32 protein-coding genes are annotated in these 42867 nt (G+C 56.5%); 17 read left to right on the plus strand and 15 right to left on the minus strand.

What is annotated here, in order from left to right; genetic code table 11:
- From G565_RS24345 to G565_RS0114970, 4 genes are all read right to left on the minus strand, one after another.
- The coding region (locus G565_RS24345; RefSeq protein WP_037339559.1) for a hypothetical protein at positions 1-3609 on the minus strand (3609 nt) is incomplete at its 3' end.
- A gap of 69 nt (positions 3610-3678) precedes the next feature.
- Positions 3679-5082, minus strand: coding sequence for a leucine-rich repeat domain-containing protein (locus G565_RS26845; RefSeq protein WP_157600101.1), 1404 nt, complete (start codon positions 5080-5082; stop codon positions 3679-3681).
- On the minus strand, positions 5079-5708 hold the full coding sequence (locus tag G565_RS0114965) for a hypothetical protein (protein WP_028671626.1): 630 nt from the start codon (positions 5706-5708) through the stop codon (positions 5079-5081). The genes G565_RS26845 and G565_RS0114965 overlap by 4 nt, the downstream gene beginning before the upstream one ends.
- 3 nt (positions 5709-5711) lie before the next feature.
- A complete protein-coding gene (locus G565_RS0114970; protein ID WP_169579661.1) occupies positions 5712-8078 on the minus strand; it encodes a contractile injection system protein, VgrG/Pvc8 family in 2367 nt (788 codons plus the stop codon).
- A 326-nt stretch (positions 8079-8404) separates the two neighbouring features.
- Between G565_RS0114970 and G565_RS0114975 the strand changes: the two genes are divergently transcribed.
- A complete protein-coding gene (locus G565_RS0114975; RefSeq protein WP_084649414.1) occupies positions 8405-8968 on the plus strand; it encodes a YqhA family protein in 564 nt (187 codons plus the stop codon).
- Positions 8969-9288: 320 nt separating this feature from the next.
- On the opposite strand, the gene G565_RS0114980 is transcribed toward G565_RS0114975, so the two are convergent.
- The gene (locus G565_RS0114980) at positions 9289-10416 is read right to left on the minus strand and encodes a PilT/PilU family type 4a pilus ATPase (RefSeq protein WP_028671629.1); all 1128 of its coding nucleotides are present in this window, start codon (positions 10414-10416) and stop codon (positions 9289-9291) included.
- A 404-nt stretch (positions 10417-10820) separates the two neighbouring features.
- Positions 10821-11855, minus strand: a complete 1035-nt coding sequence (locus G565_RS0114985) for a type IV pilus twitching motility protein PilT (protein ID WP_028671630.1) — start codon at positions 11853-11855, stop codon at positions 10821-10823.
- 324 nt (positions 11856-12179) lie between these two features.
- Between G565_RS0114985 and G565_RS0114990 the strand changes: the two genes are divergently transcribed.
- The 9 genes from G565_RS0114990 (at position 12180) to waaA (ending at position 20153) form a co-directional block, all read left to right on the plus strand.
- Complete coding sequence (locus G565_RS0114990) at positions 12180-12893, plus strand: YggS family pyridoxal phosphate-dependent enzyme (protein WP_051207985.1); 714 nt, start codon at positions 12180-12182, stop codon at positions 12891-12893.
- A 216-nt stretch (positions 12894-13109) separates the two neighbouring features.
- A complete protein-coding gene (proC, locus tag G565_RS0114995; RefSeq protein WP_028671632.1) occupies positions 13110-13934 on the plus strand; it encodes a pyrroline-5-carboxylate reductase in 825 nt (274 codons plus the stop codon).
- Between the two features lie 262 nt (positions 13935-14196).
- Complete coding sequence (locus tag G565_RS24350; RefSeq protein ID WP_051207987.1) at positions 14197-14799, plus strand: YggT family protein; 603 nt, start codon at positions 14197-14199, stop codon at positions 14797-14799.
- A gap of 74 nt (positions 14800-14873) precedes the next feature.
- Positions 14874-16025 carry a homoserine O-succinyltransferase MetX gene (gene metX / locus G565_RS0115005; protein ID WP_028671633.1) on the plus strand — a complete coding sequence of 384 codons (1152 nt, stop codon included), beginning with the start codon at positions 14874-14876 and terminating at the stop codon, positions 16023-16025.
- Entirely contained in the window at positions 16025-16615 is a 591-nt protein-coding gene (gene metW / locus G565_RS0115010; RefSeq protein WP_028671634.1) for a methionine biosynthesis protein MetW, read from the plus strand. Before metX ends, metW begins: the two co-directional genes overlap by 1 nt.
- Positions 16616-16619: 4 nt before the next feature.
- Complete coding sequence (locus G565_RS0115015; protein ID WP_028671635.1) at positions 16620-17069, plus strand: DUF4426 domain-containing protein; 450 nt, start codon at positions 16620-16622, stop codon at positions 17067-17069.
- Positions 17066-17680 carry an RdgB/HAM1 family non-canonical purine NTP pyrophosphatase gene (rdgB, locus tag G565_RS0115020; protein WP_028671636.1) on the plus strand — a complete coding sequence of 205 codons (615 nt, stop codon included), beginning with the start codon at positions 17066-17068 and terminating at the stop codon, positions 17678-17680. Before G565_RS0115015 ends, rdgB begins: the two co-directional genes overlap by 4 nt.
- Complete coding sequence (gene hemW, locus G565_RS0115025) at positions 17677-18834, plus strand: radical SAM family heme chaperone HemW (protein WP_028671637.1); 1158 nt, start codon at positions 17677-17679, stop codon at positions 18832-18834. Before rdgB ends, hemW begins: the two co-directional genes overlap by 4 nt.
- Entirely contained in the window at positions 18834-20153 is a 1320-nt protein-coding gene (waaA, locus tag G565_RS24355; protein WP_051207990.1) for a lipid IV(A) 3-deoxy-D-manno-octulosonic acid transferase, read from the plus strand. Before hemW ends, waaA begins: the two co-directional genes overlap by 1 nt.
- A 66-nt stretch (positions 20154-20219) precedes the next feature.
- Here the strand turns inward: waaA and G565_RS0115035 are convergent, their stop codons facing one another.
- The gene (locus tag G565_RS0115035; RefSeq protein WP_028671638.1) at positions 20220-20426 is read right to left on the minus strand and encodes a cold-shock protein; all 207 of its coding nucleotides are present in this window, start codon (positions 20424-20426) and stop codon (positions 20220-20222) included.
- A 313-nt stretch (positions 20427-20739) separates the two neighbouring features.
- Entirely contained in the window at positions 20740-21330 is a 591-nt protein-coding gene (locus G565_RS0115040; protein WP_028671639.1) for an SAM-dependent methyltransferase, read from the minus strand.
- Positions 21331-21552: 222 nt separating this feature from the next.
- On the opposite strand from G565_RS0115040, the gene G565_RS0115045 reads away from it, so the two are divergent.
- The 4 genes from G565_RS0115045 (at position 21553) to G565_RS27635 (ending at position 27649) form a co-directional block, all read left to right on the plus strand.
- Positions 21553-23688, plus strand: coding sequence for a hypothetical protein (locus G565_RS0115045; protein WP_157600102.1), 2136 nt, complete (start codon positions 21553-21555; stop codon positions 23686-23688).
- Positions 23689-23937: 249 nt separating this feature from the next.
- Entirely contained in the window at positions 23938-25515 is a 1578-nt protein-coding gene (locus tag G565_RS24360) for a hypothetical protein (RefSeq protein WP_051207993.1), read from the plus strand.
- A 242-nt stretch (positions 25516-25757) separates the two neighbouring features.
- Complete coding sequence (locus tag G565_RS27630; RefSeq protein ID WP_281168933.1) at positions 25758-26681, plus strand: PhoX family protein; 924 nt, start codon at positions 25758-25760, stop codon at positions 26679-26681.
- Entirely contained in the window at positions 26606-27649 is a 1044-nt protein-coding gene (locus tag G565_RS27635) for a PhoX family protein (protein WP_281168934.1), read from the plus strand. Before G565_RS27630 ends, G565_RS27635 begins: the two co-directional genes overlap by 76 nt.
- A gap of 173 nt (positions 27650-27822) precedes the next feature.
- Here the strand turns inward: G565_RS27635 and G565_RS24370 are convergent, their stop codons facing one another.
- The 3 genes from G565_RS24370 to G565_RS0115070 all read right to left on the minus strand — a co-directional run bounded on the left by G565_RS24370 (position 27823) and on the right by G565_RS0115070 (position 31519).
- Positions 27823-29808, minus strand: coding sequence for a metallophosphoesterase family protein (locus G565_RS24370; RefSeq protein WP_211227188.1), 1986 nt, complete (start codon positions 29806-29808; stop codon positions 27823-27825).
- A 136-nt stretch (positions 29809-29944) separates the two neighbouring features.
- The gene (locus tag G565_RS0115065; protein WP_028671641.1) at positions 29945-30619 is read right to left on the minus strand and encodes a pirin family protein; all 675 of its coding nucleotides are present in this window, start codon (positions 30617-30619) and stop codon (positions 29945-29947) included.
- A gap of 132 nt (positions 30620-30751) precedes the next feature.
- Entirely contained in the window at positions 30752-31519 is a 768-nt protein-coding gene (locus G565_RS0115070; protein WP_037339564.1) for an EAL domain-containing protein, read from the minus strand.
- Positions 31520-31860: 341 nt separating this feature from the next.
- Here G565_RS0115070 and G565_RS0115075 point away from each other — a divergent pair, with 341 nt between their 5' ends.
- On the plus strand, positions 31861-33531 hold the full coding sequence (locus G565_RS0115075; RefSeq protein WP_037339566.1) for a methyl-accepting chemotaxis protein: 1671 nt from the start codon (positions 31861-31863) through the stop codon (positions 33529-33531).
- On the opposite strand, the gene G565_RS0115080 is transcribed toward G565_RS0115075, so the two are convergent.
- A complete protein-coding gene (locus G565_RS0115080) occupies positions 33518-34213 on the minus strand; it encodes an alpha/beta hydrolase (protein ID WP_037339569.1) in 696 nt (231 codons plus the stop codon). The genes G565_RS0115075 and G565_RS0115080 overlap by 14 nt on opposite strands.
- A gap of 226 nt (positions 34214-34439) precedes the next feature.
- Here G565_RS0115080 and G565_RS0115085 point away from each other — a divergent pair, with 226 nt between their 5' ends.
- Entirely contained in the window at positions 34440-35201 is a 762-nt protein-coding gene (locus G565_RS0115085) for a dienelactone hydrolase family protein (protein WP_037339572.1), read from the plus strand.
- Positions 35202-35342: 141 nt separating this feature from the next.
- The gene (locus G565_RS0115090; protein WP_028671646.1) at positions 35343-36302 is read left to right on the plus strand and encodes a Ppx/GppA family phosphatase; all 960 of its coding nucleotides are present in this window, start codon (positions 35343-35345) and stop codon (positions 36300-36302) included.
- A gap of 243 nt (positions 36303-36545) precedes the next feature.
- On the opposite strand, the gene ahpF is transcribed toward G565_RS0115090, so the two are convergent.
- The 3 genes from ahpF to G565_RS0115105 all read right to left on the minus strand — a co-directional run bounded on the left by ahpF (position 36546) and on the right by G565_RS0115105 (position 42236).
- Positions 36546-38135: an alkyl hydroperoxide reductase subunit F gene (gene ahpF / locus G565_RS0115095; RefSeq protein WP_028671647.1), complete on the minus strand. Its 1590-nt coding sequence runs from the start codon at positions 38133-38135 to the stop codon at positions 36546-36548.
- Between the two features lie 115 nt (positions 38136-38250).
- On the minus strand, positions 38251-38817 hold the full coding sequence (gene ahpC, locus G565_RS0115100; protein ID WP_028671648.1) for an alkyl hydroperoxide reductase subunit C: 567 nt from the start codon (positions 38815-38817) through the stop codon (positions 38251-38253).
- A gap of 245 nt (positions 38818-39062) precedes the next feature.
- A complete protein-coding gene (locus G565_RS0115105) occupies positions 39063-42236 on the minus strand; it encodes an EAL domain-containing protein (RefSeq protein ID WP_037339594.1) in 3174 nt (1057 codons plus the stop codon).
- Positions 42237-42867: the final 631 nt, after the last annotated feature.

Consider the following 42867-nt stretch of genomic DNA (forward strand, 5'->3'; position numbering starts at 1 on the left):
CAATGGGGCGAGACCGTTTTCAATCGCATCCAGCAAGGTTTGCTGATACTTATCTTTGATCGTTATCACGGTGTCGACCATGTGTTGCGTGGCGCCGTGGTCCTGTGAGGTATATTCGATGAAGTGATCGTTACCCATCAGGTATTTCCAGTGGTCTTCGAACACTTCGAAGGTCGAACCCATCCAGTAGCTGCGGCCCCAGTAGGCCCAATACAAGTTCCAACCTTCAACGGCCAGAGTGAGTACGATGCCGCCCACGCACAAGGCTGTGCCGACCACGGGGATGGCGTTGGCGAACATCAATCCGGTCAGCGTTGCGCCAAGACCTATTGCCGTTAAGGCGTTGGACACCGCTTCGCGTTCGTCGCGTTGCTCCACACTGTTCAGGGTATCCAATAGACTGGTGCCGAAAGCCAGCGCTGTTGTGCCAATGCTTAACCGGTGAGCCCAGGCAGACCCTGCCCTGGCCAACCAACCCCCCAGACGCCGCCCCTGGTTAGCCCCCAGTAACAGGCGGCTGCCGATGCGGGTCGCGTCATCGAGTTGCCGGGCCAGAAGTCGATCCATTCGGGCGCTTCCGTCAAATCGCCGGAACCAGAATTGGGCGAGTTTGGGCATCGACAAGGCGACAACGGCTGAGTTCCCATAGCCCTCTGCATCGCGTGCCAATTGGTAGAAGACAGAGCGATAAGCAGCGTCAGTGGGGTCCTCCTTCTGGCGTTCATTTTCATCCATCAGCCCCATGAACTGCAATAAGCTGACGGCGGGCTCCCACAGTACATAACCGGTTTTAAGGTAGGCTTCCAACCGGGCCAGCCGCGCGCTGCCCCAGGCATCACCATACACCCAGTTCGCCAGGGTTGGTGCCGACAACAGATTGCGCATGCGCTGAGGGTCGTTGGCGGCCAGGGTTCGGTAGATGTAGCGACCAATGCGGTTGTAGGAACGCGACTGGACGGTGTGCGTTGTAATCAACATATGCAAGCTGTGCAAGCGCACCGCCAGGTGAACCTGCACGTGGATGTTGTCCTGGTATCGGGTTTTGACCAACTGACCGCAGAGGTTCAGGACAGCCTCCATCAAGGCCGGTGCACCGGCGCCTCTGAGGAAGGTGGTTTTAAAGCTTTCTTTTGAGAAATCGAGTAAGTCCATCAATGGTCTGGATAACTCTTTGATCTCAATTTGTGCCCTACCAATCGATGAATCATGATTTAAAGAGATGTCTAGTACTTCTGAAAGGTAAAATGAATCGCCTTTCTCCTCTTCGGTAACTCTCTGTATTTCATCCCTCGACTTTCCTACTTCTTCAGATTCCAACCAAGACTGAACTAAAGGCAATAAATATCCATTCAAAAGGTCATGATCTAAGCGGGCATCGGGTATCGAATGCACGGCCAGATAGCCTAGTAAACCGGCATAGGCTTCATAAACTAACGGAGTATAAGGCGTTGCCAAAGTATCCAGAGTGCTTTGCGGTGGTTGCCACTCTGCTTCGGGAATTGCACCTGTGAATGCTTTACCAATATTATAAGGCGAATCATAGTGTTCAGAGGCTTCATCCAGATACCCGGCAAACTCATCCTGCACGCCACTGTCCAACTCCTGCTGCCGGTCGCGCCAGTGGTTGATCCGATCGACCGCCTTTTGATCGTTCAGCATATTGAAGCCGTGCTCGATCGCGCGGCGATAGGCGTCGCTGGCTGCCTTGCAGGTCTGCTGGGTTTCATACAACGCTTTGTGAGCCCCGCCTTCCGACTTCAACGCCTCGGCGGGTGTTGGCGGGGTGTAGATGCTGTTGTGAATGGCAACTTGTAAGGTTTGCAGCTCGCCAATCAGTGAACGCTTTTGATCCTGGTTATCGTCAGAGCGTTCCTCGAAAGGAGCATGCAGGCTGTGCCCAACCCACTGTTGCAAGCCGTCCAGCAAGCCTATGTCCCGTTGTTTGTGTACGCTTACCCGGTACAGATCTTCAGCCCGGGCCTTGATGCCTTCCCAGGCCTGCGTCAGTTCATGGGTATGCTGGCGGATGGTGCGCGGTGGTTTCAGGCTCAGGGTATCTGCCTGTATGCTTTCTTTGATGCAAACCGGGTGGTCCTCGCCTTGCACTTCCTGCTTCGCCAGGGTATTCAGCGCCTGGACAGACATCGAGCCATAGCCCAGGGGCAGCATCATAAAACCATAGGTGTAGCCCTCAATCAGTTCGAAGAAGCCGGTTACTTTGAGGGCATCCAACTTGGCGGTTTTAATCGGTTCATCCACCCCCGGGATCATGCCCAGGCCTGAGAGGTCCCACTTATGGAGCGTGTCGGCAGTCAGCGTTGTGTCGGACGATACGTTTTTAACGGCTTGCGTCATTTGTGCCAGGTGGTCCACTTCCGCGTAGCTGGTCCAGGTTTGAGTCAGTGGGTCTGCCGACGGTGGTGTTTCCGGCGGTTGCGCCCGGCTGCGCTCAAGCAGCAGCACATTGCTGGTTTTTGGGCACACCTGAAGCTGAACGTCGTGTTCCCTTTTTTGCAGGAACGTTGGTTTCAGGGGTGTGGGGTAACCTTCGTCGTCCAGGTAAAGCATGCCGACGGTGTAGAGATGGCTGAGCTGGTCGTCCAGCCTCATGTTGCCCAGTTCATCGGGCTCGGAAGGGTTGTAACGCCAGCATAAGACTTGGGTGTTGCGGTATGGCTGGTCTGTATCAGGGTTGATAAAGCGCGGCCGGATGGCTTTGGGCCGCAGCCCCTGTACGTTGATGCTGCCTGTGTCTTCTTCGGCCAAGCGCCCGGTGGCGAGGGTGGGGTTGCGGTAGACCCGGTCACGATAATCCAGTTGGCTCAGGTAGTCGGCGGTGTTGTCGAGCGCTTCAGCATTGGCGTTCATTTGCACCCACAGCACATTACCCGCATTTTGACAGAAACGACTCTCGATCAGTTGAGCCAGGCCTTCGTTGGCGGCTGCACCGCCCTGCTGTTCGAGTCGCTGTCGCTCCCAATCCACCCAGCGGTCGATCAGGTCGTCGTGCTCATACAACGGCAATACATTCGGCAGAGCAGTGCCGCTGGGCTGTGCCTGAGTCAGATAGTCGTCCAGATGAGTGTTGATGTGGTCGATGTAAGTCTGGACGGAACCGTAATGCTCGCCGTGGGGCTGAATAAAGAAATGTCGCAGCACATGATCGTGCCACCAGAAGAAGGGGTTGTTGTCATCCAGGGTGGTTCGGTGGCGGGTCAAGGGTTCCATGTCCATCAACTTGGACAGCAGGCGCTGCCGAATACCCCACCAGCGGCCCGATGATCGCTGGCGCTCGCGCTGCGAATCGCCCAACCCGGTTTGTTCCATCATTCTCGCCAGGGTGGCTTTGTTGAAAGGGGTGTCGTGCGCGTGGCGAATAAACCTCAGGTCAGCTTCATCCGCTGCTTGCGGGTCTTCCGGTTGCCAGGAAAACTCAGACCCGATTTTGGTCAGTTCGCGTTCAATCCATGACAGATCCCTGAGGCAGCGATCGATGCGCTGGTGCAATGCCATCAGCCGGTCCGGATCATCGGCGGGCGTCTGGTCAATCTCGCGGTACAATCCCAGCAGTTCCGCGATTAAATGGTGGCGATAGGTCAACATGTCCATAACGGGCATCCTTGTGCGTTAACAGTTGGCTTGGTCATTTAAACTGGATCTAAATAAGGGGATTACCCTTTATCGCCAGGCGGGTCGACTGCAGGGTTTTTCGCCAGTGCAGTGGTAATAGCCATCGAGTTGAACGGTCTCGAGCATGGTGCGAATGTGATCGGGCAAGTTTGGCGACTGCAGGGCCTCCACAGTGGGCAACATCAGATAGCCAATGTGCTCAATGAACGGGATCTGGTTAAAGTCCTGAATATCGGTTTCATACAGGTTAAGCGAATTCAGGGTTTGCAGGGTTTTTAAAGGCTCGGCCGTGGTAATGTGGGTACCGCCCAAATCGAGTGATTGAAGGTGTTCAAGACCGGCCAGAACCGGCAATACGTCATCATCAACGGCGGTGCCCGCAAGCCCCAAATGCTCCAGTTCAGTCAGCTCACTCAGCAAGTGCCACTGGGTAAAGTTACTGCCAGCCAGTTGAAGGTGCTTCAGGTTTTTGGCCCGGGCGATGAAGCTGTAGTCATCCAATTGAGCTGCGGGCAGGTCCAAATATTGCAGATTCTCTGGAAGCACCAATTGCGACAGGTCGTTATCGGTTACCCGAAGCATCAGCAATTGGACCAGATCCCTGGGTAGCTGGACCCGAGACAAATCAGAAGGGAAGTTAACCTCTTCCAAAAAAATGCTTTTAAGACTGGGGAGTGATTCACCATCTATCTGAATCTGTTCTATATCGCTCCCGATGAGGTTCAAGGTTCCGAGGGTGGGAAGTTGAGAAACGATAAGACTTTCTACATCGCTGTGAGTCACAAATAAGGTTTTGAGTTCAGTGGAACACTCTGACGTGTTGAACTCCCCCCTCAAACCAGAGCTGACGTAGCGAATGAATTGCATTTCTGGATAACGGCATATTGAACTCGGACTGACGATGGCAGATGCATGGATATGGAATGCTCTTAAGGGCAAATTGGAATTAAACCAGCCAATATCGAAAGGATGTTCAACGGTACTTGTTATTTCCAGTATTGAGAGCTGACTAAACTGATTAATGCGTTCTACGTCTTCCCTGGTTACCTCTCTAAAATTTTCATAGTAAATCATCCCATCTTGAGTCCAAGTTGGACTTATCGGCCCTGGTGCAGCTTCATGTTCAATCGTCCACTCCACTGAGCTGATTCTATCTCTGAGCTTAACCACTAAACCTGGACGGAACCATGACTCTAACCCTTCTTCAATATAAATGGGTTTATAGTCTTCCATAATCGTTGATTTTTGATATACATAGTCTTTTGACGCCCTGCTGTAATAACTTGTGCTATTCAACAACTCTACGTCCCCAGGGTCAGCAAATGCCTCTATTCCTTCCACCGTCAAGGGCAACTCAGGCAAGGGCTTGGGCTCATCCGCCTGGCAAGCCATACCCCCGACACTGCAGAACACGATCAACGCCGCCTGCTTAACCAATTTAGGGATTGTCATAAGTCAGCTTTGCCTTTCAAAAGAGTTTCAAATGCGCCCGGCTCTTGCCCGGCGTCCTGCGCGGCTGCTTGCACCAGCGCCTCGCTTTGCTCTGCGGTTACTGAAGCCGCTTTGGGTGTAACTGCCTGACCCGTCAGGGAACACAAGCGCTGAATTTTCCCTGCGGGCGACTCATAGGGCAACAGGGTACCAAGGGTAATCGGTTGAAAGGTAACGGCGTTATTGTATTCGTAGGCGAGCAAGCCGGCGTGACAGTTAAGCGGGAGTTGAAAGCGGATAACCCCATTACCATCTGTCTCGCCGATCAGGGGACTGGGTCCATCGGGCCAGACGAAACGCACTTCCTGGTTGGCCAGGGGTTCCTGGTTTTCCTGGTAGAGAGTCACGGCGAGCCGGAACCGGGGCTTTCGAACCGACAATTCGGTATGTTCGTTCAGCGCCAGGGGGCGACCACGCCGTTGTTCCGGCAGCGTCAGAACGTCGCCCGGCGCCAGGCAGCCAGACCGGTGTCGGGGTTCCAGCAGTGCCTGGTTTTCGGGGTGCTGCATCAGGGTGTCGACAGACACACCGGCTGCGGCGGCGATGGAAATCACGCATTCGTCGTATCGGACGGTTCTTGTGGACATCGTTCACTCCTTGAAACTGTGGTACAGCACTTCGGCCGTGGCGCCTTTGAGGCCTTCTTTTTGCAAACGCAGGTAGCCCTGCTCGTCGGCTCGCGCCAGAATTTCAGTACCATCTTCCCGTGTGACCACTACGTCGGCGTATGGTATCGGTTGGTTAGCCTCGTCAGTGACAGCCAGGCTGACCCATTCCCGGGCATTCTCGTCATGGGTCCGGGTGTCACGTTCGTAAGCATGGGGCGAGCCTTCAACAGTTGGTATACCGTCGAGTTCGAGCGATTCAGTACGCGGAATCTCGGGGGTGTTGATGGCGGGGCCTTCCTCCGGCTCATTCCCGGCCCCAATCTCATACTGCACATCGCCGTTGAAGGTAACGCCTCGCGTCCCATTCAATGTGACCTTCTTGCCGAACAGCTTAATGTTGCCTTTCGGGTCGATCTTGACGCCGCCGTCACCCTGTTTCAGCAAAATATCGCCATTGCCGTTGCCCTGAATGTGGATATTGCCATTCACTTGATGGATGGCGGCACCGGATTGAACTTGCAGTTGCAGGTCGCCGTTGGTGACGGTGGTGTTCTGGCCTTTCATGGCTTTGATGGTGAGGCTCTTTTGCTGAACCCAGAGACTGAAGTCTGCGCCCGAGCTTTGAACAAAGTTGGCTTGCGCGATGTGGGTTTGTTGCGTAGCGGCCTGGTGGTAAATGGCACCTTCTTCGGTTTGGGTGAAGCTGTCGTTTTTGACCGATTGGGTGCGATCGGCGCCGATGCGTTCTTCGAGCTGAGCGTCGGCCTTGATGTTGATCGTCAGGGCCGCGTAGAGGTTAATGCTGCCGTATATGGCCATCAAGTGGATGTAGGGTTCGGCTTCCCGGGCGTTCAGTTCCAGGCGCACTTGCCGGTCGAAGGTGTGCAGGGCAATTCGGGTGGCTTTGTGGGTGTCGTCGAAGGTGAGTTCGTTCTGGCCGGGGGTGACGATGCGGCTTTGGGCGGCGTTATCGGCGGTTACTGGCCCGAGTTGCTGCTGACCCGGCACGAAGCCGACGATCATCGGGCGCGAGGGGTCGTCGTCCAGAAAGGTAACCAGGGCCCGGCTTTGGTCGAGCAAGGGGAAGTGCCAGCCGGTGGGGTCGGTGGCGTCTTCCTGCGGGCTGGCATAGGGCACCAGTCGGCTGGTCGGCGGGCTGGCCAGGCTTGTGCCCCGGGTGCTGCGATCGAAATCGGCCCGGAAGTAGTAGTGGCCATCGGCCCCGAGCTCGGCATGATCGTACCGGCTTTCAATGCGAACCGGGAACAGGTGCGGTAAGGCCGCTGGCTCTGCCAGTCGCGGGCGTGGTGGTGTCGCCTGGGGGATGACGGCGGCGGTGTTGCGGTATTGAACGCCTGCTGTGGCGTTCGATTCGGCCGTGTGGGTTACTTCCACCATGCGGTACTCGCCGGTCGGGCAGTCGTTGGGCAGTTGCCGGGCATCCAGGGCGACGGTGTGGCCGGCGCTTAACAGGGGTTGGTGGCTGTGCAGGGTCAGGAAGTACCGTTGCTGGTCAAAGAACTGCTGTTCGAACAGGGCGCGTTGCTCGGCTTCGGGGCGCGGGCGCGGTGAGGTGAAGGTTTGGTAGGAGGTGTTCTCCCGGCTGACCGACCCTGGCACGGTGCCACTGACATAGCGGCTGGTGCTGTGTGGATGTTCCGACCAGCGTTGATAGACGGCGGTAATGCGGTTGAGTTGCTGGTCGGGTGCCAGGCCCGATACCGCCTGCCCCCATTCTATGTGCGGTAAATAGGGGCTGCTCAGGGCGTCGTTGCGAATCACCAGCAGTTCGTGGTTTTGGTCCGCCGAGCGGTCTTCAAACCAGTAGTTGGCCCCCACTTCGGCCAGCAGGCGCTGGAAGCAGCCCAGGGTGGTTTCGTCCTGAACCTGTAAATAAGGGCCGTCGAAGGCGGGCACCGGGTCCAGGGCAAGGTCGACTTCGATCCGTTCGTAGCCCATTTCCCACAGCAGTTGCCACAGCACCTGGTCCCGGGTCATGCCCATGAACAAGCGAGCCTGGCTTTGCTGGCGACCACGGTCGAGTTTACTGCTCAGCGTCAGGTCCAACTGGTAGGCATCGCCTTGCCAGGATTCATTGGCGCCGTGCAGGTTCAGGTGAAAGTGACGCGGTGTGATCAGCCCAGGCCCGGTGATTGTGACGCTCACCGGCTGATCGAGCAGGTTACCCAGGCTATCGGGCAAGTCGTAACGGTCGACTACGTTCAGGCACACAGACAGTCGGGTTGGGTGATTCAGCCGTTCAATGCCGTTCAGGCTCCGGGCCGGTAGCACTTGCCCGGCCATACTGACGCTGACTTCAGTGCGCAACGGGCTTGATTGGGTTTTCATAAATCGCACATCCTTGAGTACATGCTGCAATGGTTTGCCCATCGGGTGTAACCTGCCACGCCTATTGTCGATAGACGAATCCCTGGCAGGCTGAATAAACATTACATAGAAAAGGTGCTACCACCGGAGAGGAAGTAGTAAGTGCAATAAGTCTACGGGACTGAAAGGATGCGTGTTGTGATCGAGTTGGAAAAATGAATTCCTGACGGTCAATCCTGGCCACCTATTTGAGGCGCGAGGCCTCAGCCGTTTTCCCGGATTAAAACGGATGCTACAGTATTCACGCCGCGAAACCTGCCTTTCGCCTATAGCCAACGGAGTAAGTAATGAGCAACCCTTCACCACCGGAATCATCCACGCCAGCCCGACCAACCCCCTCGGCACTGGAAAGCGGGTTCGAGCGCTTTCTGTGGAGCAGTCGTTTCCTGGTGATGCTGGCGGTGGTACCGGCGCTGCTGGGTGCTCTGGTGTTGTTTATGATCGGCACTCTGGATATCTTTTCCGTTCTGGCGACGGCGGTAAATTACTATCTCATGGGCGGTGACGTTGATATTCACGATACCGTAGTGACCGACATTATTATCGCTGTAGACATCTACCTGATCGCGATCGTTCTGATGATCTTCGGTCTCGGTGTCTATCGTTTGTTCGTCTCTCCGATTGAACAGTCCGAAGAGCACGGTCCAAGCCATCCGTTCAATGTGCATTCGTTTGACCAACTGAAAGACAAGATTGCCCGGGTAGTCATTCTCGCTGTGATCATTGAATTTTTCCGCGCCGTGGTAGACATTCACTTCGCGACACCGCTGGATGCCATCTATCTTGCGCTTTCCGCACTGGCTTTGGCTGCCGCACTGTATTTAATGAGTCTGGCGCATAGAAAGGAATAGCAATTGCGGAGAGAACCCGTCAGTAACTCAGTTTAAAAGTTTGTAATTACAGTATTGGCATTGATCAGGACTCAAGTGCTGCCTGGAATCAACCGGCCCTTTCTCCCGCCCCGCGGGAGAGTGCTGGGAAAAAGGTTCACTTCCGGTTTTTTGCGCTTTCCATTCGACATCACAGCACCAACGGCTGCGCCGCCCCCTCTCTCTAACTCTCTCCCCCGGTGGTGGAGAGAGCACTGGGACGTGCAACGCCGTGAGCGCTTGGCTCTGGCCTTACTCAACCAAAAAACACCCCCCAACCAGTGGAGAGAGGCAATTTGAGGTCAGTAGTCGTCCGTGCCCTGAATCGACAACTTGGCTGCCTGACCGGTCAGGTGGCCCGGATCGGTTTCCTGATCGAGCTTGATCATCAGGCGCAGGTCGTTGGCGGAGTCGGCATAGCCAAGGGCGTCTTCATAGGTAATTTCACCGCGTGAATAGGCTTTAAACAGGGCCTGATCGAAGGTTTGCATGCCCTGCTCGGTGGATTTGGCCATCAGGTCTTTGAGCAGGTGAACCTCACCTTTGCGAATGTGGTCTGATACCAGCGGGGTATTGATCAGTACTTCGATGATCGCTTTACGGCCATTACCATCGGGAGTGGGGATCAGCTGCTGGGCGACGATGCCTTTCAGGTTCAGCGACAGATCCATCCACAACTGACGCTGCCGGTCTGACGGGAAGAAGTGCATGATGCGGTCGAGCGCCTGGTTGGCGTTGTTGGCGTGCAGTGTTGCCAGGCAGAGGTGACCGGTTTCGGCGAAGGCCATGGCGTAATCCATGGTTTCCTTGGTGCGCACCTCGCCGATCATGATCACATCGGGCGCTTGTCGCAGGGTGTTTTTCAGCGCTACTTCAAAGCTGTCGGTATCGAGCCCCACTTCGCGCTGGGTCACGATGCTGCCTTCATGCTGGTGAATAAATTCGATCGGGTCTTCAATGGAGATGATGTGCCCGCGCGAGTTACGGTTACGGTGGCCGATCATCGCAGCCAGGCTGGTCGATTTACCGGTACCGGTGGCGCCCACGAAAAAGACCAGGCCGCGCTTGGTCATCGCCAGCTTCTTGATGACGTCGGGCAAGCCCAGGTCTTCAATGCGCGGAATCTGCGTTTCAATGCGCCGCAATACCATGCCGGCCAGGTTGCGCTGGTGGAAGGCGCTGACCCGGAAACGGCCAATGCCCCGCGCCGAAATCGCGAAGTTGCATTCCTGGGTATCGGCAAACTCAATGCGCTGTTTGTCGCTCATCACCGACATCACCAGCTCGCGCGTTTTCTCGGGACTGAGCGGGTTTTTGGTCACATGAACCACCTGCCCATTCACCTTCATGCTGGGCGGTACGCCCGCGGTAATGAACATGTCAGAAGCGCCTTTTTCGACCATCAGACGCAATAAACGATCAAATTCCATACTCAATCCTGTTGTGGCTTAGCACCGTGCCCGAATTGCATCGGTGGTTATGGTCCGCGACGGTTACCGGTGATGCTTCAGCGGGGTCGGCGTGAATCCGTCCATGGAGCCTAGACCACAGCATCCATGCTGTGGACTCCCCCGCTAAAGCATCACCGGCACCCGTCGCTGGTCTTCTTAAACTTGTCGGCATTTTTCTTAAAACTCATGTTTCGGAGTTAGTTACATACCAAGTGTCTGGTGCCGGGTGTACCTATCCGGGGAAGTCCGTAGTATGGATCGGTCCGACGCATCGGCTACGGTCTAGTCCCCACGGAGGGGTTAAGTGGGCGGCACCCCGTCCGGCCCCGGAAAGGCATACCCGGTGTCTGGCACGGGCTCCTGGCAATACAACGAAACTTGACTTAAAAATTATCCGGCTGTTTCGCTTTCTCGCGCGCAATTTCACGGCTGATCAGCCCGCGCTGCATCATGTTTTGCAGGCACTGATCCAGCGTCTGCATGCCCAGTTGCGCACCGGTCTGGATGGCGGAATACATCTGCGCCACCTTGTCTTCACGAATCAGGTTCCGGATCGCCGGGGTGCCGATCATGATCTCATGCGCCGCGACCCGGCCGCCCCCGTTCTTTTTAAGGAGGGTCTGGGAGATCACCGCTTGCAGCGACTCCGACAGCATGGAGCGCACCATGGATTTCTCTTCGGCCGGGAAAACGTCGACAACCCGGTCAATGGTCTTGGCGGCTGAGGTGGTGTGCAGGGTACCAAACACCAGGTGGCCGGTTTCGGCGGCGGTCAGCGCCAGACGAATGGTTTCGAGGTCGCGCAGCTCGCCGACCAGAATGATGTCCGGGTCTTCCCGCAGGGCCGAGCGCAGGGCTTCCGAGAAGCCATGGGTATCGCGGTGGACCTCGCGCTGATTCACCAGGCATTTCTTGGATTCGTGTACGAATTCGATCGGGTCTTCAATGGTCAGAATGTGTTCGTACTTGGTTTCGTTGATGTAGTTGATCATCGCCGCCAGGGTGGTCGATTTGCCCGAACCGGTTGGCCCGGTGACCAGGCAGATGCCCCTGGGTACCATGGCGATGTCTTTGAACACCTGGCCCATGCCCAGATCGTCCATGGTCAGTACCTTGGACGGAATGGTCCGGAATACCGCGCCGGAGCCCCGGTTCTGGGTAAAGGCATTGACCCGGAAACGGGCGACGCCCGGTACTTCGAAGGAGAAGTCGGTCTCGAGGAATTCTTCGAAGTCCTTGCGCTGCTTGTCGTTCATGATGTCGTAGATCAGCGAATGGACTTCTTTGTGCGACAGGGCGGGGAGGTTAATGCGACGAATATCGCCATCGACCCGGATCATCGGTGGCAAGCCCGACGACAGGTGCAAATCGGATGCGTTCTGCTTGGCGCTGAACGCGAGCAATTCTGTAATGTCCATGAGACTCCTCACTGCCAGTCTGTCATAGCGGCCGGGTTGGCACACCGGTCGCACACTTTATATCGGGTCCGAGCTGTCTTCGGGGCAGTCTGTGCTGCCACGTCAACCGGCTCAGGCACGCTTGCCATGCCATAAGATACATTATTCAGACGGTGCCAAAATAGGTATGCTGTCGGCTTTTGAGACTCAGCCTTCAAAACGACGCTGTCGAGCTCGACATTCGTCCGCCAGGCTGGTCTGCAATCAGTGTAACCGAACGTCGGTTTTTTGCGAGCACAGACGCAGCCAGGCGCTCGCTAAAACCCGACTCACCGCGAGGACACCATGACAGCCGCCAACGAAACCCCCTTCAGCGACCGCCTGGCCGATGTGAAAGCCCGCATAGCCGCCGCTTGTGCTCGCAGTGGTCGTTCAGTTGAAGCGGTTACCCTGGTCGCTGTCAGCAAAACCTGGCCGCTGGCCGACCTGCAGTCAGCGGTTGCCGCCGGTGTGACCGACCTGGGCGAAAACTACGTTCAGGAAGCGGTCGATAAGGTCAACCAATGGCAGGGCCCAGCCCCGGTCTGGCATTTTATCGGCCCGCTACAAAGCAACAAGACTCGACCGATCGCCGAGCTGTTCGACTGGGTGCACAGTGTCGATCGGCTGAAAATCGCCCGGCGCCTGAGTGAACAGCGCCCTTCAGACAAGGGGCCGCTATCGGTATGCATTCAGGTCAACATCAGCAACGACCCGGCCAAGGCGGGCGTGGCACCGGCCGAGGTCGAGGGTTTGCTGGCCGACATGGCGGGTCTGGATAACCTGACCGTAGCCGGTTTGATGGCAATACCAGCGCTGGATCTCGATGACACCACCTTACGCCAGCAATACAGCGAATTGAAAACACTGCGCGACACCCTTATTACCACTTATCCGGACTGCAAAGCGCTGTCGATGGGCATGAGCGGTGATTTTGAACTGGCCATTGAATGTGGGGCAACTCATGTGCGGGTTGGTAGTGCTCTGTTTGGACAAAGGACGAGTCAACCAAAAGACTGACCAGGCCGACATATTGAGGCGCCCTGGTATGCAACACTCGAGGTATAGAGTTACCAGCGAATTAAGTGACAGGTGCCGGGTTGGTCTATCCAGGGGAGTCCGCAACATGGACGTTGCGGCCTAGACCCCAGGGATGGGTTTACGTCGACCCTGGATAGGCCAACCCGGTACATGGCACGGACTATAGGCAACGCAACCTACGACAAGGAGACACCCATGCAACAGCAGCCCATCATCGGATTCATTGGGGCCGGCAATATGGCTGGCGCCATCATCGACGGCATGCTGGCCAGCGGTTACCCGGCCGATCGTATCTGGGTGTGTGACCGCAACGCGCCCAAGCGCGATGCCTTCGCCGCCAAAGGTCTGCAGGCCACCGATGACAACAATGCGCTGATCGAAACCTGCGAAGCGGTCGTGCTGGCCGTGAAACCCCAGGTGTTGAAGCAGGTACTGGAACCTCTGCGCGATGCCTTCCAGGCGAGCAAACCGCTGGTGGTCAGTGTGGCCGCCAGTGTGACGGCAGAAGCCATCGATCGCTGGCTCGGCGGCGGCTTTGCGGTCATTCGCACCATGCCCAACACCCCCTCGCTGGTGATGACCGGTGCGACCGGCCTGTTTGCCAACGACGCCGTCGACGCCAGTGAACGGGAAGCCGTTGAGGCCATTTTCAGCGCCATCGGTGTCGCTGTCTGGGTAGAAGACGAAGAGGCGCTGCACAGCGTTACCGCCACCAGCGGCAGCGCCCCGGCCTACTTCTTCCGCTTCATGGAAGCCATGCAGAAAGCTGCCGAAGAGGCCGGGCTGGATGCAGCGACAGCGCAGCAACTGATCGTACAAACCGCCATGGGCGCTGCGCGCATGGTTGAGCAAACCGGTGAAACACCGGCACAATTACGCCAGAAGGTCTGTTCACCCAAGGGCACCACCGAACAAGCTATTTTCAGCTTCGAACGCGACAACATCGACGACGTCGTGGCCAGGGCGATGCAGGCCTGTATGGACCGGTCGAGGGTGTTGTCTAAAGAATTGGCAGGATAATTGAAGCACTAACACTCAAACTTTGGATGTCGCACATAGCGAGAGATGGCTGCCGGTTATGCCTCTGCGGGGAAGTCCGCAGCAGGGATGCTGCGGTCTAGGCTCCATGGACGGATTTACGCCGACCCCGCAGAGGCATAACCGGTCGCCGTCGCGGATGATTGCCGCGGATACAGAGTTTGCAGGATGTTTTAAAAGCACAACAGGCATCACCCTCTCGCACAGGGTATGATTAACACAGACTCATCACAGGAGTGTCCGAATGCTCGGCCCGCTGATCGTACTTATTCTGAAAACGGCGTTTGGTATTTTACTGATCGCCCTCGTTGCCCGCTTTCTGGCACAGATCGCCCGGGCGGATGTCCGCAACCCGCTGGCGATGACCGTGTTGCAAATTACCGACCCGGTGTTGAAGCCCATGCGCCGTATCATCCCCGGCATCGGCGGGCTGGATATCGCCTCACTGGTGTGCATCTGGATCGGTCAGTTTATCCTCGGCGCCCTGATCATTCTCGCCATGGGCGTGAATCCGTTGGCTTTGGGCGGCCAGTTGGTCGTTTGGTCGCTGCTCGGTGTGGCCGGCATTCTGCTGACCGTACTGCAGTGGAGCATGATTATCGTTGCCATTGGTAGCTGGATTTCCATGGGTCAGCAGAACCCGCTGCTCGGCTTTCTGAGTCAGTTGGTTGAACCTTTCGTAGGCCCGTTCCGTCGGTTGAACCTGAACATTGGCATGCTTGACCTGTCGTACATCATCGCCTTTCTGGTGCTGATCATCCTGCGCGATTTTATTCTGGGGGGCATGATCATGCCCCAGACCGGCTATTCCACCATTGGTGGTATTAGCCCGATTCTGGGGTTGTGAGTCAGGGTTTAACACACCACATTGCTGAACCAATACCGGCCGGCACACCCGGCCGGTCTCCCGGGATACCATAGATGCCAACAGAAATACCCGCCGACAGCGTAGGGCTGATACAGCCGCAGTCGGCCTTTTTTGAGGAAGCGTTGCCGTTGCGTTGCGGGCGCAGCCTGTCGGACTACACCCTGGTGTACGAGACCTACGGCACACTGAACGCCGATGCCTCCAACGCGATTCTGATCTGCCATGCTCTGAGCGGACACCACCATGCGGCCGGCTTCAACAGCGTTGAAGATCGTAAACCCGGTTGGTGGGATGCCTGTATCGGGCCCGGCAAAGCCATAGATACGAATCACTACTTTGTCGTCAGCCTGAATAACCTCGGCGGCTGCCATGGCTCGACCGGCCCAATGAGTCAGGACCCGGACACCGGCCGCCCCTACGGGCCGGATTTTCCGATCATTGCGGTTCGCGACTGGGTGAAAAGCCAGGCCCGCCTGGCAGACCGTCTGGGCATCGATTGCTGGCATGCTGTGGTGGGCGGAAGCCTGGGTGGCATGCAGGCGTTGCGCTGGTCCATTGATTACCCGGACCGCCTGAAAGGTTGCGCCGTCATCGCTTCAGCGCCAAAACTGAGCGCCCAGAACATCGCCTTTAACGAAGTCGCACGCCAGGCGATCGTCAGCGACCCGGACTTTCATCAGGGCCGGTATTTCGACCACGACACCCGCCCCAAGCGCGGCCTGATGCTGGCGCGCATGCTCGGCCACATTACCTACCTGTCAGACAGCAGCATGCGCGAGAAATTCGGCCGTGACCTGCGCACCGGCAAATTGAATTTCAATTTCGATGCCGATTTCGAGGTCGAATCCTACCTGCGTTACCAGGGTGAGAACTTCTCGGATCAGTTCGACGCCAACACCTACCTGCTGATGACCAAAGCACTCGACTACTTCGACCCCGCGGGCGACCACGACGGAGACCTCGCGCGCTGCCTGAGCCAGGCTCATTGCCGCTTTCTGGTGGCCTCGTTCAGTACCGACTGGCGCTTCGCACCCGAACGCAGCCAGGAGCTGGTGCGCGCCCTCACCCGGGCCCGTCGCCAGGTCAGCTACCTGGAAATCGACGCCCCTCAGGGGCATGATGCCTTCCTGTTCCCGATACCTGAATACGTCGCGCTGATCGAAGGCTTTCTCGGTTCGCTGGCCACTGCTGAAGGAGCCGCCTGATGCGACCGGACCTGGACTACATAGAACACTGGATCACCAATGGCAGCCATGTACTCGATCTCGGTTGCGGCGACGGCAGCCTGCTGGCCCTATTGCACCAGCGCAAGCAGGTAACCGGCTACGGCATGGAGATCGATACCCAAAACATACTGGCCTGCGTACGCCAGGGTGTAGACGTCATTCACCAGGATTTGAACGAAGGGCTCGACGACATCGACGACCAGAGTTTCGATACCGTGATCATGACCCAGTCGTTGCAGCAGACCCACAAACCGGACCGCATCGTCGAAGAGATGCTGCGCATCGGCAAGCAGGCCATTGTCACCTTCCCCAACTTCGGACACTGGACAGTGCGCTCCTACCTGGCCCTGCACGGACGCATGCCGGTTTCGGAAAACCTGCCGTACACCTGGTACGACACTCCCAACATTCACTTTTTCACCTTTCGCGACTTCGAGGTGTTATGTCGGGAACGAAACATTAAAATACTGGAACGCACGGTGGTGGATCGCAACCACCAGGCCAACTGGAAAATCAATTTGATGCCCAACCTGATGGGCGAAATCGCGCTCTACCATATAACACGGTGACCCCATGAAGCTCCGATTCACAACGGCCATAATACTGGGCCTGATGCTGCTATTCAGCACAGCCCAGGCGGACCAGAAAGTCGTGTTTAACGGCTACGAACTGCACTACATTGCCTTCAACAGCACGATGCTGACACCCGAAATTGCCGCCCAATACGGCCTGGTGCGCTCAGGGCAACGCGCCCTGCTGAACCTGTCGGTGCTGGAGCAACGACGCAACGACGTCGCGGTACCGGTTGCCAATGCCGAGGTTTCAGTGCGAGTGCGCAACCTGCTGGGACAAAGCAATCGCCTGGAAATGCGCGTCATTGAAGAACAGAATGCCCGCTACTTTATCGGCACTGTGTCCTTCGATGACCGCGAAATGCTCTGGTTCGACATCGTGGTCAGCATTCCCGGTGAACGCGACTTCGAATACAGCTTCAGCCAGGAATTCTGGGAGGAGGAAGGATGAGCCAGTGGGTACTCGCATCCGGCAACGCCGGCAAACTGGCGGAATTCAGCCGACTGCTCGAACCGCTGTCGATAGACGTTCGCCCTCAAGGCGAGTTTGGCGTCAGCGATGCCGATGAAACCGGCCTCAGCTTCATCGAAAACGCCATTCTGAAAGCACGCCATGCCGCTGCCGCAACCGGCTTGCCGGCCCTGGCCGACGATTCCGGGTTGGTCGTCGATGCACTGAACGGTGAACCGGGTATTTACAGCGCCCGGTTCTCGGCCCGTGCCGGAGGTGCGTCTGGCGACAGCGCCAACATTGATCACCTGCTCTCCCGGCTCGATGGAATACCCGCAGCAGAGCGCAGCTCGCATTATTACTGTCTGCTGGCCTTTGTCCGCCATGCAAATGACCCGACACCCCTGATCGCGGAAGGCCGCTGGGATGGCCGTATCCTGACCGAACGTGTCGGCACGGGTGGTTTTGGCTACGACCCGGTGTTTTACCTGCAAGAGCAGGATTGCACCGCCGCTCAGATGGAGTCGAGCCTCAAGAACCGCCTGTCTCATCGTGGCAAGGCCATGGCCACATTCATGCCACAATTGCAGGCCATGCTGGGCCAAGAATGATAGAACAACCCGATAGCCTGCCCACTCTGTCTGCTTATGTGCACGTGCCCTGGTGCGTGCGCAAATGCCCCTACTGCGATTTTAACTCTCACGCTCTCGACCCGGACAAGATTCCCGAAACCGCTTACCTGAAACGCCTGTTTGAAGACCTGGAACAGGATGCCCCGCTGGCACAAGGCAGACCGTTACGCAGCGTCTTCTTCGGAGGTGGGACTCCCAGCTTGCTGTCGCCGGGGGCCATTGGGCAGATTCTGGAGCAACTAGAGCGCAAGGTCGGGTTCACTGCCGACTGTGAAATTACCCTCGAAGCCAACCCCGGCACTGTTGATGAAGCCCATTTCAGAGGGTTTCGTGATGCCGGTGTTAACCGGCTTTCCATTGGCATCCAGAGCTTCAACGACGCTCACCTGCAACGCCTGGGGCGCATTCACAACAGCGATCAGGCGCTGCGCGCTGGAGACAAAGCGCGAGCCGCCGGTTTCGACAATTTCAACCTCGACCTGATGCATGGCCTGCCCGATCAGACAGAGACCGAAGCGATGGCAGACCTTAACCAGGCCATCGAACTCGGGCCAAGTCACCTAAGCTGGTATCAACTGACCATCGAACCGAACACCGAATTTTACCGCAAACCACCCGCGCTGCCCGCCGATGATACGCTCTGGGCGATCCAGGAGGCCGGTCAGGCACGCCTGTCCGCAGCGGGCTTCGCCCAGTACGAGGTGTCGGCCTATGCCCAACCCGGCCAACGCTGCCAGCACAACCTCAACTACTGGGGGTACGGTGACTACCTGGGCATAGGCCCCGGGGCGCACGGCAAGGTAACCCGAACCGACCCGTTCGACATCGTCCGCACCCGCAAAACCCGTTTGCCAAAAGACTACCTCGACACCAACCGTTTACTGATTCGTCACGAAGAAAAGGTTGCCATTGAAGACCGTCCGTTTGATTATTTCATCAACACTCTGCGGTTGGTCGAAGGCTGCCCGGCCGGTGACTTCAGCCGGGCCACAGGGCTTGCCTGGTCGAGCATTGAGCCCACATTGTTGCAACTGCGCGACCAGGGCATGCTGGAATGGGAGCGCGGATCGTTGCGCACAACCGACCGGGGTTTCCTATACTTGAATGACCTGCTGACGCACTGGCTACCCTAATGCGACTGTTATTTACTGCGCTGCTCTATTGCCTCACACCCGCTCTGCTGGTGCGGCTGTGGCTGCGAGGCCGAACGCTTCCCGGGTACCGCCAGCGCTGGAGCGAACGTTTCGGGCACTGGCCGGCCATGCCTGAAGGTGCGCTCTGGCTGCACAGCGTCAGTGTCGGAGAAACCATAGCGGCGCGGCCCTTTGTCGAGCGCTGGCTGTCCCGTCATCCGGACATTCCGGTCATCATCACCACCATGACACCCACTGGCAGCGAAACGGTGCAGGCGTTGTTTGGTGATAAAGTTCACCACGCTTACCTGCCGTGGGATTTCCCCCACGTCTACCGCCGCCTGATCCCCCGGCTAAAACCCAGAGCCCTGGTGATCATGGAAACCGAGCTCTGGCCCAACCTGATCGGCGCCTGCGACCGGCACAAAGTACCGGTGTTTCTGGTCAATGGCCGTTTGTCTGAGCGCTCGGCGCGAGGCTATCACCGGCTCCGGGCACTGACCCGACCCATGCTGCAGCAACTGACCGGCATTGCCGCCCAGCACTGGCCCGACGCCGAACGTTTTCAGGCACTGGGCGTGCCCCCGAAAAACATCGAGGTCACCGGGTCGATCAAGTTTGATCTGAGCATTTCCAACACATTAACCGGCGATATTGCCGCCTTCTCACGCGGCATCAGGGATCGTCCGGTCTGGGTCGCGGCCAGCACCCACGATGGAGAAGAAGCAGACCTGCTGGAAGTGCACCGGCGCATCACGACGGTACTGCCCAATGCGCTTATGATATTGGTACCACGCCACCCGGACCGTTTTGAAACGGTTGCCAGCATTGTCGACACCTCTGGCCTGCCCTACAGTCGGCGCAGTCAACGCAGCCAGCCGCGCGACCAGGATAAGGTCTACCTCGCCGACTCTCTGGGTGAACTGATGGTTTTCTTCGGAGCGGCCCAGGTTGCCGTCATGGGAAATACGTTTAACGGCGGCGGCGGCCACAACCCCATCGAACCGGCGGCGCTGGGCAAGCCGGTTTTGGTTGGACCCAGCTACACCAACTTCCAGTCGATCATCAGCGCCATGCAAAAAGACCAGGGCATCATCGTCACCGACTCGCTCGAAGCCCTGGAAAAACGCTTGCTGGGCTTGCTGAAATCCCGGGATCTGCGCGACACCTTTGGTCAGCGCGCCTATGTATTCTACCAGCACCAGCAAGGCGCCCTGCAGCGGATGGAACTCTGGCTCGACCGTCACCTGAATCTTATTGACCCGGGGGCAGATCCGTCCCGAAGTGCTTCGCCACCGACTATCAGTTCGAATCGCTGACAGTCAGAAAACCAGTTGCCACAAAAAAGGCCGCTTAGCGGCCTTTTGTTGATCGGTAATGGCAGATCAGATCAATTCAACATCGGAGGCTTGCGGGCCTTTCTGGCCATCAGTGATGGTGAATTGCACTTCCTGGCCTTCTGCCAGAGTACGGAATCCATCGCCTTTAATAGCGCTGAAATGCACAAAGACGTCTTTACCGCCTTCCACTTCAATAAAGCCAAAACCCTTGGTTTCGTTAAACCACTTTACCTTGCCGGTTTGTGTCGCCATGTCAGTCTCCTGCTTCGGTTGCGATTGTCATTCAGCCTGCATCGAGCCGGTCATCCCCGGCCGACGCCGCCGGGTAAAGATAATTACGTCTACTTACGCGCAACCTGCTCAGGAAGGACGAGCCTGCCCTGATTTTCAGTACACCATTTCCAGCGCCCAAAGGGTCTTGCTTATAAGTATTGCGAACATCTTTAACCCCCTTACCTTAGCCCAGAATAGATGCATGTAAAGGTCTTTTTAAGCCGAATTTTCCAGATTTTTCCGGACGATAACAGGTTCTTTACGATGTTGAAGAAACCGGCAAAACAATGGCCTACACCTTGAGACAAACCGCCTGAACCACCGCACCGAGCCCGGTGTGACCCTGACCTTCGAGTATGGGCCGGTCCATTTCCTGAAGCTGTTCAAAGTGCAACGGTGCCAGTTCCTCCTGCAGCTGATCGGCCGTCATCATCCACTCGGCTCGCGGTGGCCCGCCGGTTTTGAACAGCAATTGCTCTGGCCGGTAGGCTTCCAGCACAAACAAACCGCCGGGTTTGAGTGAGTTGAAGACTTTCTGGTGCAGGGCCTGCCGCACCTCCGGGGGCAGATGACAAAAAATGGAGACAATACCATCCCACTGGTCCTGCCCCAGATCGAACTCGGCCAAGTCGGCCAGGCGCGTCTCGATAGAGACTCCCCGCGCCCTGGCCAGTCGGTTGGCTTTGGCCAGACCTACCGCTGACCCGTCCACCGCCACAACGTTCAACCCCTGTTCGGCGAGGTAAACGGCATTGCGACCTTCGCCTTCGGCCAGACAAAGCACTCTGGCATCCCGGGCGAATAGCTCCGCCTGAGCTTTCAGGTAATCGTTCGGTTCGGTTCCATAGACATAGTCGTCTCCGGCGTATCGTTCATCCCACATTTTGCGGCCTCTTTCACATTCCTGATGGCAATGGGGGCTTCGGTGTGCGGTTCAAGGGCGTAAACGCAGACAGCCGGGAAAGCACCCTGCTACAATCGCCGATTGAACACGCCTGGGCAGTTGCCTCGTTTGGAGTCTGTCGGACTCCGGGGTCATTGAACGGGCTGACGGGTGCCCTGTTGGGCAGAGCACCCTGTATTTTACTTACCGATGGAGCCTTACATGAAAGGAATAATAACGCGCGTATTGCTGACCCTGGCGGTTGTGACAGCCAGCGTAAGCAGTGCCTACGCCTTCAATCTGTTTGGTCTGTTTTCCTCAGACCAGGCCGACAATTCGATGGAAACCTTGCTCAGCCAAACACCGGCCGACACCCTCTTTTTTATTGGCGGGCACAATACCACTGAAGGCCGGGAGATTATGGATTCCTGGTCCATGGCTAACCAGTCGGATATCAACGAATTGCAAATACTGATGTCTGACCTGGGCAGTGACGACAGCCCAGTCCTGGCGCTGGCCGAGGCGTTGCTGGCGGACTATACCGCTGTAGCTCCCGGTGGGTATAGCGCGTTAATGGCCCATTATGGCGTGCCTGAAGAAGGCGCTGGAGTCTTCTATATGCATGGCGCCATGCCCGTTGCCCGGTTTGCGCTGGAAGATGCCGAGGCGTTCAACGCCGTCCTGAATCAGGCCATTCTTGAGTCCGGTGCTGCTCCGGTGCTAAAGCAAGTTGAGGGTGTTGAAGTACGCACCTGGCGACTGACGCCTGAAGGCGACGCCGAAAGCGTTGACCTCGCTATCGCTGTTGACCAGGGCTTTGCCACCATCACCGCCTTTAATCACACCGATACCAGTGACCTTCAAGCCGAACGACTGGGCCTGACGGATGTGGCCGATTCTCTGGCAGACCAGGGCGACTGGGACGCGCTGGGCGACCAATACGACTACGACGAAACCTTTCGTGGGTATTTCGACTTTGACGGCCTGGCTGCAACGCTGCTCACCGGTACCCAGAGCCGCCTGCGGCGCGACCTGGAAGCCCTGATGCCGGACGAAATTGAACGGATGGACACCCAAATGGCCGACAGCCAGTGCGGGCCAGAAGGTTATGCTCTGGCTCGTCAGGTGCCCCGTCTTGCGTTTGGCAGCGAGAACATCTCCTCAACATCACAGAGCCTCTCACAACAAGTCGGTATGGTACTGGAACTGACTAACACCGACCTGACCAGTCAGCTCAAACGCCTGCCTGGCAGCCTACCTGCCTACGCCACCGATGGCAGCGATAAACTGCTGGCACTGGCCCTGGGCGTTGATGTAAACGCCCTGGCACCGGTCGCAACCGCTCTGTGGTCACAACTGCCGCAAACCGATTACAAGTGCCCGGCACTGCGTGACATGACCGCCGACATGCGCCAGAACAACCCGGCCATGTTGGGTATGGCTACTGCCATGGCACAAGGTGTTAAAGGTGTCGGCGCTGCGATTTATGGGATAGAAGCCGACGACAGCAGCCCACTTGGGCTGGTTGGCTCTGTACTGGTTAGCATGAGCGCCGACAACCCGAGCGTACTGGCCGGACTGATCAGCTCCAGCGTGCCTGGCATGGCCGGCATCACCATCCCCCAAGACGGCTCAGCCGTGCAGGTACCCGTGCCCATGGTACCGCAACCGGTATTTGCCGCCATCAAGGGCAAGCACCTGGTGGTTTACACAGGCGAGGCCGCCAAAGCACCCGCGGATGCCATGGCAAACGAGCCGCTTAATACACGCGGCAGCACCGCCATAGCCTTTAATTACGAGCGTTTTGGCGAGGCCGCTCTGGTGGCCCTGGAATCACCCATGGTAGCCAGCAATGCCCAGGGCATGGCCATGGCCACCGGCAGCTGCGTGGATGCCTACGCGGGCATTCTGCAGGCGGCTTCTCTGCCGCTGCAAGGCAGCTACCGGGACACCTTCACCGACCGCGGCTGGGAAGCCAAATTCGATGTCACCCTGGGCCAGATGAACACAGACTTCAGCGTACCGACCGGTACCTTCCAGTCTGAGACTCTGGACGTGGATTGCACCTGGTACGATTCCGGCGTTGAGATCATCAACGCGGACGGAACCGGCCAATTCTCCGAAACCGATGAAACGGGCCAGTGCACCCTGTATCAGGCCGACTACACCTGGACTCAGAACGGCAACGTCATGGAGCAAACCACCACCGGGCTGCGCTCGCGGAACAGTTGCGATGCAGACTGGGAAGAGCAACCGGAAGAGACGTTTAACTGTTCGCTGCTGGGCAGCCACAATGGCTACCTCTATTGCCAATATGGTACGGGTATGGATGCTTACCTGATGCGCTACTTCCAGTAAAAGCGGTTCGTTGACTGATAAAAACCCGGCACCAGATGCCGGGTTTTTTTGGCCAGCCACTTTACCCACACCTTCTGTGGACAACCCTGTGCACAGACGCGGGAAAACCGACGCCAGCCTCAGCCGACTGCGCTTTATTAAAATGCGTTAAAAAACAATCAGTTAGCTTACCCAGCAAGTCACAAGAACGTCACATTTGCCCCTTATCCTCCCCACAATTCCTCCATTGGTTGTACGGGAGCACGCCCCATGACTCTACTCACTTCCCCCGCCCCAGCTGCTACAAAGAGCAACCTGGTCGGTCTACTGTGGACGCTCAGTGAACGACTTGCCGCTGCACCTGAGCAAACAGAGGCCGACTTCGAACGTTTGTTGAGCGAACCGGAATACCGCAACGACATACTTCGCAAAGCCCGTTCGACAGACGACCCGGGCATTCAAAACCTGGCTCACCGGCTGGCGCGCACCGATATGCCCGACTCCCTGACCGAAGACGCGCGTCAGCAAGGGCTTTTGCCCAAAGCTTTCAAACCGGTACTGACCCGGCCCTGGCGACAACTGCTGCTATTGCTGCTGACCATCGCTCTGGTGTTTGCGGGCGCACACAGCCAGTGGGAACGCCTGCTCGAAACCCTGACCGGTACGGTCATCGTTAACACCGACATCGACACCGACACCCGCTGGTTCGCGGACCGAACGTACCGACTGGACACCGACATTTTTGTTCACAACAACGCGGTGTTGCGAATTGAACCCGGCACCGTCATCAAGGGAAGACCCGGCTCTTCACTGGTCATTGCCCGGGGTAGCCAACTGCTGGCCGAAGGCACCCGCACAGCGCCCATCGTGTTCACCAGCGCGCAACCCATCGGTCAACGCGACCGGGGTGACTGGGGTGGGGTGGTATTGCTTGGCGACGACCGAACCAACGAAGCCTTTGCCCGCGTTGAAGGCGTCGATGGTCGCGATATTCGCGGCCACTTCGGAGGGCAGGCCCACAACAGCAGTTGCGGAACCTTACGCTATGTACGCATTGAATACGCCGGCTACGAAGCCTTTGTCGACAATGAACTGAACGGATTGACTGTCGCCGGTTGCGGCCCTCAGACCACTCTCGACTACCTGCACATTCATAAAGCGCTGGATGATGGCATCGAGTTTTTCGGTGGCTCGGCCAACGTAAGTCACTTGCTGGTAACGGGAGCCAGAGATGACAGTCTCGACTGGGATCTGGGCTGGAATGGCAAAGTACAGTTTCTGATTGCCCAGCAATACCCGAATTCAGGCGACCGCGCCTTCGAGGGCGACAACTCTCCCGAACGAGACAATGCGCGGCCGCGCTCCCAACCGCTGATCAGCAACATAACTCTTATTGGCACTGACCCCAGGCACACTGCCATGGTCTTGCGCAGCGGGACTGCGGGTCAGTTCAGTCGCGTTCTGTTGTCCGGCTATGGCAATAACCCCATCGATGTACGCGGTCCACTGACCTCCGGTCTGGTGCAACAGGAAGCCCTGCAGTTCCACCATTTGATCATCGATGGAGATGCGGGCTGGAGTGCGGAAAACGGCGACCAGAACAACGACGCCGGCTTTGCCGAGCCCGACTATTTTGCATCGGTGAGCCAGTTCACCCGGGGCCTGTTAAGCACCCGGGCCAACAATCTACGGGCACCTGATTTCAGGCCAAGTCAGGCAACCGGGAGCTGGACAGACTGGCCAGACACCGACCCGTTCTGGGATCAAACCGCAACCTACGCCGGCGCCGTTGACCCAGCCACTACCGACCCTTGGTACCTGGGGTGGACTGACTTCAGTGAACACTGAGCACAGCCACGGCTGAGCCTGAGTGAGACGGCACACGTCCGCCGGGAGAACCTGCCCTGGCGGGCACCAAGCAACGAGCATCACCGGTTATTGGGCACCCGGACAATTAGGCGTCGCCTCACGATTGTCTTCAAACTGCTATGAAACTGACATCCGGATGTCACCGCCCTGTCACGTCATTTGGCAACACTGGCACACGATTTCCGTGCAGACCAACCGACCTGACAATAAGGACCTGAGCAATGTCTAACCACATTAACGATGTCTCCCTAGAGCCTGATTACAACGAAAAGCCGGTCGAGTTCGACCGGCTGATCAGCAAAGCCATTTCACGCCGTAGCCTGATTAAAATCGGCTCAGCCGCAGGCGCAGCCACTTTTCTCGGAGGAGCCTCCAGCCTGGCGATGGCTGTCAGCCAGGCCACAACCCTGATGAACTTCGACACCATTGCCGCCAGCACGACTGATACCATTACCTTACCGGCCGGCTACAGCTATGACGTGCTGATGTCCTGGGGGGACCCGGTACTGAACGGCGCGCCGGACTTTGCGCGCAACAACACCGCCGACGCCCAGGCAGGCCAGTTCGGTGACAACACCGATGGCATGGAAATGTTCCACCTGTCTTATGCCGACGGCAGTGTTAACCCGGATCGGGCGGTTCTGGCAGTCAACAATGAATACTACAATGAGCGCTATATTTTTGAGCACGGTGAGGCCGCCAAAACGTTAGCCGACGTGCGCAAAGGCATCGCCGCACACGGTGTCACCCTGGTGGAAATGGAACGCAAGCCAAACGGTCAGTGGGTGTACCTGAAAGACGCCCCCATGAACCGCCGTCTGCATGGCTACGCCGCGTTCGAACTGACCGGTCCGGTAGCCGGTTCCGACTACGTGAAAACCTCGACCGACCCAAGTGGCACCCGCGTACTGGGCACCTTCAACAACTGCGGTTCCGGTCGAACGCCCTGGGGCACCTTCCTCACCTGCGAAGAAAACTTCAATGGCTACTTCGGTGCACCGGAAGGTACCGAATTGAGCGACGCTCAACGCCGCTATGGACTGAGCGAAACGGGCTTCGACTACAACTGGTGGCCCACGAAGAGCGTTTCAACCTGGCCGCAGAACCGAATGAAGCCAATCGTTTTGGCTGGGTGGTCGAAATAGACCCTTACGACCCAACCGCCCGTCCGAAGAAACGCACGGCACTGGGGCGGTTCAAACACGAGAATGCCGCCATGGTCATCAACAGCGACGGCCGCGCGGTCGTGTACTCGGGTGACGATGAACGCGGTGAGTTCCTGTACAAGTTTGTGTCCCGCGATACCTACCGCCCTGACGATCGCGATCACAATATGACTCTACTGGAACAGGGTACGCTCTACGTTGCCAAGTTTCACGACGGCGGTGCCGGTGAATGGATCGAGCTGAGTTTTGGGCAAAACGGCCTGACCCAGGCCAATGGTTTTAACAGTGAAGCGGACATTCTGGTCCGGGCCCGTATGGCCGCCAGTTTTGTCGGCGCGACGACGATGGATCGTCCTGAATGGGTCGCCTGCCATCCGTCCTCCCCCATGGTGTTCTGCGCACTGACCAACAACACCCGCCGTGGCACAAACGACCAGCAACCGGTTGGTGGCCCAAACCCAAGAGCCGAAAACCAATTCGGTCAGATTGTTCGCTGGGTGCCGGAAAACCGGGATCATACCTCACGCCGTTTTGGCTGGGATCTCTATGCGATTGCCGGCAACCCCATGGTAAAAACCGGTGCCTATGCCGGCAGTGACAACATCACCACCGAGAACATGTTCAACAGCCCGGATGGACTGGTCTTCGACCGTTTCGGTCGGCTGTGGATTCAGACTGATGGCAACTATTCGAACGAAGGGGACTTTGCCGGCCAGGGCAACAATCAGATGCTCTGCGGCGATCCGGTCACCGGTCACATTCGTCGTTTCCTGGTTGGCCCAAAAGGGTGTGAGGTCACGGGACTGACCTTCTCTGATGATCACCGCACCATGCTGGTCGGCATACAGCACCCGGCAGGCCAATGGCCGAACACCGCACGGGATGGCGTGCCACGGTCATCTGTTGTTGCGGTTCGCCGCAATGACGGGGGCGTGATCGGCGCCTGATCGATTGCCCTTCGCGAGTCTGTTGGACTTCGGGGGATCGCAGCGAGGAAGCAGGACGGCGAGTCCAACGGTTCGCAACCGTCGTGTGCACAGTGAGCCTGGCACTCGACCTTTGCTAATAGTTGGACCGTTGCACCGATTCCCCAGTCGATTCATCCCTAGCCCGCCAGACTCTAGGCCGGGTCAGTGCCTGAAGGATCTGACCCGGCTGATGCTTCCTTATCATCATGCTTTAACGTAAACACCGTCTCCATACCGTTAACATCCAGCATCGACGCTTGCACAACTGCGCCCGCCTCATCTATCAGCACTCGACCGAGCGCACTGCCGTTCACCAGACTCCGATTCTGAACCCCATCGGGATGCCGGCTGTGGATGGTCATACCGCGGCGCTTGGTAAAGGCATTGAGCGGTGAATACCGGCCATACAACCAGGCGTTGGCCCGATCAAACCGATGCAACAAGGTGGGTGGAAATCCGTTTTTCAAACCGCTGCAGGTGATCTGCTGTATATGCGGGCTGCTTTTACTGTGTCGAATGCGGATGTCGTACACAAAAGAATAATGCACATCGCCACTGAGAATGCCGAAATGCACAGGCGTTTTGGCGTGTCTGAAAATATTCAGCATTACATGCGCCGCACCCGGATGCGCCATCCAGTTTTCAGCATCGACCATCAGGGCCCGACCGAAAAAGGTAAACACGCGCTGTATGGCTTCGATCAGCTTTACACCAAATACCGGTGCCGCCGACACCATCAGTACCGACGATTGATGTATCAGATTTTGCTGCAGATCCGTCAGTGCCTCCCAATCCATTAGCCCCGACGGTTTGTCCGGATTCGACTCGGAACGCCAGCGCTGTGTGCGGGTGTCGAGCACAATCAGTGGGGGTTGAGTCGGCACCTGATAATGCCATTGATCCCAGTCCAACAGCCGGTCAACCATCCGGTCATGGTGCTCCGCGTTGTAGCCCTGAATGTTGGCTTCCAACACGGGTTTGATGTGTTCCCGAATCAGTGGCTTCATCCGATCCGGATCGTTACCCCAGGCCTGGCAGAGCGCATACCCAACCAGCGCATTGCCGATAATACGCCGTGAAAACGGATGCCCGTATGCCGCCGCTTCCCAGCCCCGGGCGAGATTCCAGTCATCGGTGATGTCATGGTCGTCAAAGATCATGTAACTCGGAATGTGCGCCAGCGCGCGCTGTACCCGAGGCAAATCCGCGACGAAGTTATCAATAATGCGTGCTTCATGATCGTACTGCGCCTGGAATTCAGGTGACATGCAGGCGGGTGACGTGGTGTCAATCAAAGGCCAGAGACGGCCCGACCACGTCAGGCAATACATAGCCAATACCTCAGACAAACCAACCAGGTGGTTCTTGGCATAAACAGAGGTGAATATGGGTTTGCGAGCCCCGGAGATAAAGCGCCGATAGAGGTCGCGGTTGGCGTCCGTTTTGGGCAGCAGCGCTTCACGATTGTAATACGAATAGGATGAAGACTGCAGCGAATCGCTGTCATTGATCTGCGCCCCTTCCCAGCGCTCAGACCAGAGGCCCAGCAGTTGGCTGGTGGCATGAATGGCACACAACATGGGGCCCGCCACGTCATCGGAATAAACCTGATCTCCGGTCATCAGCAGCACATCCGGCCGCGCTGACTCCGGTTGCGCGATCGCTTCTGCGAGTCGCTCATCGAGCTGTGCCAGGGCATCCGGACCGTCAAAATGAGGTTTGCGGCAGGAGCCATGCAATACTTCTTTCAGTGTCGTCTGCAGTCGTATTTGCGGTCGTAACTGGTTGGGATAAAGCAGATCGGGAGCCAACTGAGCCAGGCGCCGGGTATGCCCGTTTTCAGACACCACCCAGTCATACTCGACCCGCTCACCTTCGGCTTGTGTCTCATCAATGGTGGCGTCGATCAGGACGATCCAGGCCCGACGGCCAACCCGGATCACATCGGCCACGTCGAGCAGGTCGGTCTCCAACAACACGGCCTGATCCCTTGTTCGGGTCAACTCAAACCGACCTGTCGGCTCCCGGGTAACGACCATCCACAAGACGCAACGATTTCGGGTCACACGCCGAACCAGAGGTCCGGCGACCAATAACGGTAAGGTTGGAGAATTCTCGCTGGAGATGTGTGTCAACACCTGGCCTCGATCCGTTGCTGTAGGATACCTGTCAGACTACCCTGTGCCACGATGTCGCTCCAGACCGGCGTTCGTAAACACTCTGTCATGACGGCTTTATCACGCACGCTAAGACCTGCGCCTGGCCGAGGGTTCATCAGGGCAAATCAAACACCAGTGCTTCGGTGTTTGCATCACCCGTCAGCGTTACCGAAGAAGCCTCCAGCGCCATACCGTCGCCCGGTCCCAGGCTATGACCCGCCACAGTCACCTGCCCGCTAACGCCATGCACATAGACTTGCTTGCCATGCAGTGCCAGCGTCCAGTCCCGCCCGCCCGTGTAGCGCCACAAGCGGGCATCGGAATACACCCGCATGGCACCCGCCTCTTCAGGATGCAAAATCGCCTTGCCTCCCGGCGTTCTCGGGAATGCCTGTTGCTCGTATCGGGGAGCGACCTGCAATGTGTTGGGCATCAGCCAAATCTGCAAAAAGTGCAGCCCTTCCGTAGCGGAGGCATTGTACTCGCTGTGCATAACCCCGGTGCCCGCACTCATGATCTGAAAGTCACCGGCCGGAATACGTTTGATATTGCCCATGCTGTCGCGGTGCTCGATTTCTCCTTCAAGCACATAGGACAGTATCTCCATATCGCGGTGACCGTGGGCACCAAATCCGGCACCCGGGTCAACGCGATCGTCATTAATGACGCGCAACACAGACACGCCCATGTGGTTTGGGTCGTAATAACTGCCAAATGAAAAAGAGTGGTTACTGTCTAGCCAGCCGAATTGGGCGCGACCGCGTTCAGTCGCCGATCTGACGTATGCCATGGGGAATTCTCCTCACTGTTTGACACAGGCTAAACCGGGACCGCCCGTGTACATAGCGAGGGTTTCTGCAGTGACTGCTCAAAAAAACTGAACAGCCGTTTTCAGCCGGGTCGAATCATTCGACCCGTGTTGCTAAAGCCCGTGCCAATCGACTTCGGGCAAGGTTTCAAAACCTGGCTTCGCAAACCAGTAGCCCTGAAACAAATCAACACCCAGGCTGTGCAAAAAGGCGAATTCGCCCTCGCACTCAATACCTTCAGCGAGGGGTCGGCACCCTATGTCCCTGAGCATTTGCACGGTCGAACGGACGATGATCTGACGGGTTTTGTCCTGATCAATCCCGCGGATCAGAGCCATATCCAGTTTAACAATGTCTGGCTGTACCTTAGCCAGCAGGTTCAACCCCGAATATCCGGAGCCAAAGTCGTCCAGTGCGGTCAGAAAACCCTGTTTCTGATAATAGTCGAGGATGGAGACCAGATGATCCTCATCATCAACCCGCTCTACTTCGGTAATCTCGAACATGATCCGCTCAATCGGGAACTGCGCCTCGTTGGCCGCATTCAGCGTCGTGCGAATACACAACTCGGGGCGATAGACGGCATTGGGCAAAAAATTAATGCTGAGCATGCCCTGCAGCTGCAATTTGGCGGCCAGGGTGATGGCTTTTACCCGGCATGCCTGATCAAAGCGGTAGCGGTTAGTGTCATCCACCTTGCTGATTATACTGTAGGCAGACTCACCATTAAGCCCCCGTACCAAGGCTTCATAGCCATATAGCTCGCGCCGGGCCGCATCCACCAGAGGCTGAAACGCCATACTGAAATCAAATCCCAACAGGTTGCCATCGCGGCACGCCTGACAACTCAGTGTTTGAAAATCAACGGGCTGCTGGTTCATTGTCTAACTTTCCGATCATTTGTCTAAGGAGTCAGGTTAGCAGGCCGACCTGAATCGGTGAATGGCTTTTACAGTGTCAATGCGGCCGATTGGAAGGAAATTCACCGTTACCGCCTGACAACGCACCGTTTCAGTGCTTTAATCTGCGAGACAATCGACATTTAATAAAACTCTATCGGCACACATTATGCTTAAAATTTAATCAATGGTCATCGGTCTTTCACCGCTGAAAGTATCAAGAATACGCCAGCACAGCCGATACCCTAACAGGATCGGGTTGTTGCCATCATGGAGGATGCGATCACCACTCAGCTATGCCCACTGGGCCAAAGGCACCGCAGATGATCAAACTTTCTCTAACGTACAAAATCAGCTTGCTTGTCAGTGCACTTATATTAGCACTGATACTGCTTGCCGGCCTTTTTGTGACCAGCTTCAATGGCATTATCGCCAACAGCCAGACCGATTCCCAGTTGAGGCAACTGGAGAGTCAACTGGTCGAAAACTGGCAAACCCTCAATCGGCAATACTCAGCAACGGCTGACCTTGGGCCACGCTATTTCGCTGATGCCATTCCCCTTGCAGAACTCGAAGCTTCTGTTCAGGCCACTCAGGCAACCCAGGCCCGGCTGATTGAAGCCACTCAAAACCTCGACCCTGCATTGATCAACAGCTGGAACAACGTCCTCGTCCCGATCACCGACCTGCCATTGCAAGATCTGATGAACACCTTGCAAGAGCGTCAAACTGCGCTCTCGACTGCATTCGATGCGGCGGCCGAGGTCTGGATTACCAAAGGTGGGTTCAATGTGCGACGCGCCGCTGAAACCGCTCTGGAAGAAAACACCCAGCCGGTGGAAGACAGCATTGATTTGTTCACCGACCACTACAACACCCTGGTCAGCACCCGTTCCAGCAACTTGATTGACTCCCAGCAAACTACTGTGCAGAACCTTGTCATCGGCCTGTCACTGATTATTCTGCTCGCAGCGACCGTTGCATTCCTGGTGCTGCGCAAGCTCAAGCGCGACCTGCACTCAGTGGTGGATATAACGCGGCAACTGGCCAGCGGCGACCTGACCGGAGTCATTGACACCCGGGAAAAAGGCGATGAGGTCGACGAAGTAAAGCGTGCTGTCAGTCAAATGAATTCCAAGCTCAATGAGATTTTCACCTCGGTGGTCGACCTGTCAGAGCATCTTGGAACCTCAGCCGACAGCATTATGGAAGACACCGAAGCCCGGTTCAAAGATGCTGAAAACCAGCAGGAAAAAATGCAACACCTGGCCCACGCCATTGGTGAATTGCAAACCGCCTCGCAGCAGGTCTCAGAAGCGGCGGTTGAATCCCTGAATGTTTCGGAAAGCGCCAATGAAGCCGCTGCGCAGGGCAACGACACGGTCACCCAAACCATTGCTGCCATACAAAAATTGGCCGGTGACATCGAGCAATCCGTTGATGTGATCAAGAAACTCGACGGCCAGGCTGAAAACATTACCACCATCATTACGTCAATTCAGGCCATCGCCGAGCAGACTAATTTGCTCGCCCTGAACGCTGCCATTGAGGCAGCCAGGGCCGGTGAACAGGGCCGGGGGTTTGCGGTCGTCGCCGACGAAGTGCGCCAGTTGGCACACCGTACGCAACAGTCTACCGAGGAAATCCAGCAGACACTGGAAGAATTGCGCCAGGGTACTCAGGCCGCGGTTGGCGTGATTAATGACAGCCACGACCAATCCATCGCGTCTGTCGACAAAGTCAGCGAAGCCGGTGAAGCCATTCAGCGTTTTGTGGTGGCCGTGGAAAAAATCCGCGACTGGACTCTGCAAACCTCAGCCGCAGCCGAGGAGCAGAACGTCACCCTCAGCACGCTGTCGGATACCGTTAACGACGTGAATCAGATTACCGAAGACAACACCCGCCGTGCTCAGGTGTCAGTGGGCTCAACTGAGTCACTGAACCAGCTGAGCAAAGACCTGCTGCATTCGGTGTCGTATTTTAAGTTGAAGTAGCACCCAGTACCTTCTGCAACCAGGCCGAGATCGTTTTAATCTCGGCCGCATTCACACTGTGCTCCATCGGGTAGGTCTGGTACTCGGGAGCATAGCCGTTCTCTGTCAGCGCCGTCACGGCCTGCCGACCAAGCACCTCTGGCACGACCGGATCCATCACGCCGTGACACACGAGAACCGGCAGCGACTGATTGGCCACAGAGCGTTTTACGGTTTTTTGCGTCGCGAAATAGGTCGACAGTGCCATCAACCCCCCAAGTGGCTCCGGGTGTCGCAAGGCGCACTCATAGGCTACAGCTCCGCCCTGGGAAAAGCCCGCCACGATAATACGCTGACTGGCGATACCCCGGCTTCGCTCACGCTCAATGAAGGCATCGATCGCCGAGGCTGACGCCTCCAACTGCGGAGTATCGACTTTGCGGTCAATCGACATTTCCAGAATGTCGTACCAGGCGGGCATGACGAAACCGCCGTTAATCGTGACCGGAATCTGCGGCGCGTGCGGGAAGATAAACCGAACCGACATCGTTGCCGGCAACTGCAACTCCGGGACAATGGGTTCAAAATCATGACCGTCGGCCCCCAGGCCATGCAGCCAGATAACCGTTGCATCGGGCTGATCGCCCGTCTCCACTTCCAGCGCTGGCAACAGGCCGGTGGGTTGTTCGGATGTCGATTCCATGTAACTGACCCTCAATCGGATAACCATTCAAGCCGCCAGTATACCGGCTTGTCTCGCCACTCGCAGTGCCGTTGGCGTTTCTGTACTACCCTCACCGCATCAGTCCAGTATGACAGCTCGACCGTAGGTATCTGCGCAATGGCCCGGCAGTCCCAGCCTGACAAGGCGGAATCACCGGGCCGATAACGACTCAGAATTCATCAACCACAGCAATAGAGGACGCGATATGAAACTGCACACCCGTCTCGCCACCCTGGTGGGTACCGCCCTGTTAACCGTCTCGGCTCAGGCCGACGTAATGGGGCAGGCTCATACTTACAGCGTCGATGGCATGGAATTCGAAGGCTACGTCGCCCACAACAGCAACCTGGATGAGTCTCGAGGCACCGTACTGATCATTCACGACTGGGACGGCGTTACCGACTATGAAAAGCGCCGGGCCGAGATGCTGGCCGCCCAGGGTTACACGGCCTTTGCCATCGACGTCTATGGCGCCGGGCGCAACCCGACCTCGATGCAGGAAAACCAGCAACGCTCGGGTGAGATGTACGCCGACCGTGCCGAATTCCAGAAACGCCTGCAAGGCGCCCTTACAGAAGCCGAATGGATTCCGGGCGCGACTGACGACATTGTCGTGATCGGCTATTGCTTCGGCGGTGCGGGCGTCCTTGAACTGGCGCGCACCGGTGCAGAAACGGCAGGCTATGTGTCGTTTCACGGCGGACTAAACCTGCCCGATGGACAAGACTACAGCCAGGTAGTGGCTCCGGTCATGCTGCAACATGGATCGGCCGATCCGGTTTCGGGCATGGCCGATGTTGCTGCTCTGCTGGATAACCTGCAAGCAGAAGGGATTGAGCACTCAGCCCAGATTCACGGCGGTGCCCGTCATTCGTTCACGGTGTTTGGCAGTGGTGACTATGATCTGAACGCCGATCAGGCCTCCTGGGCTGCGCTGCAGGATTTCCTCGCTGCCCGCCTCGACTGAACCCACCCTGAAACGGAGCGCCTGCCTGCGGGCAGGTGTTCACGCTTGACTCCCCCGCCTAACCGAACTTTTCACTGTCAAAGTGTCAATCCGGGCCGATACCCGCTATATTTCTATCATAATAAAAACCCCAGTTGTCACATGAACACACCTGCACACTATGCCGCGGTCGACCTCGGCTCAAACAGCTTCCATCTGGTGATCATGAAATCGGATGGGCACTCGCTGCAATCGGTGGATTGCAAACGCCAGCTGGTGCGCCTCGCTGCGGGCGTCGATATCAACACCGGTCGCCTCAACCGCGACACCAAAACCCGGGCATTGCGTTGCCTGACTCAATTCAGCAATACGCTTAAAAATCTGCCGGATGTTCAGGTAACCGCCGTGGGCACTAGCGCCTTTCGCCATCTGAGTGGCGACCCGCAATTCATTAAACGGGCCGAATCGGCCCTCGGCCAACCGATCCGGATTCTCAGTGGCGAAGACGAAGCGCATTACATCTACCGCGGCGTCTCCCAGGGGCAGCCCGACCAGGAGCGTCGCTTTGTGCTCGACATTGGCGGCGGCAGCACCGAACTCATTGTCGGCCAGGGCCGCAAGCCCGAAGTCGTCGCCAGCATGGAATTGGGCTGTGTCACACTGACCTCCCGCTTCCTGGACCACGACCGCCTCGACCCGGCCCAGTTAGCCGCTTGTGAAGCTTACGTTGACAAACAGATCGCAGCGATCAAGCCGCGTTTTATGGGGCACGACTGGACCGATGTCATGGGCTCGTCGGGCAGCATCAAGTCAGTCAGCTGGGCGCTGAGCAACCTGGGGCTGACCAGAGACGGCAGCATCAGCCGGGCGCAACTCGACCGCTTACACCCCGTATTAACCCAAGCCGACAGCCAAAAGCAATTGTCGCAATTGCTTGAGCTGAACCCGCGTCGGGTTGCCGTCTTCGCTGCCGGCTATATCATCCTGCATCGGGTTTTCCATGCGTTTGATATCGACTGCATGCGGCTGTCGTTCAAGGCCATTCGCGAAGGGCTGATCGACGAGATGATTCGTGATGAGCTGCTGACCCAGCCGATCACCACCGCTCAATCCCAGGTATAAAAAAACCCGCTGATGCGGGTTTTTTTATACCTGGGATTGAGAATCAGGTTAGCCGCCATGGCCCGCGTCGGCTGCCGGTGGCGCCTCTGTGGGGTCGGGCGGAATGCCGCCCACTCAATCCGTCCATGGAGCCTAGACCGCAGCATCCATGCTGCGCACTCCCCCACAGAGGCGCCACCGGCACCCGCCGCTCAGACTGTTCAAGTCCAGAGCCCTGCATGGAGATTAGGGTCAACCCGATAATTAAGCTGGTTCCGCCACCTTAGTCTTGTCTTCAACCGGTGCAGGCACATCGGTCCGAATCAGATGATCGAAAGCACTCAGAGCGGCCGTGGCACCCGCACCCATGGAAATCACGATCTGTTTGTACGGCACTGTGGTTGCATCGCCAGCGGCAAATACGCCAGGCATTGAGGTTTCACCGCGTGCGTCGATGTCGATTTCACCGAAACGGGTCAGGCCCAGGTCGCTGTCTTTCAGCCACTCGGTGTTGGGTATCAGACCGATCTGTACGAAGACACCGGCCAGTTCAACCGGGTGCGTTTCACCGCTGACACGATCCTTGTAGAGCAACGACGTCACAGATTTGCCATTGCCCAGCACTTCGGTTGTCTGAGCACTGGTGATGATGTCGATGTTACTCATCGACCGCGCTTTGCGCTGCAATACCTCATCGGCTCGCAGGGTGTCAGCAAACTCAAGCACCGTAACGTGTTTGACGATGCCGGCCAGGTCAATCGCGGCCTCAATGCCTGAGTTGCCACCACCGATGACAGCAACATGCTTGCCTTTATAAAAGGGGCCGTCGCAATGCGGGCAATACGCCACACCCTTATTGCGGTATTCCGCTTCGCCCGGCACACCCAACTCGCGCCACCGTGCACCCGGTGCCAGAATGACGGAGCGGCTCGACAGCGTCGCACCGCTTTCCAGCGCCAGTGTCAATTGACCATCGCGCTTCAGTTCGGCGGCGCGTTGACCGGTAATCAGGTCAACACCGTATTCCTTGACGTGCTGCTCAAGGCCAGACGTCAGCTTGGGGCCTTCGGTATAGGGCACGGAAATAAAGTTTTCGATGCCGACGGTATCCATGACCTGGCCGCCAAACTTTTCGGCAACCAGCCCGGTCCGAATACCCTTGCGTGCGGCATAGATAGCTGCTGCCGCGCCGGCTGGTCCACCGCCAACAATCAATACGTCGTAGGGCTCGCGCTCGTTCAGCGCTTCGGCCTGGCGTTCGGCGGCACCGGTGTCGACCTTGGCAACAATGTCGGTCAGCGTCATTCGGCCCTGGCCGAAATGCTCACCGTTCAAATACACCGACGGCACGGCCATGATCTGGCGTTCATCGACTTCGTCCTGAAACAGGGCACCGTCGATCATTTCGTGGGTGATGTTGGGGTTCAGCGTCGCCATCAGGTTCAGAGCCTGAACCACATCCGGGCAGTTCTGGCAGGACAACGAAATATAGGTTTCAAAATGAAACTCACCGGTCAGGGCGCGTACCTGCTCCAATACGTCAGGATCGGCTTTGGAAGGGTGACCGCCCGCCTGCAGCAGTGCCAGTACCAGTGAGGTAAATTCGTGGCCCATCGGAATACCGGCGAAACTCACCCGGGGCGTTTCTCCCGCAGGGGCAATCGCCATGCTCGGTGTCCGTTGGCCTGTGTGCTGGCCGCGGCTGATACTGCCCGAAAGATCAATGATCTCGGTGGCCAGCGCGTCCAGTTCATTTGATTTTGCAGACTCGTCGGTGGACACACTGACTTCGATTGGGGTCACAATCTTTTGCAGGTAGGTGTCCAATTGCTGTTTTAACGTGGCATCCAACATCGGTGTGTCCTGTTTTTTTGGGAAAGGTGGTAAACGGAGGGCGGGTACGCGATGAAAAAAGGGGCGTACCCGCCCCTCATGAAGGTCGATCTGGTTACTCAGCCAGAGGCAGTGTTCAGATCTTGCCAACCAGATCCAGTGACGGAGCCAGGGTTTCTTCACCTTCTTTCCACTTGGCCGGGCACACTTCGCCGGGGTGAGCAGCGATGTACTGAGCCGCCTTGATCTTGCGCAGCAATTCACTGGCGTCACGGCCGATGCCACCGTCGGTGATTTCCACCACACGGATGATGCCTTCGGGATCGATCACAAAGGTAGCACGGTCCGCAATGCCTTCTTCCTCGATCATAACGTTCAAGCTACGCGTCAGCTTGCCTGTCGGGTCCGCTATCATCGGATACTGAATCTTATTGATAGTTTCTGACGAATCGTGCCAGGCTTTATGAGTAAAGTGAGTGTCGGTAGACACGGAATACACTTCAACGTCACGCTTCTGGAACTCATCGTAGTTGTCGGCAAGGTCACCCAGTTCAGTTGGGCAAACAAAGGTAAAGTCAGCGGGATAGAAAAACAGAACGGCCCACTTGCCCTTCAGAGACGATTCAGTAACTTCGACGAATTCACCGTTGTGAAACGCCTGAGCCGTAAACGGGGCCAGTTCGGAATTGATGTAACGTGCCATGAGCAGTAACTCCCTAGTCTGTGGATGTAACGGTTAGAAACGATACGGCGATACGCCGATTAGGGGATTAATACTATGAGTACTTTGGTAACAATTAAACAGTCGAATAGCAATCAGTCCGATAGCTTGTAGCAATGAACCACTTTCAATCGATTATTCTCCATGCTTAACCCACACCCACCGACCGCCACTGCCCTTCCTTGCCCTGGAGGCTAGACGGCAATCCAGCCCCCCGGAACCCACATTCACTGGACGCTCCCGGCGTCTTCCGCCTCGTTAAACGCATGGCTCACCATGACTCTCAGCGCTTCATCGTCCCAGGGCTTGGTCAGAAACTTGTAGATCGCGCCTTCATTGATCGCTTCTGTCACCGTTTTGAGATCGGTATAGCCTGAGATAATCATCCGGATAGTACCGGGATACAGCTTTCGGACTTGCTTCAGAAACTCGGTGCCGCTCATGACGGGCATGCGCTGATCCGACAAAATGACATGCACTGGGTGGCTGGCCAGCAGCCGGAAGGCTTCTTCAGCGCTTTCTGCCGTCAATATCCGGTAACCCTGATTGCGCAGACACCGATTCAGAGACTTAAGCACATAGGGCTCATCATCCACAATCAGCAGGGTGGGTTCTTCTTGCCCGGGTTCCTCGAAGCGCTGTACCGGAGCCGGTTTTCGTAAAAAGGCCAGCAATGGTTCAATGGGAATTGCCGGGCTGTACAAAAACCCCTGGATGTTATGGCAGTGCTCACGGCGCAAAAATGCAGCCTGTTCTTCAGTCTCTACGCCTTCAGCAATGACATCGATCCCCAGGTTTCGGGCAATGGAGATAATCGCCCGGACAATAGATGCATCATTTTGGTTGTGAATAATCTCATTAACAAAAGACTGATCGATTTTCAGCTTTTGAATGGGCAAATGTTTCAGATAGTTCAAACTGGAAAAGCCGGTACCGAAATCATCAATCGACAACCGAAAACCAGCGTTACGAAGGTCATTCAATGTTTCAAGAGACGCCAGTGACGTGCCCATCATCACACTTTCAACAATCTCCAGCTCAAAGTCAGCGCAAGACAGCCCTGCACTGACTACCTTCTGCTCAATCCAGTGCTTCAGATCGGCATCTTTAAACAACACAGGCGACAGGTTTATCGCTATGGGTTGATTAAACCCGTTGCTGCTGAGCACACTACGATCAATACAGGCTTGTTCAACAACCCATTCAGTGATGGCCCTGATCTGCCCGTTGTTTTCGGCAGCGGAGATAAACTGACCAGGCGAAACCGTTCCGCCCGTAGGGTGTTGCCAGCGAATCAGCGCTTCCAGGCCAACCACCTTTCCTGACAAGAGATTCAATTGAGGCTGGTAGCAGAGAAAAAACTGATTCTGCTCCAGGGCTATTTCCAACTCGCCCCTGAGCCGAACCGTCTGGCTGACCTCCTCACTCATCCGGTCTTCATACCAGCGATAGTGGTTGCGCCCTGCAACCTTCGACTGAAACATGGCCATATCAGCCCGTCGTATCAGTTCCAGTGAGTCATCAAGTGTCCCGTCACTCAGGGCAATGCCAATGCTGGCTGTCAGGTGGACGCGTTCTGACTCGCCAATGTCCATCGGTTCTCTGACTGATGCCAGCAGTGCTTCTGCAATTGCAACCACGTCATCTGCCTTCGCCAGATCAGGCAGTAAAACAATGAATTCATCGGCGGATATTCTGGCCAGGGTATCACCGGAACGAATCTGCCTGCTCAGTCGCCTACCTGTTTCTACCAGCACCCGATCACCGAGAGAATGCCCGAGCGCATCGTTAACCGGTTTGAATTCATCCAGATCAATATAGAGCACCGCAGTCGTTCTTTGATAGCGCCTTGCAAGGGTCACAGCCTGGTCTATCCGGTCGATCAACAACGAACGATTCGGCAAACCAGTCAACACATCGTGACTGGCGTTATAGGCCAGGGTGTGTTCTATCTCCCGCTGTGCGGATATATCATTCAGAACGCCCACAAAGTGCGTCACCACACCCTGGCTATCGGCAACCGGAGCAATATAGAGGTCATTCCAGAACGGCGTGCCATCCTTGCGATAATTACGCACCACAACATTACTGCTTTGCTGGTTGGAGAGCGCTTGCCTGAGTACGGTCAGACTGGCCTGATCGTTGTCTTCGCGCTGCAGAAAGCGACAGTTCTTCCCCATCACTTCCTCGGGATTGTAGCCGGTGATGTACGTAAAAGCCGGGTTGACATAACTTATCGGGTCGTCAAAGAGCCGGGTATCTACGATGACAACACCATTGCTGGACGACTCGAGACTGCGCTCAAACAACCGCAAGCGTTCATGGGTCTGCTTGCGTTCGGTGATGTCTCGCATGGTCAGCATTGTCATAGGCTGACCACTCCAGCGCGTCGGCGACCGAAGCACTTCGAACTCCCGATCCTGCCCGTTTTGGACATAGTGCCAGTTTAATTGATCATGCCCATCCAAAGGTATTTCGAGCCGGCCCCATTGGCTGGTCTCCAGCCCAAGCAGACACTCGGCTGTTCGGTTGGCGTATTGAATATTCATGACTTTGTCCAGTACAACAATGGCGTCCCGGCTGTCCGACAACAGTTGCAAGAGCGCTCGCTCCGATTCCCGAGCATCCCGGTCGGCACGGATCTGTGGGGTGCGGTCCGAAATCACTAGCAACTGAGCCGCCTGCCCCTGGTAATCCAGTGCGGTCACCTGTAATTCAACCTCCAATGGTTCTCCGGAACGGGTCCGGTGCGTCCAAACGGTGGCTCGACTGGGGTTCGAGGTTGCCTGGTCCATGTTCAGAAACACGTCGAAATCGGTATCAGCCCTCGCAAACAACTGCTTCAGCGGCTGACCAGTCAGTGACGGATGAGGGATCTCATACAGATGACTTGCGGCTTCATTGACGGCCAGTACTGTTTGATCAAACCGATCGTAAACCAGGCAAGCAGAGGGGTGATTCTGAAAAAGGTTTCGATAATAGTGCTCACGCCGGGAAAGCGCCTCATAGGCACTCTGACGCTCGATGGCATACTGGATAGCCTGATGCAGTGCATCTCCGGTCAGATCCTTTTTCGCCAGATAGTCAGTTGCTGCCGAATCGAGCGAATAGTCGTCTGCACCGCGGTCTCCTTCCTCGGTCAGCACCATGACCGGCATCTCCGGTGCACTCGTGGAGATTGCGGTCAGGTACTCACTGCCCAACACGTCCCACAGCCGATAGTCGAACAGCGTCACGTCGAACCGGCGTCTGGACAACTGATCCAGGCCATCCTCAATCGTTTTGGACCAGGTAACCTGATAGCGTTGGTCTGAAACAGCATCCAACACTCTTTGTACAATAAGGGCATCGTCTTCATCGTTATCGATGATCAACACCGACAAACCGATTACCGATTTCATCACTCGGGTCTCTTTTTCAAGGCCATCCATTGCCGGAAATTAGTCATTAGCAGTCGCACTGTAAGCCTAATCACCGCTTATTGCTGCAACATCAGCACAGGCAAGTTTGCGATCAGCCACCGCCAGAGAGCCTCGGAACAAAGCCCCGGGTAATCGTTCAGACCACTGCACTTGATTGTAGACAACATCACTGCTTTTCCAATCGGCAATGCGATTGGGTGGAAAGGCCTCTCCTTGGCTTACTTTTTAGGTAGCCAGCCGGTAAATACAGTTCCCTTGTCCGGTTGTGATTCAAAGGTAAGGGAACCGCCATGTCGCTGAAGAATATTGGTAACTATTCAGCGAAATAATATCAAAAAAGGCTTGACAGGTTTTTTTTGACTTTTCCTGATTGCACAGATTTTTCACCAACTCCCTGACAGTCCGCCAAATTGGCCCGGAATTGCACGTCAGGGGTGGTCTCATCTATCATCTATAGCGAGCCGCCTCCAACATTATAAAACGCTTCAGAACGCCACACAGGAGGAAAAAATCGCCCATAAAAAAGCATGCGATAATACTCGCATCAATTAACGGCGGCAGCATTATTTAATGGCTCACAACCCCATCGATATTAATAAAACAGTTCAGG

The sequence above is a fragment of the Saccharospirillum impatiens DSM 12546 genome (genome assembly GCF_000423605.1).
Taxonomy (GTDB): domain Bacteria; phylum Pseudomonadota; class Gammaproteobacteria; order Pseudomonadales; family Natronospirillaceae; genus Saccharospirillum; species Saccharospirillum impatiens.

Bases quoted from the DNA above. Each gene is read 5' to 3' on its own strand.
- ahpC (WP_028671648.1), bottom strand. From the start codon at position 38,817: ATGGCACGTTACATCAATTCCGAACTGGCCCCGTTTACGGCTCAGGCG.
- G565_RS0115040 (WP_028671639.1), bottom strand. From the start codon at position 21,330: ATGTGGGATGAACGATACGCCGGAGACGACTATGTCTATGGAACCGAA.
- G565_RS0115065 (WP_028671641.1), bottom strand. From the start codon at position 30,619: ATGGCATACGTCAGATCGGCGACTGAACGCGGTCGCGCCCAATTCGGC.
- G565_RS0114975 (WP_084649414.1), top strand. From the start codon at position 8,405: ATGAGCAACCCTTCACCACCGGAATCATCCACGCCAGCCCGACCAACC.
- G565_RS0114965 (WP_028671626.1), bottom strand. From the start codon at position 5,708: ATGTCCACAAGAACCGTCCGATACGACGAATGCGTGATTTCCATCGCC.
- G565_RS0114980 (WP_028671629.1), bottom strand. From the start codon at position 10,416: ATGGAATTTGATCGTTTATTGCGTCTGATGGTCGAAAAAGGCGCTTCT.
- metX (WP_028671633.1), top strand. From the start codon at position 14,874: ATGCCAACAGAAATACCCGCCGACAGCGTAGGGCTGATACAGCCGCAG.
- G565_RS0114985 (WP_028671630.1), bottom strand. From the start codon at position 11,855: ATGGACATTACAGAATTGCTCGCGTTCAGCGCCAAGCAGAACGCATCC.
- G565_RS0115085 (WP_037339572.1), top strand. From the start codon at position 34,440: ATGAAACTGCACACCCGTCTCGCCACCCTGGTGGGTACCGCCCTGTTA.
- G565_RS0114970 (WP_169579661.1), bottom strand. From the start codon at position 8,078: ATGAAAACCCAATCAAGCCCGTTGCGCACTGAAGTCAGCGTCAGTATG.
- G565_RS0115045 (WP_157600102.1), top strand. From the start codon at position 21,553: ATGAAAGGAATAATAACGCGCGTATTGCTGACCCTGGCGGTTGTGACA.
- G565_RS0114990 (WP_051207985.1), top strand. From the start codon at position 12,180: ATGACAGCCGCCAACGAAACCCCCTTCAGCGACCGCCTGGCCGATGTG.
- G565_RS0115015 (WP_028671635.1), top strand. From the start codon at position 16,620: ATGAAGCTCCGATTCACAACGGCCATAATACTGGGCCTGATGCTGCTA.
- G565_RS0115090 (WP_028671646.1), top strand. From the start codon at position 35,343: ATGAACACACCTGCACACTATGCCGCGGTCGACCTCGGCTCAAACAGC.
- G565_RS24360 (WP_051207993.1), top strand. From the start codon at position 23,938: ATGACTCTACTCACTTCCCCCGCCCCAGCTGCTACAAAGAGCAACCTG.
- G565_RS0115080 (WP_037339569.1), bottom strand. From the start codon at position 34,213: ATGGAATCGACATCCGAACAACCCACCGGCCTGTTGCCAGCGCTGGAA.
- G565_RS0115070 (WP_037339564.1), bottom strand. From the start codon at position 31,519: ATGAACCAGCAGCCCGTTGATTTTCAAACACTGAGTTGTCAGGCGTGC.
- ahpF (WP_028671647.1), bottom strand. From the start codon at position 38,135: ATGTTGGATGCCACGTTAAAACAGCAATTGGACACCTACCTGCAAAAG.
- G565_RS0115075 (WP_037339566.1), top strand. From the start codon at position 31,861: ATGATCAAACTTTCTCTAACGTACAAAATCAGCTTGCTTGTCAGTGCA.
- hemW (WP_028671637.1), top strand. From the start codon at position 17,677: ATGATAGAACAACCCGATAGCCTGCCCACTCTGTCTGCTTATGTGCAC.
- rdgB (WP_028671636.1), top strand. From the start codon at position 17,066: ATGAGCCAGTGGGTACTCGCATCCGGCAACGCCGGCAAACTGGCGGAA.
- metW (WP_028671634.1), top strand. From the start codon at position 16,025: ATGCGACCGGACCTGGACTACATAGAACACTGGATCACCAATGGCAGC.
- waaA (WP_051207990.1), top strand. From the start codon at position 18,834: ATGCGACTGTTATTTACTGCGCTGCTCTATTGCCTCACACCCGCTCTG.
- G565_RS0115105 (WP_037339594.1), bottom strand. From the start codon at position 42,236: ATGAAATCGGTAATCGGTTTGTCGGTGTTGATCATCGATAACGATGAA.
- G565_RS24350 (WP_051207987.1), top strand. From the start codon at position 14,197: ATGCTCGGCCCGCTGATCGTACTTATTCTGAAAACGGCGTTTGGTATT.
- G565_RS0115035 (WP_028671638.1), bottom strand. From the start codon at position 20,426: ATGGCGACACAAACCGGCAAGGTAAAGTGGTTTAACGAAACCAAGGGT.
- proC (WP_028671632.1), top strand. From the start codon at position 13,110: ATGCAACAGCAGCCCATCATCGGATTCATTGGGGCCGGCAATATGGCT.
- G565_RS26845 (WP_157600101.1), bottom strand. From the start codon at position 5,082: ATGACAATCCCTAAATTGGTTAAGCAGGCGGCGTTGATCGTGTTCTGC.
- G565_RS27630 (WP_281168933.1), top strand. From the start codon at position 25,758: ATGTCTAACCACATTAACGATGTCTCCCTAGAGCCTGATTACAACGAA.